56 protein-coding genes and 1 riboswitch (2 of these 57 running past the window's edge) are annotated in these 56,840 nt (G+C 73.7%); of the genes, 39 read left to right on the forward strand and 17 right to left on the reverse strand.

The window, feature by feature from the left end; genetic code table 11:
• The 23 genes from HP550_RS10480 to HP550_RS10590 all read left to right on the forward strand — a co-directional run.
• Positions 1-851: the 3' portion of an aspartate carbamoyltransferase catalytic subunit gene (locus HP550_RS10480; protein ID WP_175347627.1), read on the forward strand. The gene continues 172 nt to the left of window position 1, outside the view; 851 of the gene's 1,023 nt are visible here — the last part of the coding sequence; its start codon lies beyond the left edge, outside the window; it ends in the stop codon at positions 849-851.
• Positions 848-2,170 (forward strand): dihydroorotase, encoded by a 1,323-nt coding sequence (locus HP550_RS10485; RefSeq protein ID WP_175347628.1) that lies wholly within the window; start codon positions 848-850, stop codon positions 2,168-2,170. Before HP550_RS10480 ends, HP550_RS10485 begins: the two co-directional genes overlap by 4 nt.
• Positions 2,167-2,700, forward strand: a complete 534-nt coding sequence (locus HP550_RS10490) for a PH-like domain-containing protein (protein WP_175347629.1) — start codon at positions 2,167-2,169, stop codon at positions 2,698-2,700. Before HP550_RS10485 ends, HP550_RS10490 begins: the two co-directional genes overlap by 4 nt.
• A complete protein-coding gene (carA, locus tag HP550_RS10495) occupies positions 2,697-3,854 on the forward strand; it encodes a glutamine-hydrolyzing carbamoyl-phosphate synthase small subunit (RefSeq protein ID WP_175347630.1) in 1,158 nt (385 codons plus the stop codon). Before HP550_RS10490 ends, carA begins: the two co-directional genes overlap by 4 nt.
• Positions 3,854-7,201: a carbamoyl-phosphate synthase large subunit gene (gene carB / locus HP550_RS10500; RefSeq protein ID WP_175347631.1), complete on the forward strand. Its 3,348-nt coding sequence runs from the start codon at positions 3,854-3,856 to the stop codon at positions 7,199-7,201. The genes carA and carB overlap by 1 nt, the downstream gene beginning before the upstream one ends.
• Positions 7,198-8,043, forward strand: a complete 846-nt coding sequence (gene pyrF / locus HP550_RS10505; RefSeq protein ID WP_175347632.1) for an orotidine-5'-phosphate decarboxylase — start codon at positions 7,198-7,200, stop codon at positions 8,041-8,043. The genes carB and pyrF overlap by 4 nt, the downstream gene beginning before the upstream one ends.
• Before the next feature lie 167 nt (positions 8,044-8,210).
• Complete coding sequence (mihF, locus tag HP550_RS10510) at positions 8,211-8,522, forward strand: integration host factor, actinobacterial type (protein ID WP_028046342.1); 312 nt, start codon at positions 8,211-8,213, stop codon at positions 8,520-8,522.
• A gap of 43 nt (positions 8,523-8,565) precedes the next feature.
• A complete protein-coding gene (gene gmk / locus HP550_RS10515) occupies positions 8,566-9,135 on the forward strand; it encodes a guanylate kinase (protein ID WP_175347633.1) in 570 nt (189 codons plus the stop codon).
• Between the two features lie 38 nt (positions 9,136-9,173).
• Positions 9,174-9,437 carry a DNA-directed RNA polymerase subunit omega gene (gene rpoZ, locus HP550_RS10520; protein WP_175347634.1) on the forward strand — a complete coding sequence of 88 codons (264 nt, stop codon included), beginning with the start codon at positions 9,174-9,176 and terminating at the stop codon, positions 9,435-9,437.
• Positions 9,438-9,446: 9 nt separating this feature from the next.
• The gene (gene coaBC / locus HP550_RS10525) at positions 9,447-10,643 is read left to right on the forward strand and encodes a bifunctional phosphopantothenoylcysteine decarboxylase/phosphopantothenate--cysteine ligase CoaBC (RefSeq protein ID WP_175347635.1); all 1,197 of its coding nucleotides are present in this window, start codon (positions 9,447-9,449) and stop codon (positions 10,641-10,643) included.
• A gap of 43 nt (positions 10,644-10,686) precedes the next feature.
• Entirely contained in the window at positions 10,687-11,889 is a 1,203-nt protein-coding gene (gene metK, locus HP550_RS10530) for a methionine adenosyltransferase (RefSeq protein WP_175347636.1), read from the forward strand.
• Between the two features lie 88 nt (positions 11,890-11,977).
• Entirely contained in the window at positions 11,978-14,029 is a 2,052-nt protein-coding gene (locus tag HP550_RS10535; RefSeq protein WP_175347746.1) for a primosomal protein N', read from the forward strand.
• Entirely contained in the window at positions 14,026-14,637 is a 612-nt protein-coding gene (locus HP550_RS10540; protein WP_175347637.1) for an HAD-IA family hydrolase, read from the forward strand. The genes HP550_RS10535 and HP550_RS10540 overlap by 4 nt, the downstream gene beginning before the upstream one ends.
• Positions 14,638-14,647: 10 nt before the next feature.
• Complete coding sequence (gene fmt / locus HP550_RS10545; protein ID WP_175347638.1) at positions 14,648-15,586, forward strand: methionyl-tRNA formyltransferase; 939 nt, start codon at positions 14,648-14,650, stop codon at positions 15,584-15,586.
• On the forward strand, positions 15,583-17,097 hold the full coding sequence (locus HP550_RS10550; protein ID WP_175347639.1) for a transcription antitermination factor NusB: 1,515 nt from the start codon (positions 15,583-15,585) through the stop codon (positions 17,095-17,097). Before fmt ends, HP550_RS10550 begins: the two co-directional genes overlap by 4 nt.
• A 22-nt stretch (positions 17,098-17,119) precedes the next feature.
• The gene (rpe, locus tag HP550_RS10555; RefSeq protein ID WP_175347640.1) at positions 17,120-17,779 is read left to right on the forward strand and encodes a ribulose-phosphate 3-epimerase; all 660 of its coding nucleotides are present in this window, start codon (positions 17,120-17,122) and stop codon (positions 17,777-17,779) included.
• A 51-nt stretch (positions 17,780-17,830) separates the two neighbouring features.
• Positions 17,831-17,963: riboswitch (FMN riboswitch) on the forward strand.
• Between the two features lie 76 nt (positions 17,964-18,039).
• A complete protein-coding gene (gene ribD / locus HP550_RS10560) occupies positions 18,040-19,104 on the forward strand; it encodes a bifunctional diaminohydroxyphosphoribosylaminopyrimidine deaminase/5-amino-6-(5-phosphoribosylamino)uracil reductase RibD (RefSeq protein WP_175347641.1) in 1,065 nt (354 codons plus the stop codon).
• Positions 19,104-19,715, forward strand: coding sequence for a riboflavin synthase (locus tag HP550_RS10565; RefSeq protein WP_056094884.1), 612 nt, complete (start codon positions 19,104-19,106; stop codon positions 19,713-19,715). Before ribD ends, HP550_RS10565 begins: the two co-directional genes overlap by 1 nt.
• Positions 19,715-21,079 (forward strand): 3,4-dihydroxy-2-butanone-4-phosphate synthase, encoded by a 1,365-nt coding sequence (ribB, locus tag HP550_RS10570; RefSeq protein WP_175347642.1) that lies wholly within the window; start codon positions 19,715-19,717, stop codon positions 21,077-21,079. Before HP550_RS10565 ends, ribB begins: the two co-directional genes overlap by 1 nt.
• Complete coding sequence (gene ribH / locus HP550_RS10575) at positions 21,076-21,570, forward strand: 6,7-dimethyl-8-ribityllumazine synthase (protein WP_175347643.1); 495 nt, start codon at positions 21,076-21,078, stop codon at positions 21,568-21,570. Before ribB ends, ribH begins: the two co-directional genes overlap by 4 nt.
• On the forward strand, positions 21,567-21,830 hold the full coding sequence (locus tag HP550_RS10580; RefSeq protein ID WP_056094875.1) for a phosphoribosyl-ATP diphosphatase: 264 nt from the start codon (positions 21,567-21,569) through the stop codon (positions 21,828-21,830). Before ribH ends, HP550_RS10580 begins: the two co-directional genes overlap by 4 nt.
• Positions 21,831-21,841: 11 nt before the next feature.
• Positions 21,842-22,690 carry an ATP phosphoribosyltransferase gene (gene hisG / locus HP550_RS10585; RefSeq protein WP_175347644.1) on the forward strand — a complete coding sequence of 283 codons (849 nt, stop codon included), beginning with the start codon at positions 21,842-21,844 and terminating at the stop codon, positions 22,688-22,690.
• Between the two features lie 11 nt (positions 22,691-22,701).
• A complete protein-coding gene (locus HP550_RS10590; RefSeq protein WP_343048108.1) occupies positions 22,702-23,136 on the forward strand; it encodes a PH domain-containing protein in 435 nt (144 codons plus the stop codon).
• 9 nt (positions 23,137-23,145) lie between these two features.
• On the opposite strand, the gene HP550_RS10595 is transcribed toward HP550_RS10590, so the two are convergent.
• The gene (locus HP550_RS10595) at positions 23,146-24,252 is read right to left on the reverse strand and encodes a DUF3866 family protein (RefSeq protein ID WP_175347645.1); all 1,107 of its coding nucleotides are present in this window, start codon (positions 24,250-24,252) and stop codon (positions 23,146-23,148) included.
• A 34-nt stretch (positions 24,253-24,286) separates the two neighbouring features.
• Between HP550_RS10595 and HP550_RS10600 the strand changes: the two genes are divergently transcribed.
• The 10 genes from HP550_RS10600 (at position 24,287) to HP550_RS10645 (ending at position 36,073) form a co-directional block, all read left to right on the forward strand.
• Positions 24,287-25,300 (forward strand): helix-turn-helix transcriptional regulator, encoded by a 1,014-nt coding sequence (locus HP550_RS10600; RefSeq protein ID WP_175347646.1) that lies wholly within the window; start codon positions 24,287-24,289, stop codon positions 25,298-25,300.
• Entirely contained in the window at positions 25,293-26,255 is a 963-nt protein-coding gene (locus tag HP550_RS10605) for a helix-turn-helix transcriptional regulator (protein ID WP_175347647.1), read from the forward strand. Before HP550_RS10600 ends, HP550_RS10605 begins: the two co-directional genes overlap by 8 nt.
• A gap of 1 nt (position 26,256) precedes the next feature.
• Entirely contained in the window at positions 26,257-26,580 is a 324-nt protein-coding gene (locus HP550_RS10610) for a hypothetical protein (RefSeq protein ID WP_175347648.1), read from the forward strand.
• A 72-nt stretch (positions 26,581-26,652) separates the two neighbouring features.
• Entirely contained in the window at positions 26,653-26,958 is a 306-nt protein-coding gene (tatA, locus tag HP550_RS10615; protein WP_175347649.1) for a Sec-independent protein translocase subunit TatA, read from the forward strand.
• A 43-nt stretch (positions 26,959-27,001) separates the two neighbouring features.
• Positions 27,002-27,784: a twin-arginine translocase subunit TatC gene (tatC, locus tag HP550_RS10620; RefSeq protein ID WP_175347650.1), complete on the forward strand. Its 783-nt coding sequence runs from the start codon at positions 27,002-27,004 to the stop codon at positions 27,782-27,784.
• On the forward strand, positions 27,781-28,695 hold the full coding sequence (locus HP550_RS10625; RefSeq protein ID WP_175347651.1) for a diacylglycerol kinase family protein: 915 nt from the start codon (positions 27,781-27,783) through the stop codon (positions 28,693-28,695). Before tatC ends, HP550_RS10625 begins: the two co-directional genes overlap by 4 nt.
• A 47-nt stretch (positions 28,696-28,742) precedes the next feature.
• A complete protein-coding gene (locus tag HP550_RS10630; RefSeq protein WP_175347652.1) occupies positions 28,743-31,610 on the forward strand; it encodes a DEAD/DEAH box helicase in 2,868 nt (955 codons plus the stop codon).
• An 85-nt stretch (positions 31,611-31,695) separates the two neighbouring features.
• Positions 31,696-33,324 carry an amidohydrolase family protein gene (locus HP550_RS10635; protein ID WP_175347653.1) on the forward strand — a complete coding sequence of 543 codons (1,629 nt, stop codon included), beginning with the start codon at positions 31,696-31,698 and terminating at the stop codon, positions 33,322-33,324.
• Between the two features lie 413 nt (positions 33,325-33,737).
• Positions 33,738-35,303: an apolipoprotein N-acyltransferase gene (gene lnt, locus HP550_RS10640; RefSeq protein WP_175347654.1), complete on the forward strand. Its 1,566-nt coding sequence runs from the start codon at positions 33,738-33,740 to the stop codon at positions 35,301-35,303.
• Positions 35,300-36,073, forward strand: a complete 774-nt coding sequence (locus tag HP550_RS10645) for a polyprenol monophosphomannose synthase (RefSeq protein ID WP_175347655.1) — start codon at positions 35,300-35,302, stop codon at positions 36,071-36,073. Before lnt ends, HP550_RS10645 begins: the two co-directional genes overlap by 4 nt.
• Before the next feature lie 19 nt (positions 36,074-36,092).
• On the opposite strand, the gene HP550_RS10650 is transcribed toward HP550_RS10645, so the two are convergent.
• Positions 36,093-36,437 (reverse strand): RNA polymerase-binding protein RbpA, encoded by a 345-nt coding sequence (locus tag HP550_RS10650; protein WP_028046368.1) that lies wholly within the window; start codon positions 36,435-36,437, stop codon positions 36,093-36,095.
• Between the two features lie 209 nt (positions 36,438-36,646).
• On the opposite strand from HP550_RS10650, the gene HP550_RS10655 reads away from it, so the two are divergent.
• On the forward strand, positions 36,647-37,597 hold the full coding sequence (locus HP550_RS10655; RefSeq protein WP_175347656.1) for an aldo/keto reductase: 951 nt from the start codon (positions 36,647-36,649) through the stop codon (positions 37,595-37,597).
• A 6-nt stretch (positions 37,598-37,603) separates the two neighbouring features.
• Here the strand turns inward: HP550_RS10655 and HP550_RS10660 are convergent, their stop codons facing one another.
• The 6 genes from HP550_RS10660 to HP550_RS10685 form a co-directional block, all read right to left on the reverse strand.
• Entirely contained in the window at positions 37,604-38,116 is a 513-nt protein-coding gene (locus HP550_RS10660) for a hypothetical protein (RefSeq protein ID WP_175347657.1), read from the reverse strand.
• Positions 38,117-38,205: 89 nt separating this feature from the next.
• Positions 38,206-38,679, reverse strand: coding sequence for a heme-degrading domain-containing protein (locus tag HP550_RS10665; RefSeq protein WP_175347658.1), 474 nt, complete (start codon positions 38,677-38,679; stop codon positions 38,206-38,208).
• 4 nt (positions 38,680-38,683) lie between these two features.
• A complete protein-coding gene (locus tag HP550_RS10670) occupies positions 38,684-40,969 on the reverse strand; it encodes an LLM class flavin-dependent oxidoreductase (RefSeq protein WP_175347659.1) in 2,286 nt (761 codons plus the stop codon).
• A gap of 131 nt (positions 40,970-41,100) precedes the next feature.
• Entirely contained in the window at positions 41,101-41,592 is a 492-nt protein-coding gene (locus HP550_RS10675) for a GNAT family N-acetyltransferase (protein WP_343048109.1), read from the reverse strand.
• A gap of 35 nt (positions 41,593-41,627) precedes the next feature.
• Positions 41,628-41,789, reverse strand: coding sequence for a hypothetical protein (locus tag HP550_RS10680; RefSeq protein ID WP_175347661.1), 162 nt, complete (start codon positions 41,787-41,789; stop codon positions 41,628-41,630).
• A 64-nt stretch (positions 41,790-41,853) separates the two neighbouring features.
• Positions 41,854-42,498, reverse strand: a complete 645-nt coding sequence (locus HP550_RS10685; protein ID WP_210767938.1) for an MBL fold metallo-hydrolase — start codon at positions 42,496-42,498, stop codon at positions 41,854-41,856.
• A gap of 77 nt (positions 42,499-42,575) precedes the next feature.
• On the opposite strand from HP550_RS10685, the gene HP550_RS10690 reads away from it, so the two are divergent.
• The gene (locus HP550_RS10690) at positions 42,576-43,340 is read left to right on the forward strand and encodes an AAA family ATPase (protein WP_175347662.1); all 765 of its coding nucleotides are present in this window, start codon (positions 42,576-42,578) and stop codon (positions 43,338-43,340) included.
• 63 nt (positions 43,341-43,403) lie between these two features.
• Here the strand turns inward: HP550_RS10690 and HP550_RS10695 are convergent, their stop codons facing one another.
• From HP550_RS10695 to clsA, 8 genes are all read right to left on the reverse strand, one after another.
• Positions 43,404-43,937, reverse strand: coding sequence for a MerR family transcriptional regulator (locus HP550_RS10695; RefSeq protein ID WP_246280780.1), 534 nt, complete (start codon positions 43,935-43,937; stop codon positions 43,404-43,406).
• A gap of 209 nt (positions 43,938-44,146) precedes the next feature.
• Complete coding sequence (locus tag HP550_RS10700) at positions 44,147-44,671, reverse strand: bifunctional nuclease family protein (RefSeq protein ID WP_175347664.1); 525 nt, start codon at positions 44,669-44,671, stop codon at positions 44,147-44,149.
• Positions 44,672-44,739: 68 nt separating this feature from the next.
• Positions 44,740-45,504 (reverse strand): transcriptional regulator FtsR, encoded by a 765-nt coding sequence (gene ftsR, locus HP550_RS10705; RefSeq protein WP_175347665.1) that lies wholly within the window; start codon positions 45,502-45,504, stop codon positions 44,740-44,742.
• A 40-nt stretch (positions 45,505-45,544) separates the two neighbouring features.
• Positions 45,545-46,009, reverse strand: coding sequence for an FHA domain-containing protein (locus HP550_RS10710; protein WP_175347666.1), 465 nt, complete (start codon positions 46,007-46,009; stop codon positions 45,545-45,547).
• Positions 46,010-46,152: 143 nt separating this feature from the next.
• Positions 46,153-47,406, reverse strand: a complete 1,254-nt coding sequence (locus HP550_RS10715) for a DUF881 domain-containing protein (protein ID WP_175347667.1) — start codon at positions 47,404-47,406, stop codon at positions 46,153-46,155.
• Positions 47,403-47,735: a small basic family protein gene (locus tag HP550_RS10720; RefSeq protein WP_056094794.1), complete on the reverse strand. Its 333-nt coding sequence runs from the start codon at positions 47,733-47,735 to the stop codon at positions 47,403-47,405. The genes HP550_RS10715 and HP550_RS10720 overlap by 4 nt, the downstream gene beginning before the upstream one ends.
• Positions 47,732-48,625 (reverse strand): DUF881 domain-containing protein, encoded by an 894-nt coding sequence (locus HP550_RS10725; RefSeq protein WP_175347668.1) that lies wholly within the window; start codon positions 48,623-48,625, stop codon positions 47,732-47,734. Before HP550_RS10725 ends, HP550_RS10720 begins: the two co-directional genes overlap by 4 nt.
• A gap of 47 nt (positions 48,626-48,672) precedes the next feature.
• The gene (gene clsA, locus HP550_RS10730) at positions 48,673-49,257 is read right to left on the reverse strand and encodes a cardiolipin synthase ClsA (protein ID WP_175347749.1); all 585 of its coding nucleotides are present in this window, start codon (positions 49,255-49,257) and stop codon (positions 48,673-48,675) included.
• A 117-nt stretch (positions 49,258-49,374) separates the two neighbouring features.
• On the opposite strand from clsA, the gene HP550_RS10735 reads away from it, so the two are divergent.
• Positions 49,375-49,788: a CoA-binding protein gene (locus HP550_RS10735; protein WP_175347669.1), complete on the forward strand. Its 414-nt coding sequence runs from the start codon at positions 49,375-49,377 to the stop codon at positions 49,786-49,788.
• A 258-nt stretch (positions 49,789-50,046) separates the two neighbouring features.
• Positions 50,047-51,819 (forward strand): DEAD/DEAH box helicase, encoded by a 1,773-nt coding sequence (locus tag HP550_RS10740; protein WP_175347670.1) that lies wholly within the window; start codon positions 50,047-50,049, stop codon positions 51,817-51,819.
• Positions 51,820-51,872: 53 nt separating this feature from the next.
• On the opposite strand, the gene HP550_RS10745 is transcribed toward HP550_RS10740, so the two are convergent.
• Positions 51,873-54,575, reverse strand: a complete 2,703-nt coding sequence (locus HP550_RS10745; protein ID WP_175347671.1) for a substrate-binding domain-containing protein — start codon at positions 54,573-54,575, stop codon at positions 51,873-51,875.
• Between the two features lie 200 nt (positions 54,576-54,775).
• On the opposite strand from HP550_RS10745, the gene HP550_RS10750 reads away from it, so the two are divergent.
• Positions 54,776-55,765 carry a LacI family DNA-binding transcriptional regulator gene (locus HP550_RS10750; RefSeq protein WP_343048113.1) on the forward strand — a complete coding sequence of 330 codons (990 nt, stop codon included), beginning with the start codon at positions 54,776-54,778 and terminating at the stop codon, positions 55,763-55,765.
• Between the two features lie 174 nt (positions 55,766-55,939).
• Positions 55,940-56,840, forward strand: the beginning of a protein-coding gene (locus HP550_RS10755; protein WP_175347672.1) for a glycoside hydrolase family 6 protein. Its footprint extends 1,700 nt past the window's final position; only the first 901 of its 2,601 coding nucleotides appear in the window; its start codon is at positions 55,940-55,942; its stop codon lies off the right edge, out of view.

Here is a 56,840-nt window from a genome sequence, read left to right on the forward strand (position 1 = left end):
CGTTCGAGACGGCAGCCAAGCGGCTGTCCGCTGACGTCATCAACTTCTCCGCCAAGGGTTCCAGCGTGTCCAAGGGCGAGTCGCTCAAGGACACCGCCCTGACGCTCCAGGCGATGGGCGCGGACGCGGTCGTCATCCGGCACCACGCCTCGGGCGCTCCGCACACGCTCGCCACCTCCGGGTGGACGCACGGCGCTGTCATCAACGCCGGTGACGGCATGCACCAGCACCCGACCCAGGCGCTGCTCGACGCGTACACGCTGCGCCGGCACCTGTCCGGACCGGGGGACGTCACCGGGCGCGACCTGACGGGGCTGCGCGTCGCGATCGTGGGCGACGTCCTGCACAGCCGGGTCGCCCGCTCGAACGTGCACCTGCTGCACACGCTCGGCGCGGAGGTGGTGCTCGTGGCGCCGCCCACGCTGCTGCCCGTCGGGGTCGGCGCCTGGCCCGCCCGCGTCTCGTACCACCTGGACGAGGTCATCGCGGACGAGAAGCCCGACGCGGTGATGATGCTGCGGGTCCAGCGCGAGCGGATGTCGAGCGCCGGGGGAGGCTTCTTCCCGAGCCCGCTGGAGTACACCCGGCGCTACGGCCTGGACGCCCGGCGGCTCGCCCTGCTGCCGGAGCACGCGATCGTGCTGCACCCCGGCCCGATGAACCGCGGCCTGGAGATCTCCGCCGACGCCGCCGACTCCCCGCGTGCGGTGATCGTCGAGCAGGTGGCCAACGGCGTGGCGGTCCGGATGGCCGTCCTGTACCTGCTGCTCGCGGGCGGCGACGCCCCCGCTCGAGCGGCGGGCTCGGCCCCGGCCGAGAAGAGCTCCGACGAGACGAAGGTGGACGCGTGACGAGGAACTACCTGCTGCGGGACGTCAGCCCCCTCGGCGACGGCACCACCGACGTGCTGCTGGCCGACGGCGTGATCGCGGCGATCGGCCCGGACGCCGAGAAGCAGGCGGGCGCGGACCCCGTGATCATCAACGGCAGCGGGCTGATCCTGCTGCCCGGCCTCGTCGACCTGCACACGCACCTGCGCGAGCCGGGCCGGGAGGACGCCGAGACGGTCCGCTCGGGCACGCGCGCGGCGGCGATGGGCGGGTTCACCGCGGTGCACGCGATGGCCAACACGACCCCGACCCAGGACACCGCCGGCGTCGTCGAGCAGGTCTGGCGGCTGGGACGGGACGCGGGCTGGGTCGACGTGCGACCTGTCGGAGCCGTGACGGTCGGGCTGGAGGGCGAGCGGCTGGCGGAGCTGGGCGCCATGGCGGAGTCCGCGGCCCAGGTGCGCGTGTTCTCCGACGACGGGAAGTGCGTGCACGACCCGGTCGTCATGCGCCGCGCCCTGGAGTACGTCAAGGCGTTCGACGGGGTCATCGCCCAGCACGCGCAGGAGCCGCGGCTGACCGAGGGCGCCCAGATGCACGAGGGGGTCGTCTCCGCCGAGCTGGGGCTCGCCGGCTGGCCGGCGGTCGCCGAGGAGGCGATCATCGCCCGCGACGTGCTGCTGGCTGAGCACGTCGGGTCGCGGCTGCACGTCTGCCACCTGTCCACCGCCGGCTCCGTCGAGATCATCCGCTGGGCCAAGTCCCGCGGGATCGACGTCACCGCCGAGGTCACCCCGCACCACCTCATGCTCACGGACGAGCTCGCCCGCGGGTACGACCCCGTGTTCAAGGTCAACCCGCCCCTGCGCACGCAACGGGACGTCGAGGCGGTGCGCGAGGGTCTGGCCGACGGCACGATCGACATCGTCGCCACCGACCACGCGCCGCACACCCGCGAGGACAAGGACTGCGAGTGGGGTGCCGCGGCCTTCGGCATGACCGGGCTGGAGACCGCGCTGTCCGTGGTGCAGGAGACGATGGTCGACACCGGCCGGATGACCTGGGCCGACGTGGCGCGGGTGCTGTCCACCGCGCCCGCCCGGATCGGCCGCGTCGCCGACCACGGCCGGCCGATCGCGGTGGGGGAGCCCGCCAACCTCACGCTGGTCGACCCGGGCATCCGCCGGGTCGTCGTGGCGGAGGAGCAGGCCACGCAGAGCGTCAACTCGCCGTTCCGTGGTCGCGAGCTGTCGGGCTGCGTCATCGCCACGTGGCTGCGCGGTCGCGCGACCGTCATGGACGGGTCGGCGTGCGACGAGACCGTGGTGGTCCGCTCGTGAGCCGCCAGGCGGTCTCGACGCTCGTCCTCCTCCTCGTGGTGCTCCTGGTGCTCTGGCGGATGCGCGCGGGCTGGCAGGCGCGCACACGACGGTCGTCCGCGCTGGTCACCGCGCTGCCGGTCGCGCCCGCCGCCCTGGGGACCGAGCTCCTGGGCCCGGTCGACGCCACCTACGTCTCGACCACCCGGGCGGGGGACTGGCTGGACCGCGTCTCCGCCCACGGCCTCGGGGTGCGCAGCCCCGCGCAGGTCAGCGTCTTCGACACCGGGGTACGGATCACCCGCACGGGCGCGACGGACGTGTTCGTGCCCGCGACGGCCCTGCGGAGCGCGGCCGGTGCGCCCGGCATGGCCGGCAAGGTGGTCGGGGGACAGGGCCTCGTCGTCCTGTCCTGGCAGGCCGACCCCGCCGACCCGCGCGGGCTGGACACGGGCCTGCGCCCGAAGCACGCGGCCGACCGCGCACGGCTCATCGACGCTGTCACGGCACTGACCGCGGGCCACGCGCCCGCGCAGGAGGAGAACTCATGACCGACGCAGTACTCGTGCTCGAGGACGGCCGGACGTTCACGGGCCGCCCCTACGGCGCCGAAGGCTCCACGCTGGGCGAGATCGTCTTCAACACCGGCATGACCGGCTACCAGGAGACGCTCACGGACCCGTCGTACCACCGGCAGATCGTCGTGATGACGGCTCCGCACATCGGCAACACGGGCGTCAACGACGAGGACGACGAGTCGGCGCGGATCTGGGTGGCGGGCTACGTGGTCCGGGACCCCGCGCGCCGCGCCTCGAACTGGCGGTCGGTCCGCACGCTCGACGAGGACCTCGTCGCGCAGGGGATCGTCGGGATCAGCGAGATCGACACCCGCGCTCTCACCCGGCACCTGCGGGAGCGCGGCGTGATGCGGGCGGGCATCTTCTCCGGCGCCGCGCTGGTCGACGCCGACGGTGAGCGCCGCGCGGAGCACGAGCTGCTCGCGGCCGTGCTGGACGCCCCGGCGATGGTCGGGGCCGACCTGGCCGGCGAGGTGTCCACCGACACCGCCTACGTGGTGGAGCCGATCGGGGAGCACGTCGCCACGGTCGCGGCCGTGGACCTCGGCATCAAGGCCATGACGCCGCAGCGGCTGGCCGAGCGTGGGGTGCGCGTCCACGTGCTGCCCTCGGACGCGACCATCGAGGAGGTCCTCGCCACGTCGCCCGACGGTGTCTTCTTCTCGAACGGGCCCGGCGACCCCGCGGCGGCGACGCACGAGATCGAGCTGCTGCGCGACGTGCTGGACCGCCGGATCCCGTTCTTCGGCATCTGCTACGGCAACCAGCTGCTCGGCCGCGCGCTCGGCTACGGCACCTACAAGCTGGGCTACGGGCACCGCGGGGTGAACCAGCCGGTCATGGACCGGGCGACCGGCAAGGTCGAGATCACCGCGCACAACCACGGGTTCGCGGTCGACGCCCCGCTGGACGGCGAGTCCGTGGCGCCGCACGACGGCGGTCGGTACGGCCGCGTGGTGGTCAGCCACGTGGACCTCAACGACGACGTGGTGGAGGGCCTGCGGGCGCTCGACCTGCCGGCCTTCTCGGTGCAGTACCACCCGGAGGCCGCGGCCGGCCCGCACGACGCCGCCTACCTCTTCGACCGCTTCCTCGATCTGATGACCGCACAGAAGGGTGCTGCCTGATGCCCCGGCGCACAGACATCACGAGCGTCCTGGTCATCGGCTCCGGCCCGATCGTCATCGGCCAGGCGTGCGAGTTCGACTACTCGGGGACGCAGGCCTGCCGCGTGCTCAAGGAGGAGGGCCTGCGGGTCATCCTGGTCAACTCCAACCCGGCCACGATCATGACGGACCCGGAGTTCGCCGACGCCACGTACGTCGAGCCGATCACCACCGAGATCCTCACCACGATCATCGCCAAGGAGCGCCCGGACGCGATCCTGCCGACGCTGGGCGGCCAGACGGCGCTCAACGCGGCGATCGCGCTGGACGAGGCGGGCGTCCTGGAGAAGTACGACGTCGAGCTCATCGGGGCGAACATCGCGTCGATCCAGAAGGGCGAGGACCGCGAGCAGTTCAAGGAGGTCGTCGAGGTCTGCGGCGCCGAGAGCGCCAAGTCCGTGATCGTGCACTCGATCGACGACGCCCTCGCCGCGGTCGAGGTCCTGGGCTACCCGGTCGTCGTCCGTCCCTCGTTCACCATGGGCGGGCTCGGCTCGGGCATCGCGTACGACGAGACCGACCTGCGCCGCATCGTCGGCCAGGGTCTGCACTACTCGCCGACCACCGAGGTGCTCCTGGAGGAGTCGATCCTCGGCTGGAAGGAGTACGAGCTCGAGCTCATGCGCGACAAGCACGACAACGTCGTGGTCGTCTGCTCGATCGAGAACGTGGACCCGGTCGGCGTGCACACGGGCGACTCGGTCACCGTCGCACCCGCACTGACCCTCACCGACCGCGAGTACCAGCGGATGCGGGACATCGGCATCGCGGTCATCCGCGAGGTCGGGGTCGACACGGGCGGCTGCAACATCCAGTTCGCGGTCGAGCCGTCCACGGGCCGCATCGTCGTCATCGAGATGAACCCGCGCGTGTCGCGCTCGTCGGCCCTGGCGTCCAAGGCGACCGGCTTCCCGATCGCGAAGATCGCGGCCAAGCTGGCCGTCGGGTACACCCTGGACGAGATCCCGAACGACATCACGGGCGGGTCGACGCCGGCGTCGTTCGAGCCGACGCTCGACTACGTCGTGGTCAAGGTCCCCCGCTTCGCGTTCGAGAAGTTCCCGGCCGCGGACGACACGCTCACGACGACCATGAAGTCGGTCGGCGAGGCGATGGCCCTGGGGCGCAACTTCACCGAGGCGCTCGGCAAGGCGATGCGCTCGCTGGACAAGAAGGACTCGGTCTTCCACTGGACCGGGGACCCCCTTGCCGGCGACGCGCTCGATGCGCTGGTGGCGACGATCTCCCGGCCGACCGAGCACCGCCTCGTGGACGTGCAGCAGGTGCTGCGCTTCGGCGTCCCACTCGAGACCGTCTACGAGCTCACGGGCATCGACCCGTGGTTCCTGGACCAGATCCAGCTGATCAACGAGGTCGCCGAGCAGACGCGCACGGCCGACGCCCTCACCCGCGGGGTCCTGCTGCACGCGAAGCGCCACGGGCTGTCCGACGTGCAGATCGCCATGCTGCGCCGCACCTCCGAGGACGCGGTCCGCCGCGCCCGGCACGCCGTGGGTCTGCGTCCGGTGTTCAAGACCGTCGACACCTGTGCCGCCGAGTTCGCCGCGAGCACGCCGTACCACTACTCGTCCTACGACGAGGAGACCGAGGTCGCCCCGCGCACCCGCCCCGCGATCCTCATCCTCGGCTCGGGACCCAACCGCATCGGCCAGGGCATCGAGTTCGACTACTCGTGCGTGCACGCCGCGCTGGCGCTCAAGGGCGAGTACGAGACCGTGATGATCAACTGCAACCCCGAGACGGTCTCGACGGACTACGACACCTCCGACCGGCTGTACTTCGAGCCGCTCACGTTCGAGGACGTGCTCGAGGTCTACACCGCCGAGCTGGCCGCGGGCCCGGTCGAGGGCCTCATCGTCACCCTCGGCGGCCAGACGCCCCTGTCGCTCGCCCAGCGTCTCCTGGATGCCGGGCTGCCGATCCTGGGCACCTCGCCCGCCGCTATCGACGCCGCAGAGGACCGCGGCGAGTTCGGCAAGGTGCTCGAGGCCGCGGGGCTCCCTGCCCCGGCGTTCGGCACCGCCACCACCCAGGCGGGTGCCCGCGACACCGCCCGCCGGATCGGCTTCCCGGTGCTCGTGCGGCCGAGCTACGTGCTCGGCGGCCGCGGCATGGAGATCGTGTACGACGAGGCGCAGCTCAACGAGTACGTCCAGCGCGCGCTGGCGGCTGCGGAAACGGCGGGCAGGGCACACAACACCGGCACGCTGCCGCCGCTGCTCATCGACCGCTTCCTGGACGACGCCATCGAGATCGACGTCGACGCCCTGTTCGACGGGACCGAGCTGTTCCTCGGCGGCGTGATGGAGCACATCGAGGAGGCCGGCATCCACTCCGGCGACTCGGCGTGCACCCTCCCACCGGTGACCCTGTCGACCTCGGAGCTGGAGCGGATCCGGCTGTCGACCGAGGCGATCGCGCGCGGGGTCGGGGTGCACGGGCTGCTCAACATCCAGTTCGCCCTGGTCTCCGACGTGCTCTACGTCCTCGAGGCCAACCCGCGGGCTTCGCGCACGGTGCCGTTCGTGTCCAAGGCCACGGGCGTCTCCCTCGCCAAGGCCGCGGCGCTGGTCATGGCGGGCCGGTCGATCGCGGACCTGCGGGCCATGGGCATCCTGCCCGTGGACGACGCGAGCGTGCTCGACCTCGACTCGCCGATCGCGGTCAAGGAGGCGGTGCTCCCGTTCAAGCGGTTCCGCACCAAGGAGGGCGTCGTCGTCGACACGGTGCTCGGCCCGGAGATGCGCTCGACGGGCGAGGTCATGGGCTTCGACGTCGACTTCCCGACCGCGTTCGCCAAGTCGCAGGACGCGGCCTTCGGGGGGCTCCCCACGGGCGGGCGGGCGTTCATCTCGGTGGCCGACCGCGACAAGCGCTCGATCGTGTTCCCGGTGAAGCGCCTGGCGGAGCTCGGCTTCGAGATCCTGGCGACGGAGGGCACCGCGGCGGTCCTGCACCGCAGCGGCATCGCGTCGACCGTGGTCCGCAAGTACTCGTCCGGCCGGGGCGCGGCGGGGGAGCCGACCATCGTCGACCTCATCACCGCCGGCGACGTCGACATCGTCGTGAACACCCCGTCGGGTCAGGGTGCCCGGGCAGACGGCTACGAGATCCGCGCGGCGACGGTCGCGGCCGACAAGGCCATGGTCACCACCGTCCAGCAGCTCGGGGCGGCCGTGCAGGCCATCGAGGCGCGCCAGGCCGGCCCGTTCCGGGTGACCAGCCTCCAGGAGCACGACGCAGCCGCCCTGGTCCGTCGTGAGGCGCGCGCGGCGGCCCGCGCATGACGGCGGCGTTCGGGGCGCGCCTGGCGGCCGCCATGACGGCGCACGGGCCGCTCTGCGTGGGCATCGACCCGCACCCGAGCCTGCTGGAGGCGTGGGGGCTGCCGGACGACGCCCAGGGGCTGCGACGGTTCGCCCTGACGGTCCTGGAGGCGGTCGGCGGCCAGGTGGCGGCCGTCAAGCCGCAGGCGGCGTTCTTCGAGCGACACGGCTCCGCGGGGGTCGCCGTGCTCGAGGAGGTCGTCGCGGCCGGCCGGGACACCGGCACGCTCGTGATCGTCGACGCCAAGCGCGGCGACATCGGCTCCACCATGGGCGCCTACGCCGATGCGTTCCTGCGCGACGGCTCGCCGCTCGCGGGGGACGCGCTGACGGTGTCCCCGTACCTCGGGTTCGGCTCGCTCGACCCGGCGGTCGACCTGGCGCTGAGCTCGGGTCGCGGGCTGTTCGTCCTGTGCCTGACGTCCAACAAGGAGGGCCACGAGGTCCAGCATGCGCGGACACAGGACGGCACCACGGTCGCGGCCCTCGTGGCGGCGCGCGCGGGTGCGCTGAACGCCGGAGCGGACCCCATGGGATCCATCGGGCTGGTCGTGGGCGCGACGGTGGGTGACGCGGCGTCCCGCACGGGCGTCGACCTGGCGGCCGTCAACGGTCCGCTGCTCGCGCCGGGCGTGGGCGCCCAGGGTGCCGGCCCGCACGAGCTGGCGCAGGTGTTCGGGTCCGCGCGGCGGCAGGTGCTGGCGTCCTCCTCGCGCGGCGTGCTCGTCGCCGGCCCCTCCGTGGCCGCGCTGCGGGCGGCCGCACGGCAGGCGTCGGACGAGGCTGCCGCGGCGCTGTCCTGAGCTCGACCCCGAGTTCGACCCCGAGCTCGATCGGCCGTGTCGGTGCAGGTCGTGGGCGGCTGGACGCGCGTCCGCATTGCCGATGAGGGTGGTGCTCGCTAGTTTCGTTCTCACGATCCCGCGCACTTCACGTGGGTCGCCGGCCCACTGACGAGAAGGTGACGCGCGTGGCACTCCCTCCGCTGACTCCCGAACAACGAGCGGCAGCGCTCCAGAAGGCCGCCGCCGCCCGGCAGGCCCGTGCTGAGGTCAAGAACCGCCTCAAGTACTCGCAGGGCACCCTCTCCGAGGTGATCGCCCAAGGGCAGGCGGACGAGACGATCGGCAAGCTCAAGGTGCTCGCCCTCCTCGAGTCCCTGCCTGGCGTCGGCAAGGTCAAGGCGCGTGCGATCATCTCCGAGATCGGAATCTCCGAGACCCGTCGTGTGCGCGGTCTCGGGCCGCACCAGGTGAAGGCTCTCGTCGACCGTTTCGGGTGACGTCCGGGCCGCGCCGCGCATCTCGAGGAGCACCGCGCCACCCATGACGACGACGCCTGCCCGGCTGACCGTTCTCGCCGGACCGACCGCCGTCGGCAAGGGCACCGTGTCCGCCGACGTCCGGACCCGCTATCCCGAGGTCTGGCTGTCGGTGTCGGCCACCACCAGGGCACCTCGGCCCGGCGAGGTCGACGGGGTGCACTACCTGTTCGTGACGAACGACGAGTTCGACGCCATGGTCGAGCGCGGCGACCTGCTCGAGTGGGCCGTCGTGCACGGTCGCAACCGGTACGGCACTCCTCGGCGACCCGTCGAGGAGCGGCTCGCGGACGGGGAGCCCGCACTCCTGGAGATCGATCTGCAGGGGGCACGTCAGGTCCGCGAGTCGATGCCCGACGCGCACTTCGTGTTCCTGGCGCCACCGTCGTTCGCGGAGCTGGAGCGCCGCCTGGTCGGCCGGGGGACCGAGGACGCGGAGGAGCGGGAGCGTCGCCTCGCCACCGCACGCGTCGAGCTCGCGGCGGAGGCCGAGTTCGACCAGGTGATCGTCAACGACGACGTCCACCGGGCCACCGACGAGCTGGTCCGCGGGATGGGCATCCCGACCAGGTAGGATGTCGGCAGCCCATTCTCAAACTTCGGGAGACCACCATGTCCGGAACCGTCGCAGCCCCCGTCGGCATCACCGACCCGCCGATCGACCGCCTGCTCGAGCGTGCCGACTCCAAGTACGCGCTCGTCCTGTTCTCGGCCAAGCGCGCGCGCCAGATCAACGCCTACTACTCGCAGCTCAACGAGGGCCTGCTCGAGTACGTCGGCCCGCTGGTGGACACGCGCCCGCAGGAGAAGCCCCTGTCGATCGCCATGCGCGAGATCGACGCCGGCCTGCTCACGTCCGAGGCCACCGAGGGCTGACCTGCCCCCATGCGCATCGTCCTCGGCGTCGCGGGCGGCATCGCCGCCTACAAGGCCGTCCTGCTGCTGCGTCTGCTGCGCGAGGACGGCCATGCCGTCCGCGTGGTGCCCACGCGCGCGGCGCTCGAGTTCGTCGGGCGCGCGACGTGGGAGGCCCTGTCCGGGCAGCCGGTGACCACCGACGTGTTCGAGGACGTCGACCAGGTGGCGCACGTCGCCGTCGGCAAGCAGGCCGAGCTGGTGATCGTCGCCCCCGCGACGGCCGATCTGCTGGCCCGCGCCGCGACCGGCCAGGCGGACGACCTGCTCACCGCCACGCTGCTGGTGGCCCGGTGCCCGGTGCTGCTGGCGCCGGCGATGCACACCGAGATGTGGGAGCACCCCGCCACGGTCGCCAACGTGGCCACGCTCCGCTCCCGCGGCGTGCACGTGCTCGACCCGGCGGCCGGTCGGCTCACCGGGACCGACACCGGCCCCGGACGGCTCCCCGAGCCGGACGAGATCGCTGCCGCGGCACTCGCGCTGGTCACCGACCGGCCCCAGGACCTCGCCGGTCGGCACGTCGTCGTCTCGGCCGGCGGCACCCGTGAGCCCATCGACCCCGTGCGCTTCCTGGGCAACCGGTCGTCCGGGCGTCAGGGTGTGGCGCTGGCCCGGACCGCGTACGCCCGGGGCGCCCGGGTGACGCTCGTGGCCGCGAACATCGACGTCCCGGTGCCGGCCGGCGCCGACGTCGTCCGTGCCGAGACCGGCGCCGAGCTGCGGGACGCCGTGCGCGCCGCGGCGAAGGACGCGGACGTCGTGGTGATGGCGGCCGCGGTCGCCGACTTCCGGCCGCGCACCAGTGCCGAGAGCAAGATCAAGAAGGTGGCGGGCGGTGCGGGCCCCGTGCTGGAGCTCGTGGAGACGGTGGACATCCTCGCGGAGCTGGCCCACGAGCGGCTGCGGGCCGACCAGGTCGTCGTCGGCTTCGCGGCGGAGACAGGCGACGACACGGGCAGCGTGCTCGAGCACGGCCGCGCGAAGGCCCTGCGCAAGGGCGCGGACCTGCTGGTGGTCAACGCCGTCGGTGGAGGTCGGGGCTTCGGCACCGAGGCCAACGACGTCACCATCCTCGACGGGTCCGGCGCAGTCGTCGGCACCGCCGCGGGGAGCAAGGACGAGGTCGCGGACGCCGTCTGGGACGCGGTCGTCGAGCGCGTCTGAGACTGGGCACGCGTCGCGCACGGCGCCCATTACGCTGTCCGCCATGACCGAGCCCGACATGCGCCTGTTCACGTCCGAGTCCGTGACCGAGGGGCACCCGGACAAGATCTGCGACCAGATCTCCGACGCCATCCTCGACGCGATCCTCGAGCAGGACCCGCAGGCGCGCGTGGCGGTCGAGACGATGGTGACCACCGGTCTCGTGCACGTCGCGGGTGAGGTCACCACGAGCGCGTACGTCGAGATCCCGCAGATCGTGCGTCAGGTGGTCAAGGGGATCGGGTACACCTCGTCGGCGATCGGGTTCGACGGGGACTCCTGCGGCATCTCCGTGTCGATCGGGCAGCAGTCGCCCGACATCGCCGCCGGTGTGGACAAGGCCATCGAGATCCGCGAGGACGCGTCCGACCTCGACCCGCTGGACGCCCAGGGCGCCGGCGACCAGGGCCTGATGTTCGGTTACGCCAGCGACGACACCCCCACGCTGCTCCCGCTCCCCATCTGGCTCGCGCACCGGCTGGCCGAGCGCCTCACCCTCGTGCGCAAGGAGGGGATCCTCCCGGGGCTGCGGCCCGACGGGAAGACCCAGGTCACCATCGGCTACGACGGAGACCGCGCCGTCCGGCTCGACACGGTGGTCCTGTCCACCCAGCACGACCCGGACGTCCAGCTCGAGACGACGCTGCGCCCCGGCATCACCGAGCACGTGGTCGGGCCGGTGCTCGCGCAGCTCGACCTCGACGTGAGCGACTTCCGCCTGCTGGTGAACCCGACCGGGACGTTCGTCGTCGGCGGTCCGCAGGGCGACGCCGGGCTGACCGGCCGCAAGATCATCGTCGACACCTACGGCGGGATCGCGCGCCACGGTGGCGGTGCGTTCTCCGGCAAGGACCCGTCGAAGGTGGACCGGTCCGCCGCCTACGCGATGCGGTGGGTGGCCAAGAACGTGGTCGCCGCCGGCCTCGCCCGCCGGTGCGAGGTGCAGGTCGCCTACGCCATCGGCAAGGCCAACCCGGTCGGGCTCTACGTGGAGACGTTCGGCACGGAGACCGTGCCCCTGAGCCGGCTGACCGCCGCGATCCGCGACGTCTTCGACCTGCGCCCGGCCGCGATCGTCCGCGACCTCGACCTGCTGCGGCCGATCTACCGCAAGACCGCCGCGTACGGGCACTTCGGCCGGGAGCTGCCGGAGTTCACCTGGGAGCGCACCGACCGCGTCGCGGACCTCCAGTCCGCGGTGGGCTGACGCCGGCCGCACCCGCTCCCGGTCCTGCGTGGGCAGCGGATGGTCTGATGGACGCGTGGGCGTGAGCGCAGGCGGCGGTGAGCAGCTGATGCTCGACGGTCTGCCGCAGCCGAAGCGGCGGGCGCGGCCCCCCGTCGGCGGTGTGCCGCTCGCCGAGCACCTGCCGATCGCCCGCGTGTGCGTGGACCTGGTGCCGCACCATCTCGATCGCGTCTTCGAGTACGCCGTGCCCGCGTCCCTGAGCGACTCCGCCGTCCCCGGCACGCGGGTGAAGGTGCGGTTCGGGGGCCAGGACGTCAACGGCTACGTGCTGGAGCGCGTCGACGAGGCGGAGCACGACGGCGTCCTCCAGCCCGTGCGCAAGGTCGTCTCCGCCGAGCCCGTCCTCACGCCGGAGGTCGCACGCCTGGCGCGGGCGGTCGCGGACCGGTGGGCCGGGACCCTGAACGACGTCCTGCGGCTCGCTATACCGGCACGGCACGCCCGGGTGGAGGCGGAGGTCCCCGCTGCCTCGGACGAGCCGATCACCCCGTCCCCGTCTGCCACCGCCTGGGCGCCCTACCGCGGCGGCGCGGCGTTCCTCCAGCACGTCACCGCCGGCGGTGCGCCGCGCGCGGTGTGGTCCGCGCTGCCGGGGGCTGCGGGGGAGCGCTGGCCGGACGCGATCGCGCAGGCGGTGGCCGCCTGCGTGCTGGGCGGTCGCGGCGCGCTGGTGGTGGTGCCGGACGCCCGGGACATCGACCGCGTGCTCGCCGCCCTCGACCACGCCGGCATCCCGCGCTGGGCGCCGGGCTCCACGGGCGGTGCGGTCCGGCTCGCCGCCGACGACGGTCCGGCCGTGCGGTACCGGTCGTTCCTCGCGGCCCTGCGCGGTCGGGCCTCGGTGGTCGTCGGCACCCGGGCGTCGGCGTTCGCCCCCGTGGCCGACCTCGGGCTCGCTGTGGTCTGGGACGACGGCGACCCGCTGCATGCGGAGCCCCGAGCGCCGTACCCGCACGTCCGCGAGGTGCTGGCCCTGCGCTCCGAGCTCGAGCGCTGCGCGCTGCTGGTGGCCGCGCACGCTCGCTCCGTCGAGGCGCAGGCGCTGGTCGAGTCGGGGTGGGCGCACGAGGTGGCCGCCGACCGTGCGACGACCCGCGCCCGCGCCGCGCGGGTGCTGGCGCTCACGTCGGTCGAGCTGGCGCGGGAGGGACCGGCGGCCGCGGCGAGGCTCCCGGCCCCGGCGTGGCGCACGCTGCGCGACAGACTCGCCCACGGCCCGGTGCTCGTGCAGGTGCCGCGTGCCGGGTACGTGCCCGCGGTCGCGTGCGGCCGCTGCCGCGCTGCGGCGCGCTGCGGCGTCTGCCACGGCCCGCTGGGGCTGACCACCGCCGACGGGGTCCCCACCTGCGGGTGGTGCGGGCGGCTGGCCACGGACTGGCGCTGCACCGAGTGCGGTGCGGGCGCGCTGCGGTCGGTCCGGGTCGGGTCGGAGCGCACGGCCGAGGAGCTGGGGCGCGCGTTCCCCGGGGTGCCGATCCGCGTCTCGGGTGCCCGCGCGGCCGGCGGTGTGCTGGCTGTGGTGACGGACGTCCCGGCGGTGGTGGTCGCGACGCCCGGCGCGGAGCCGGTGGCTCCGGGCGGCTACGCGGCTGCGCTCCTGCTCGACGCGGCCGTGAGCACCGCCGGGGCGTCGCTGCGCACCGGCGAGGACGCGCTGCGCCGGTGGTTGACGGCGGCTGCGCTGGTCCGTCCGGCGGCCGAGGGCGGCACCGTGGTCCTCGTCGGCGATGCCGAGGAACGGGTCACGCAGGCCCTGGTGCGCTGGGATCCCGCGGGGTACGCCTCGCGCGAGCTGGCCGAGCGTGCGGAGCTCGCGTTGCCACCCGCCGTGCGGATCGCCGCGGTCACCGGGCCGCGCGACGCGGTCGACACCCTGCTCGCGCGGCTCGACGTCCCCGACGCCGAGATCCTCGGGCCGGTCCCGGTCGGCGCGGCGGAGGAGGGCGCCCTGGAGCCGGACGTCCGAGCCCTCGTGCGGGTGCCACGGTCCAGCGGCGCCCCGCTCGCCCGCTCGCTGGCCGCCTCGCTCGCGGTGCGCAGCGCCCGGCGTGAGGGCGGCACCGTGCGCGTCCAGCTCGACCCGGCGGACCTCGGATGATCGACGCGGTCGTGCTCGACCTCGGCAACGTGCTGGTGCGCTGGGACCCGTACCTGGCGCTGGCCGGGCGGCTGCCCGCGGGTGACACCGAGGCGTTCCTCGTGGACTTCGACTTCATGGCGTTCAACCACCAGCAGGACGCGGGTCGTTCCTGGGCGGACGCGCGGGCCGACCTCGCCGCGAGCGCGCCCGAGCACCTGCCCGCGCTGGACCTGTACCTCGAGCACTTCACCGACGCGATCGCGGGGCCGGTCCCCGGCTCGGAGCAGCTGGTGGGCGAGCTCCACGACGCGGGGATCAGGCTGCTCGGCCTCACCAACTGGTCGGCCGAGACGTTCCACCTGGCCGAGCACGCGGCACCCGTGATCGGGCTGCTGGAGGACGTGCTGGTCTCGGGCGAGGTCGGGGTGGCCAAGCCGGACCCGCGGATCTTCGCCCTGCTCACCCAGCGGTACGGACTGCGCCCCGAGCGCACGGTGTTCGCCGACGACTCCGCCGCGAACGTGGCCGCAGGCGCTGCCGCCGGGTACGACGCCGTGCTCTTCACCACGGCGGACGCCCTCCGCGCCGACCTGGTGGCGCGCGGGGTCGCCCTGCCGCGCACCTAGGATCGACGCCATGCGACTGCTCTTCGCCGGAACCCCCGCGGCCGCGGTGCCGTCGCTCGAGGCGCTCCTCGCGTCCCGCCACGAGGTCGTCGCGGTGCTCACGCGTCCCGACGCCCGGTCCGGCCGCGGGCGGTCCTCGACGCAGAGCGAGGTCAAGGCGAGGGCCCTGGAGGCCGGTCTCGAGGTGCTCACGCCGCAGCGTCCGCGCGACGAGGAGTTCCAGGCGCGGCTGGCGGAGCTCGACGTCGACGCCGCGCCCGTCGTCGCCTACGGCGCCTTGATCCCGCCGGCGCTCCTGGACGTCCCCGCCCACGGCTGGGTCAACCTGCACTTCTCGGTCCTGCCCGCCTGGCGCGGTGCTGCGCCGGTGCAGCACGCGATCATCGCCGGCGACGAGGTCACCGGTGCCACGACCTTCCGGCTCGAGGCCGGCCTGGACACGGGACCGGTGTTCGGGTTCCTCACCGAGACGATCCGACCGCGCGACACGTCGGGCGACCTGCTGGGACGCCTCGCCGTGGCGGGTGCGGGCCTCCTCGTGCAGACGCTGGACGCGCTCGAGGACGGGATCCTCAGCCCTGTCGTCCAGGCGACCGACGGGGTGAGCCAGGCTCCGAAGCTCGAGGTCGAGGACGCGCGCGTGCGCTGGTCGCACCCCGCGCACGCCGTGGACCGCCGGATCCGCGGGTGCACCCCCGAGCCGGGCGCGTGGACCACGCTGCCGGACGGTTCCCGGCTGGGGATCGCCCCCGTGGTGCCCGTCCCGGACGTCACCGACCTGGCCCCCGGGCAGCTGCTCGTCGGCAAGAAGGACGTGCTCGTCGGGACGGCCGGGAGCGCGGTGCGACTCTCCGAGGTGACCCCGCAGGGCAAGCGGACGATGGCGGCGGCCGACTGGGCGCGCGGCGCGCGGCTGGCCGCAGACACCGTGCTCGGGGGTGCGGCGTGAGCCCCGCGGACGACCGGCGCGACCCGAGCGGTCGCCAGCGCGGTGCCGCGCGCGCTCAGGGCCGGACGCAGCGCTCCGCCTCCGCTCCGTCGCAGCGCCGGAGGGGGAGCGACCCGGCCCGGACCGCCGCGTACGACGTGCTGCGGGCGGTCGACGGCTCCGACTCCTACGCCAACCTCGTCCTGCCACCGCTGCTGCGGGAGCGGCACCTCGCCGGGCGGGACGCGGCGTTCGCCACCGAGCTCGCCTACGGCACGTTGCGGTTGCGCGGGCGGTACGACGCGATCATCGCCCTGGCAGCGGCGCGCGAGGTCACGACGATCGACGCGCCTGCGCTCGACGTCCTGCGCCTCGGCGTGCACCAGCTGCTCGGCATGCGGGTCCCCGCCCACGCCGCGGTGTCCGAGACGGTCGGGCTCGCCCGCGAGCAGCTGGGCACGGGTCCGTCGCAGTTCGTCAACGCCGTGCTGCGCACCGTGGGGCGCTCGACGCCGGAGGAGTGGGAGCAGCGGATCGCGGAGGCCGCCGGCGACGACGAGCTGGCTCGGTTGTCCGTCACGCAGAGCCATCCGCTGTGGGTGGTGCGCGCGCTGCGTGAGGCGCTGGTGGGCAACGGACGGTCGGCCGCCGAGATCGGCGCGCTCCTGGCGGCGGACAACGCGGCCCCACGGGTGACCATCGTGGCGCGTCCCGGCCTGGCCGACCCGGCGGAGGTCGTCGGCGACGCCGGCGAGCACGTCGGCACGGTCGGGTCGCTCGCGCCGACGGCGGTGATCCTGTCCGGCGGCGATCCTGCGGCGCTGCCGAGCGTCCGGGACGGCCGCGCCGGGGTGCAGGACGAGGGCAGCCAGCTCGTCGCGCTCGCGCTGACGGAGGCACCGCTGGACGGCCCCGACGAGCGCTGGCTGGACCTGTGCGCCGGTCCCGGCGGGAAGGCCGCCCTGCTCGCCGCGGTCGCGGGGGAGCGCGGGGCGCGGATCGTCGCCAACGAGCTCCAGGCGCACCGTGCCCGACTGGTCGAGCAGGCCCTGCGCGCGGTGCCGGCCGACGCGGTCGAGGACGTGCGGACCGGCGACGGGCGCACGGTCGGGACGGACGAGCCCGGTGCGTACGACCGGGTGATGGTCGACGCTCCCTGCACCGGTCTGGGAGCGCTGCGCAGGCGGCCCGAGGCGCGGTGGCGACGCACGCCCGCGGACCTCGCGGGCCTGAGCTCCCTCCAGCGCGACCTCCTAATCTCGGCGCTGCGCGCGGTGCGCCCCGGCGGGGTCGTCGCGTACGTGACCTGCTCCCCGCACCTCGTCGAGACCCAGCTGGTCGTCAAGGACGCCCTGCGTAGCGTCAGCCGGGCCGGCATCGAGACCGAGAGCATCGACGCGCGCGCCGTCGTCCGCGGCATCGCACCCGGCGGCTCCGTCGAGCTCGACGACACGCGGACCGACGTGCAGCTGTGGCCGCACGTGCACGGCACCGACGCGATGCACCTGACCCTGCTGCGCCGCACGTCCTGAGGGCGGCCTCTAGGCTGGCCGGGTGCCTGCGCTGATCAACCCGAGCATCCTGTCCGCCGACTTCGCCAACCTCGAGCGTGACCTCCAGGCGATCGCGGCGGCCGACTACGTGCACGTGGACGTCATGGACAACCACTTCGTGCCCAACCTGACGCTGGGCCTCCCCGTCGTGCAGCGGATCGCCGAGGTGTCGCCGCTGCCGCTGGACGTGCACCTGATGATCGAGGACGCCGATCGCTGCGCCCCCGAGTACGCGGCGGCCGGCGCGGCGTCGGTGACCTTCCACGCCGAGGCGACGCAGGCGCCCGTGCGGCTGGCCCGCGAGCTGCGCTCCCGCGGCGTCCGGGCCGGGATCGCGCTGCGCCCGGCCTCGCCCGTCGAGCCGCTGCTCGACCTCCTGCCCGAGTTCGACATGCTGCTGGTGATGACGGTCGAGCCCGGGTTCGGTGGGCAGTCGTTCATCGAGGGGATGCTCCCGAAGATCCGTCGTGCCCGCGCCGCGCTGGACGCGTCCGGGGGCCACACGTGGATCCAGGTCGACGGCGGGGTCGCACGCGACACGATCGGCCGGATCGCCGCCGCCGGCGCGAACGTGTTCGTCGCGGGCTCAGCGGTGTACGGAGCGAGCGACATCGCGGCCGAGATCGCCGCGCTGCGCGACCTGGCCGACGCGCACGCCTGACGAGCGGGAATGCCTGGTGTGGCATGATCGTTGGCGCACTACGAACACATACACGTGCTCCGGGGTCGGTGTAATTCCGAGCCGGCGGTGACAGTCCGCGACCCGCACGTTCCGCAAGGATCGGGCGGTTGACCTGGTGGAACTCCAGGACCGACGGTGAAAGTCCGGATGGGAGGATCACGTGGCGGCGCCCTCGCGCCGTGGCTGCGGGACCCTTCCTGCCGCCCTCACCCCGGAGCCCCGCGCGTCCGGAGGTGAGCATGTCCAGCATCGAGACCGGAGTGCGTGCACCCTCCGAGGCGGACGCGATGCGCCGCGCGCTCGAGCTCGGTCGCCGCGGCCCGGCCACCGGACCGAACCCTCGCGTGGGCGCCGTCCTGCTGGACCCGTCCGGGGACGTCCTGGGCGAGGGCTGGCACCGGGGAGCCGGGACGGCGCACGCCGAGGTGGCCGCTCTGACGGACGCCGCCGAGCGCGGTGCCGACGTCCGGGGCGCGACCGCCGTCGTCACGCTCGAGCCCTGCAACCACACCGGCCGCACGGGTCCGTGCTCGGAGGCACTCATCGCCGCCGGCGTCGGCCGTGTGGTCGTGTCCGTGCCCGACCCGAACCCGGTCGCGGCCGGGGGCGCCGAGCGCCTGCGCGCGGCGGGCGTCGACGTCGAGACCGGTCTGCTCGCCGACGAGGGCCGTGCACTCCTGGGGGCGTGGCTGCCCTCGGTCGAGCGGGGCCGCCCCTTCGTGACCCTCAAGCTCGCGACCTCCCTCGACGGGCGGATCGCCGCCGCTGACGGCTCCAGCCGCTGGATCACGTCCGACGTCTCCCGGCGCCACGCCCACGACCTGCGGTCCGAGGTCGACGCGATCGTGGTCGGCACCGGGACCGCGCTGGTGGACGACCCGTCGCTGACCGCACGCAACGCCGCCGGTGAGCTGCACGGGCACCAGCCGCTGCGCGTCGTGGTCGGGCACCGCGACGTCCCGGACGGCGCGCGACTGCGCGGACCCGGCGGTGAGCTGGTCCAGGCGCGGACGCACGATCCCGCCGAGGTGCTGGCCCTGCTCGCCGAGCGCGAGGTCCGCCACGTCCTCGTCGAGGGCGGGCCCACGCTCGCCGCGGCGTTCCTGCGCGCCGGGCTCGTCGACGAGGTGCACGCCTACGTCGCCCCCGTCCTGCTCGGGTCCGGGCCGTCCGCCATGGGCGACCTGGGCGTCGCCACCATCGGCGGCGCCGTCCGCCTCACCACCCGATCCGTCCTTCCGCTCGGCCCCGACGTCTTCGTCGTCGCGACCGTCGACCCGCACAGCCCCACGGAGGAGCACTGATGTTCACCGGAATCGTCGAGGAGATCGGCACCGTCGAAGCGATCGAGCACGGACCAGACGGGTCCGACGCCCGCCTGCGCGTGCGGGGCCCGCTGGTGGTCTCCGACGCCCACCTGGGCGACTCGATCAGCGTCTCGGGGGTCTGCCTGACGGTCACCGAGCTGCCCGGCGACGGCACGTTCTTCGCCGACGTGATGCCGGAGACGCTGCGGCGCAGCGCGCTGGAGGACGTGGGGGTGTCCAGCCCGGTGAACCTGGAGCGCGCGCTGCCCGTCGGCGGCCGGTACGGCGGGCACGTCGTGCAGGGGCACGTCGACGGCGTCGGGACGATCCTGTCCCGGTCGCCCGGTCCTCGCTGGGACGACGTCGAGATCGGCCTCGCGCCCGAGCTCGCGCGGTACGTCGCCGAGAAGGGCTCCATCGCCGTCTCCGGCATCTCGCTCACCGTGACGCACGTGACCGACGAGTCGTTCGGCGTCTCGCTCATCCCCACCACGCTCGAGGCGACGACCCTCGGCACCCTGGCGCCCGGCGCGCGGGTCAACCTGGAGGTCGACGTGCTGGCCAAGTACACCGAACGGCTGCTCTCGACGGCGGGGATCCTGCGATGATGGCCCCCACCGGTGTGCGCCTCGGCACTGTCGAGGAGGCCCTGGAGGCGCTGCGGGCGGGCCGCCCGGTGCTCGTCGCCGACTCACCCGACCGGGAGAACGAGGCCGACGTCATCCTGGCCGCGCAGTCCGCGACGCCCGAGTGGATCGCCTGGACCATCCGCCACTCGTCCGGCTACCTCTGCGCGCCCATGCCCGCGTCACGCGCGGACGCCCTCGACCTGCCGCTGATGGTGCCGCACAGCCAGGACCCCCGACGCACCGCGTACACGGTCACGGTCGACGCCGCGACGGGCGTGACCACGGGGATCTCCGCCTCCGACCGCGCGCGCACCTTGCGGGTGCTGGCCGACCCGGCGTCGGGCCGTGAGGACCTCATCCGGCCGGGCCACGTTCTTCCGCTGCGCGCGGTGCCCGGGGGCGTGCTGCACCGTGCCGGGCACACCGAGGCCGCCGTCGACCTGTGCCGGCTCGCCGGCCTGGAGCCGGTCGGCGCGATCGCGGAGCTGGTCAACGACGACGGGTCGATGACGCGGCTGCCGGTGGCGTCGGCGCTGGCGGAGGCCGAGGGGCTCGTGCTGCTGACCATCGAGGACATCGTCGCGTGGCGCACGCGGCACGGCGACGACGTGACCGCCGAGGTGGCCGTCGCTGCGCCGCCGAAGGAGCGGGTGCACGCGACGCACACCGCCTACCTGCCCACCAAGCACGGCGACTTCCGCATCCACGGCTACCGGGACCTGCGCACGGGCGCCGAGCACGTCGCGCTCGTGCCGACCGCCGGCCTGGCCGAGGCGCCGGTGGTGCGCGTGCACTCCGAGTGCCTCACGGGAGACGCGTTCGGCTCGGCCCGGTGCGACTGCGGCCCGCAGCTCGACGCGGCCCTCGAGCTCGCCGCGGCCCAGGGGGGCGCGGTGATCTACCTGCGTGGCCACGAGGGCCGCGGCATCGGCCTGCTGGCCAAGGTCGCCGCGTACGCGCTCCAGGACCAGGGCCGCGACACGGTCGAGGCGAACCTCGACCTCGGCTGGCCCGCCGACCGGCGCGAGTACGGCGCAGCAGCAGCGATCCTCACCGACCTCGGGGTGCAACGGGTCAGCCTGCTCACCAACAACCCCGCGAAGGTGGCGGGGCTGCGCGCGCACGGGATCGACGTCGCGGAGATCCGCAGCCTCGAGGTGGGGCGCACGCCGCAGAACGAGGCGTACCTGCGCACCAAGGCGACGTCGATGGGGCACCTGCTCCACCTGCCGCCCGGCACGGAGCGGGAGCCCATCGCGGTCCCACCTGTGCACGCCACGCCGGCCACCCCCGGCGCCGACCACGACGACCACGCGTTCGAGAGCCTGGAGGACCTGGCATGAGCGGTGCTGGAGCACCCACCCTGACCGTCGACGGGACCGGCCTGAAGGTCGTCGTCATCGCCGCGAGCTGGCACACCGTCGTCATGGACGGCCTGCTCGCAGGCGCCCAGCGCGCCCTGGCCGCGGCGCACGTCGACGACGTGACGATCGTGCGCGTGCCCGGCACGTTCGAGCTGCCGGTCGCCGCGCAGGTGGCCGCTGCCGGGGGCGCCGACGCGGTCGTCGCGCTCGGCGTCGTGATCCGCGGCGGCACCCCGCACTTCGAGTACGTGTGCCAGGGAGCCACCCTCGGGCTCACGGACGTCGGCATCCGGACCGGCGTGCCCGTCGGGTTCGGCGTGCTCACCTGCGACAACGAGGAGCAGGCGCTCGACCGCGCCGGCCTCGAGGGGTCGCACGAGGACAAGGGCGCCGAGGCCGCGGAGGCCGCCGTCGCCACCGTGGTCGCCCTGCGCGCCCTGCGGGGCACGACGTCTAGAGTGCCCGCGTGAAGACCTTCGACACCCTGTTCGCCGAGCTCTCGGAGAAGGCCGCCACCCGCCCCGCGGGGTCCGGCACGGTCGCGGAGCTGGACACCGGCGTGCACGGCATCGGCAAGAAGGTCGTCGAGGAGGCCGCCGAGGTCTGGATGGCCGCGGAGCACGAGTCGGACGAGCGGACGGCCGAGGAGATCTCGCAGCTCCTCTACCACCTGCAGGTGTTGATGATCGCGCGCGGGCTCACGCTCGCCGACGTCTACACCCACCTCTGAGGAGAACGACCGTGCTGAGGATCGCCGTCCCGAACAAGGGCTCCCTGTCGGAGCCCGCCGTCGAGATGCTCAAGGAGGCCGGGTACCGGCAGCGTCGCGACTCCCGCGAGCTGGTGCTGCCCGACCCGGACAACGACGTCGAGTTCTTCTTCCTGCGCCCGCGGGACATCGCCGTGTACGTCGGCGCGGGCACGGTCGACGTCGGCATCACCGGCCGGGACCTCATGCTCGACTCCGAGTCCGAGGCGGTCGAGCACCTGCCGCTCGGGTTCGCCCGGTCGACGTTCCGGTTCGCCGGGACGGCGGGGGAGTGGACCGACGTCGCGCAGGTCGGCGGCCGGCGGGTCGCGACGTCCTACCCGGTCCTGGTGCGCTCGTACCTGCGGTCGCTGGGCATCGAGCCCTCCGGCGTGGTCCGACTCGATGGTGCCGTGGAGTCCGCGATCAAGCTGGGGGTCGCCGACGTGATCGCCGACGTCGTCGAGACGGGCACGACGCTGCGCGCCGCCGGGCTGGAGATCTTCGCCGACCCGATCCTGCGCTCGGAGGCCGTGCTGGTCCGCCGCACGGGCGTGGACGAGCCCGCCGGCCTCGACGTGCTGACCCGGCGGATCCAGGGCGTGCTGACCGCCCGCGAGTACGTGCTCATGGACTACGACGTGCCGCTCGCGCTGGTCGACCAGGCCGTGGCCATCACCCCCGGGCTCGAGTCGCCGACCGTGTCACCGCTGCACAACCGCGACTGGGCGGCCGTGCGGGCGATGGTGCGCCGCGACCAGACCAACCGGGTCATGGACTCCCTGTACGACATCGGCGCGCGCGCGATCCTCGTGACGTCGATCCACGCGTGCCGGCTCTGAGCAGACCCCCCGTGGACGAGCTGACCGCACCGTTCCGGCCGCGGCTGGCGCGGGTGGTCACGCTCGCGCTGGCGGTCCTGGTCGTCGCGCTGACCGTCGCGATCATGCTGGCCATGTCCGTGCTGTCCGCCGGGGACCGCATCGGGTTCGCCCTGGTGGGCGGGCTGATCGTGTGGTTCCTCTGGCGGCAGGCGTCGGTGGTCGCGCGGGTGTCCGACGAGGGGCTGACCGTGCGGAACCTGGTGTTCACGCGGCGGCTCGAGTGGGCGGAGATCGTGTCGGTGCGCTTCGGGTCGGGCCGGCCGTGGGTGCAGCTGGACCTGTCCGACGGCGACACGCTCGCGGTCATGGGGATCCAGCGCGCGGACGGTGCGTTCGCCGACGCGGAGGCCCGTCGGCTGGCCACCCTCGTGGCGAGGCACACCGCCACCGCACGGGACGACTGAACGGGCCGGTCAGAGGCCGGCGGCGTAGACACCCGCGACGGCGGCGGCGAGGAACGCCGCGGGGTCCTGGTCGAGCGAGCGTCCCATCGTCGAGAGCCGGACCGGGGTGGCCGCGAGCGCCGCGAGCAGGTCCGCGTCGGTCGGCACCTCGACCAGGCGGTGGCGCTGCGCCAGCGGAGCCGCCTGCTCCCTGACCCGGGCTCCGAGGTCACCCTCGAGCAGCGGCACGACGACGTCCGCCGGCGCGAGCGCCACCCGTCCGTAGGCGGTCAGGGAGTGGTGCGACACGCCGAGGTGCCGCTCGCGCTCGTCGGCACCCGACACGCGCAGCGACGCGACCGGTCGCCCGCCGAGGGTGGCCGCCGCGTTGACCGCCTCGCCCGCCGCCACCCCGGAGAACCCCCACCGCGTCCCGGTGCCGAGGTTCCCGGGACCCTGCGCGACCACCACGAGGTCGGCACCGACGACGTGCCGCGCCGCGAGCAGCCCGGTGTGCACGGTGACCGCCTCGAGGTCACCCCCGAACGACTGCCCGGTGGTCACGCACGCGTCGATCCAGCCGGCGGACCGCAGCCCGGCCACCGTGCGGGAGAACCAGGCCGGGAGCGCGCCGCCGTCGGTCATGACGTACGCCACCCGCGGGACGGGTCGACCGGCCCCGCGCGCCGCGTGGCGGGCGCCCGCCACGATCGCGGGGAGCGCGGAGTGCAGGTCCGCGACGACCACCGGCAGCCCTCCCAGGTCGTCGGCGTCGCGCAGGAGCCCGTGGTGCGGGGACTCCTGGTCGTCGACCCCGAGCACCATCGCCTGGAGCGGCGTGTACCGGGCCTTGACCAGGTGTCCCGGCCCTTCAGGCGGGTCGGACGGCGTCCGGTCGGGCAGCGCGATGATCAGCGCGTAGCCGCCGGTACCCAGCCCGCGGGCCAGCGCCGAGACGTTCAGCAGGACCCGGTCACCGATCTCCGGGCTGCCGACGAGCGCGGTGAAGGCCAGCGCTCGGACCGTGTCGCCGGCGGTCGCGGTGCCGACGGGGGCCTCCAGCTCGACCGTCACCTCGGCGGCGCCGGGCCACGTGGCCCCCAGCGACACCACGACACCAGCACGCCACGTGATCACGCGCCCACGCTACCGGCCACTACGGTGGTGCCCGATGGCTGCTCAGATCGCCCCCGCGGAGCGCCTGCTCAACCTCGTCATCGCCCTGGTCAACACCGCGGGCCGGATGACGAAGGAGCAGGTGCGCACCAGCGTCGCCGGATACCAGGAGGCCCCCTCCGACGACGCCTTCGAGCGGATGTTCGAGCGGGACAAGGACACCCTGCGCGACCTCGGCATCCCGATCCTCACGGTGACGGACGCCGGCCACGGCGACGACATCGGCTACCGCGTGGACCTCGACGCGTACGCGCTGCCGCCGCTGGACCTCACGGCGGCGGAGCTGGGCGTGCTCGCCATGGCGGCCCAGGTGTGGCAGGACCAGGCGGTACGCGCGGACACCACCCGCGCGCTGACCAAGCTGCGTGCGGTCGGGGAGGCGCCGGAGTCCACCGACCTCGTCGTCGGGCTCGCGCCGCGCGTGCGGGCGGGCGGCGGCGCGTTCGGCCCCCTGGTCGACGCCGTGCAGGCGCGCCAGGCCGTCCGGTTCACCTACCGGGCCGCGACCACCGGCGAGGTTCTCGAGCGCGCGGTCGAACCGTGGAAGCTGCTGGCCCGTCGCGGCGGCTGGGTGCTCGTCGGCCGGGACCGGGACCGCGGCGCCAGCCGCTCGTTCCGGCTGAGCCGGATCGAGGGCACGGTCCGCACCGTCGGCGAGCCCGGTTCGTTCGAACCGCCGAGCGCCGACGAGCTCGCGCACGCCCTCGAGACGTGGGGGAGCGGTCCCGAGCGGATCGCGACCCTGGCGATCCTCCCCGAGCGCGCGAGCGCCCCGCGAGCCAGGTCCGTCCCCGCGCCGGCGGACGGTCCCGACTGGTCGGCGGACCCGGCGCTGGTGCACCGCGACCTCGTGCACGTCCCGTTCCGTGCGGAGTGGGAGCTGGCCGAGGAGCTCGTCGGGTACGGCGACGCCGTCGTCGTGCTGGCACCGACCGGTCTGCGCAGCTCCGTCCTGCACCTGCTGCGCACCGCGGCCACGCTCGACCAGGGGGTGGCCTCGGATGGCTGAGCGCGCCAGCGACCGGCTCCTGCGGATGCTCGGGATGATCACGTACCTGGACCGCCACGAGGGTGTCCCGGTCGACGCGATCGCCGAGCAGTTCGGCGTGAGCGCCCGGCAGGTGATGGACGACATCGACACCCTGTGGGTCACCGGGACGCCCGGCTACTACCCGCACGACCTCATCGACTTCGACGCCGCGTCGTACGAGCAGGGCGTCGTGCGGCTCACCGAGTCACGGGGGATGACCCGCCCGCTGCGGCTGGGCGCCCGAGAGGCGGTCGCCCTCGTCGCCGCCCTGCGTGCGCTCGACGCCGCGCTGGGCTCCGCGCTCGAGCCGGAGCAGGCGGCGGTGCTGCGCTCGGCGCTGGCCAAGCTCACCGCGGCCACGGGCGACGCCGCCGCCGCGGTCGACGTCCAGCTGTCGGTCGATGCGGCCCCGGACGTCGCCGCCGCGGTCGCGACCGCGCTGCGCCACGGCCGTCGGCTGCACCTGCGGTACGTGAACGCGTCCGACGTGAGCACCGAGCGCGACGTCGACCCGATCCGCCTGGTCACCGACGACGAGCGCTCCTACCTGCTGGCCTGGTGCCGGCTGGTCGACGGCGAGCGGCTGTTCCGGGTGGACCGCGTGCTGGCCGCCGAGGTGCTGGACGCGGCGGCCGAGGACCACCTGGTGCGCCCGGGCGCCGAGGTCTTCTCCCCGGGAGCCGAGGGCGAGCTGGTGACCCTGCACCTGGGCAGCCGGGCGAGGTGGGTGGTGGAGTCGACACCGGTCGACGCCGTCCGCAACCTCGACGACGGGTCGTTCGAGGTGGACCTGCGCGTGGTCCAGCACGCCTGGCTGCGCCACCTGGTGCTCCAGGTGGCCGACGACGTGCTCGAGGTGCGCCCCGCGCGCATCGCGCAGGAGGTCGCCGCGTCCGCGCGGGCCGCCCTGCGCGCGTACGGGGAGGTGGGCTGACGTGCTCTGGTTCACGGTCTGGACGGTGCTGGTCCTGGCGACGCTCGGCGGCACGTTCCTGCTCGGCCGCCGGCTGTGGCGGTCGGCGCTCGCGCTCGGACGCGAGCTGTCCCGCGCGGCCGACGTCGCTGCCCAGCTCGCCGACCGCGTCGACGAGCTGCAGGCCGCTGCGGGGACGCGGGAGACCGGTCCGACGCTGTTCGCCGACCGGGACCTCCTGCGCGCCCGGCTCGCCGAGGTGCGCGCCGGCGCAGCGGGCCGGAAGGTGGAGCGCGAGGAGCGCCGCGCGGCGACGCGGCTGCGGTGGCGCGCGTACTGGACGTGAGCGGTCTGCGCCCGATCCCCAGGTGACACGGGTAGGATCACCCGGTCATCGACATCCGACGGAGGACTCGACGTGTTCCGAAACATCAGCGCCTGGCACGTGATCATCGTGCTGCTCGTGGTCGTCTTGCTGTTCGGCGCGAAGCGGCTGCCCGACCTGGCCAAGAGCGTGGGCCAGTCGATGAAGATCTTCAAGAACGAGGTCAAGGACCTGCGCGACGACGAGACGCCGGCCACGACCACCGCGCCCGTGCCGCCCGCCGGCGTGACGCCGGTCGGGGCGCCCCCCGTGGTGCCCCCGGTCGTCGAGTCCCAGTACGTCACCCCGGTCCGGCCCGTCGAGGAGCCGTCCGAGGGTCACGCGCCGCCGAAGGCCTGAACCGCACGTGAACGCTCGCCGCGGGGGTGAACCCGGCGGCCGGATGCCGCTGCGAGCACATCTGGTCGAACTGCGCCGCCGCGTCTTCCTCGCCGCCCTCGGCGTGGTGGTCGGCGCGGTGATCGGCTGGTTCCTCTACGACCCCGTATTCACCGCGCTCCAGCAGCCGATCGTGCGCGTCGCCGAGGAGCGCGACAGCCTCATCGCGCTGAACTTCTCGGGCATCGCCACGTCGTTCGACATGCGCGTCAAGGTCTCGTTCTTCCTCGGCGTGATCCTGTCCAGCCCGTGGTGGCTCTACCAGTTCTGGGCGTTCGTGACGCCCGGCCTGACGCGCCGGGAGCGGGGCTACGCGTTCGGCTTCGTCGGCGTGGCGGTGCCACTGTTCCTCGCCGGGGCCTTCATGGCCTGGTGGGTGCTGCCCAACGCGGTCCGGCTGCTCACCGAGTTCACGCCGACCGGTGCCACCAACCTCATCGACGCGCAGACGTACCTCGGGTTCGTCATGCGGATCATGCTCGCGTTCGGGATCGCGTTCCTGCTGCCCGTGGTCATGGTCGCGCTGAACTTCGCCGGGATCGGCTCCGCGGCCACCTGGCGCAAGAGCTGGCGGTGGGCGGTGCTGCTCTCCTTCGTGTTCGCCGCGATCGTCACCCCGACGCCCGACGCGATCACCATGCTCGCCGTCGCCGTCCCCATGAGCGGGCTGTACTTCCTGGCGCTCGGCGTGTGCGTGCTGCACGACCGTCGGGTCGACCGGAAGCGCGTGGCCGCCGGCCTGCCGCGGCTCGACGGCACGATGTCCGACGAGCCGGGCACCGCGTGATCCACCTCGGCCTCGTCGTCAACCCCACCGCGGGCCGGGGACGGGGCACGCAGGCCGGCCGCCGGGCGCACGAGCTCCTGCGGGCCCGCGGGCACAAGGTCGAGGACCTGTCCGCCTCGACGCTGGCCCGGGCGACCGACCGGGCGCGGGCGGCGGCGGTGCAGGGGCTGGACGCGCTCGTCGTCGTCGGCGGCGACGGGATGGTGCACCTCGGCACCAACGTGGTGGCGGGCACCGGGCTCCCGCTCGGCATCGTCGCGGCCGGTACGGGCAACGACGTCGCCCGCTCGCTCGACCTGCCGCGCGGTGACGTCGAGGCGTCCGTCGAGGCGATCGAGCACGGACTGCTGGACGGTCCGCGCCGGGTCGACGCGGTGCGCGTCGGATCTCCTGTGCACGCGGCGCACGAGTGGTACCTCGGCGTGCTGTCGTGCGGCTTCGACGCCGCGATCAACGCGCGGGCCAACGAGATGACGTGGCCCAAGGGCGCGGCCCGCTACGTGCGCGCGCTCGGAGCCGAGCTCGGCCGGTTCCGGCCGTACGGTTACCGCGTGACGCTCGACGACCGGGTCTGGGAGTCGGCCGGCACCCTGGTCGCCATCGCCAACACGCCGTGGTTCGGGGGCGGCTTCAAGATCGCCCCGGACGCCGCGGTCGACGACGGCCTGCTCGACGTCGTGGTCGCCGGCCCGTTCACAAGGACCGGTGTGCTGAAGATCTTCCCGGGCATCCCGCAGGGCAAGCACGTCACCCACCCCGCGGTGGACGTGTTCCGGAGCCGGTCGGTGCTCATCGAGCCGCTGGCGGAGCTCGGGCCGACGCCGCCCGTCGCATTCGCCGACGGTGAGCGCATCGGTCCGCTGCCCCTGCGGGTGACGGTCGACCCCGGGGCGTTGTCGATCCTCTGCTGAGCGCGCGCCGCGCGTCCGGCCAGGGCCGGTGTGCCTAGGGTGTGCAGGTGGTGCCCCGATCCCGCAGATCAGCCTCGTCATCCCCGTCCCCGGACCAGAGCACGCCCGACGCAGAGCCGTCGCCGGCCGAGCGGTACGCGGCCGCCAAGCGACGCGCCGAGGTCGACCGCAGCGAGCTGGGCCAGTTCCGTGAGCTGCTCGGGTTCCCCCTCGACGACTTCCAGGTCGAGGCGTGCCAGGCGCTGGAGCGGGGGAGCGGGGTGCTCGTCGCCGCCCCGACCGGGGCCGGCAAGACGGTGGTCGGCGAGTTCGCGGTGCACCTCGCGCTGGCGTCCGGGCGCAAGGCGTTCTACACGACGCCCATCAAGGCGCTGTCCAACCAGAAGTACGCGGACCTGGTCCGCCGCTACGGCGCCGACCGCGTCGGCCTGCTGACCGGCGACACCACCATCAACGGCGAGGCGCCGGTCGTGGTGATGACCACCGAGGTCCTGCGCAACATGCTCTACGCGGGGTCGAGCACCCTCCAGGGCCTCGGCTTCGTCGTGATGGACGAGGTGCACTACCTGGCGGACCGGTTCCGCGGACCCGTCTGGGAAGAGGTGATCATCCACCTCACCGACGACGTGCAGCTGGTCTCCCTGTCCGCGACCGTGTCCAACGCGGAGGAGTTCGGGGACTGGCTGGCCACCGTGCGCGGCGACACGACCGTCGTCGTGAGCGAGCACCGCCCCGTGCCGCTCGGCCAGCACGTGCTCGTCCGCAGCGAGCTGCTCGACCTGTACGCCGGGCACGTGGACCCGACGGCGCCCGGTGTCGACCCACCGATCAACCCGGACCTGACGCACCTGCTGCGGCGCAGCAACCGCGAGGAGCCCGGGCAGCCACGCCGCGGGCCGCGCGATCGAGGTGGCCGTCCGAGGCCCGGCGGAGGGCGTCCCGGTGGCGGCCGTCCGACGCCCCGGTTCGCCGTCGTCGACGCGCTCGACCGCGACGGGCTGCTGCCGGCGATCGTCTTCATCTTCTCCCGCGCCGGGTGCCAGGGCGCCGTGCAGCAGTGCCTGGCCGCGGGCGTCCGGCTGACCAGCCCCGCCGAGGTCTCCGAGATCCGCCGCATCGTGGAGGAGCGCTGCGCGGCGGTCCCGCCCGAGGACCTCGACGTGCTCGGCTACTGGGAGTTCAGCGACGCGCTCCAGCGCGGGGTGGCCGCGCACCACGCGGGGATGCTCCCGCTGTTCAAGGAGACCGTCGAGGACCTCTTCTCGCGCGGGCTGGTCAAGGTCGTGTTCGCCACGGAGACCCTCGCGCTGGGCATCAACATGCCGGCGCGCTCCGTGGTGATGGAGAAGCTGGTCAAGTGGGACGGCTCCAGCCACGTCGACGTCACGCCGGGGGAGTACACCCAGCTGACCGGCCGCGCGGGCCGGCGGGGGATCGACACCGAGGGCCACGCCGTCGTCGTCGCCCACCCCGGCCTCGACCCGGTGCAGCTGGCCGGGCTGGCGTCCAAGCGGCTGTACCCACTGCGCTCGAGCTTCCGGCCCACCTACAACATGGCCGTGAACCTGGTGGCGCAGGTGGGCCGGGACCGGGCACGGGACGTCCTCGAGACGTCCTTCGCGCAGTTCCAGGCCGACCGGGGCGTGGTGGGACTGGCGCGGCAGGCACAGGGGCACGCAGAGGCCCTGGAGGGCTATGCCAAGGCGATGGTGTGCCACCTGGGGGACTTCGCCGAGTACGCGGCGCTGCGGCGTCAGATCGCCGCGCGCGAGAAGGACCTGACCCGGGCGGAGGCGTCCGCGCGCCGGGCCGAGGTGGCGCGCACGCTGGAGGGCCTGCGCGTCGGTGACGTGCTCGAGATCCCCGTCGGGCGCAGGTCCGGGCACGCCGTCGTGATCGACCCGGGCGGCGACGCCGGGTTCGACGGTCCGCGGCCCACCGTCCTCACGATCGACCGGCAGGTGCGCAGGCTGACCGTCGCGGACGTCGGGACGGGCGTGCGCACGGTCGGCTTCCTGCGGGTGCCCAAGGGCTTCACCGCTCGCGTGCCGGCGGCCCGTCGTGACCTCGCTGCCGCGCTGCGCTCCTCGGTCGGTGCGGACACCGGCCCCACCCGCAAGGACCGACCCAAGGGCGGTCAGCGTGCCGCCGCGGACGACGCCGAGATCGCAGCACTGCGGCGCCGGCTGCGCACGCACCCGTGCCACGGCTGCCCCGACCGCGAGGAGCACGCGCGGTGGGCGGAGCGCTGGGCGCGCCTGGCCGGCGAGCACGACGCCCTCGTCGGCCGCATCGCCGGCCGGACCGGCTCGATCGCCGCGGTGTTCGACCGGATCTGCGACATCCTCCTGCGCCTGGGCTACCTCGAGCGGAGCACCGACGACGCGGGCCGCAGCGCGCTGGAGGTCACCGACGACGGCCGGTGGCTGCGCCGGATCTACGCCGAGAACGACCTGCTGCTGGCCGAGTGCCTGCGCCGAGGCATCTTCGACGAGCTCGATGCTCCCGGGCTCGCGGCGGCCGTCTCCACGCTCGTCTACCGGTCACGCCGCGACGACCAGGGAGAGCCGCGGATCCCGGGTGGCCCGAGCAGCCGGTTGGGCGTGGCGCTCGACGCCTGCGTGCGCGCCTGGTCGGAGCTGGACGACCTCGAGACCGCGCACAAGGTGGAGACGATCCAGCCGCTCGACGCGGGGCTGGTCGAGGCTGTGCACCGCTGGGCCGCCGGCCGCAGCCTGGACGCCGTGCTCAAGGGCAGCGAGCTGTCCGCGGGCGACTTCGTACGGTGGTGCAAGCAGGTCATCGACGTGCTCGACCAGGTGTCCCAGGCGGCCCCGCACCAGCGCCTGCGGGACACCGCGCGCAAGGCGGTGGACGCTCTCCGGCACGGGGTGGTGGCGTACTCGTCGGTCTGACGTGGCGCCCTTCACCCGTACCGGCGCCGGTTTCGCCCTGCTTTGCCACGTCCTCCTGCCCTGACCTGCCCTATCGTGTGCCCCTGTGAGCTCGACCCTCTATCGACACGGCGTGGTGCACACGGCGGCCGACCCCTTCGCCGAGGCGATCCTGGTCGACGACGGCACTGTCGTCTGGCTCGGCGCGGACGACACCGCCGACGGCATGGTGTCCCGAGCGGACGAGGTGGTCGACCTCGACGGGGCGCTCGTTGCTCCCGGGTTCGTCGACGCGCACGTCCACGTGCTCGAGACGGGGCTCGCGCTGGAGAGCATCGACCTGTCTCCCGAGGGCGGCGTGCACTCGCTGGCGGACGCCCTGGACGCGGTCCACCGGGCCGCCCAGGGCAGGTCCGGCACGGACCCGGTGCTGGGCTTCGGCTGGGACGAGCTGCGCTGGCCGGAGGGACGCCCGCCCACCCGGGAGGAGCTCGACGCGGCCGGCGGCGGCGCGCCCGTCTACCTCGCCCGGGTGGACGTGCACTCGGCCGTCGTCTCGACCGCGCTCTCCCGCGGCGCCGGGCTCGACATGCTCCCCGGCTGGAGCTTCGACGGCCGGGTCGAGCGCGACGCCCACCACGCCGCGCGCGACGCCGCCCGCGACGTCGGCCCCGAGCGGCGCACCGCCCTGTACCGGCGCGCCCTGGAGCACGCCGCCGCTCGGGGGGTGGTCTCCGTGCACGAGCAGTCGGCACCCTCGATCGACACCAGGGCCGGGCTGGTCGAGCTGCTGGAGCTGACGACCGACGCGCGGGACGGGCTGCCGCACCTGGTCGCGTACCGCGGCGAGCAGTGCGTGACGGTCGACGACGCGCGCGAGATCCTCGCCGCGATCCCCGGTCTCACGGGGATCGGCGGCGACCTCAACGTGGACGGGTCGCTGGGCTCGCACACCGCCGCCGTGCGCGCGCCGTACACGGACGCCCCGGACACCTCCGGCGTGCTCTACCTGAGCGCCGAGCAGATCTGCAACCACCTGACCGCCGTGACGCGCGCCGGGGTGCAGGGCGGCTTCCACATCATCGGCGACCGCGCCATGGACGAGCTCCTGCTGGGTCTGCGGGCCGCCGTCGACGTGGAGGGTCCCGACGCCCTGGCGCGGATGGGCCACCGGCTCGAGCACGCCGAGATGGTCGACGCCCCCACGCTCGCGGCGCTCGTCCTGCTGGGCGTGCGCCTGAGCATGCAGCCCGCGTTCGACGCCGCGTGGGGCGGGCCGGACGGCATGTACGCGACCCGGCTCGGCGCGGGTCGTGCGGCTGCGCTCAACCCGCTGGCGGACCTGGCCGCGGCCGGCGTGCCCCTCGCGTTCGGCTCGGACTCGCCGGTCACCCCCGTGGACCCGTGGGCGGGGGTCCGAGCCGCGGTGCAGCACCACGCGGCCGACCAGCGGATCTCCGCGCGGGCAGCCTTCCGCGCGTCGACGCGCGGCGGCTGGCGGGTGGCCGGGCTCGACCACACGGGTGCCGGCGAGCTGCGGGTGGGCGCACCGGCGCACCTCGCGGTCTGGCGCGCCGAGCACCTCACGGTGCAGTCCGCGGAGGGTCGGTTCTCGTCCTGGAGCGCCGACGCGCGGGCGGGGATCCCGCTCCTGCCGGACCTCGGCCCCGACGCGCCGCCGCCGGTGTGCCTGCGCACGGTCCGCGACGGCGTGGTCCTGCACGACGCGCTCTGACGCCCGACCGGGTGAATTCCGGCCCTCCGGCGGCACTCTGGCGGCAGACCGGATCCGCCCGCTTCGACCCGATCCGCCGACACGCGCAGCGACACGCCGAGTCGAACAGTACAGACGGGACCGATGGTGCGCTGGTGACCTGCGCGAACGGCTCCCACCTGCACCGACGCCGCCTTGACACCTCCGTGGATCTCGATAGGTTCCTCAGGAGATCCACCGCGGCGACATGCCCACGACGACGACGTCGGACTCGTGCCTGAGGGCCGCGGTAGGGGTAGGGCTCCGACCGGGCCCGCGTGTTCAGTAGACAACGGTCCGTGCTTCTGCACGCCGACCGGTACGAAGGACACGCGGGCCGGTCGGTCGGACCCGGCCGTCGCCAGAGGCTCAGCCCGCTGACGTACCCTCCAGGGGTGTCCGCCCGTGAACCCGCCCGCTGGTGGACTCTCGTCCTCGCTGTCGCGGGGGGCGTCCTCACCCGGCTCGCCTTCCCGGCGCCCGGCTGGTGGGGCACCGCCTTCGTCGGGATCGCCCTCCTGTATCTCGCGATGCGTCGCGACAGCGCGCGCTGGAACGCCCTCGTCGGGCTCGTCTGGGGGCTCGCCTTCTTCCTCCCGCTGATCACGTGGGCGGACGAGGCAGTCGGGCAGGTGCCGTGGATCGCCCTGAGCACGCTGGAGGCGTCCTTCGTCGCACTGTTCGGTGCCGCGTGGAGCTGGGCGCGGCGGGGCAACTCCGTGTGGCGCAGCGTCGGCCTCCAGGTGACGGTGTTCACCCTCCTGTTCGTGGCCATGGAGGAGCTCGCCGCGGCGTGGCCGTTCGGCGGGTTCCCCTGGGGACGTCTGGCGTTCTCCCAGGCGGACTCGCCCCTCGCGCCACTCGCGTCGCTGGGGGGCACGCCGCTGCTGACGGGGGCGGTCGTGGCGGTCGGGGTGCTGCTCGCCCGCATCGTGCTCGCCGCCCGTCGGCTGGAGATCGGCCGGCTGGTGGTTGCGACGGGTGTCGTGGCCGCCTTCGTGGTGGTGGGGCTGCTGATCCCGCTCGACACCCAGGCGCAGACCGGCACCCTGCGCGTCGGCGCCGTGCAGGGCAACGTCCCCGGCACCGGGCTCGACGCGTTCGGCCAGCGGCAGGCGGTGCTGGACAACCACGTGGCCGGCACGGTGGCCCTGCTGGACCAGGTGGCGCCCGGGGAGCTCGACCTCGTCCTGTGGCCGGAGAACGGCACGGACATCGACCCCCAGGTCGACCAGACCGCGGCGGCCCTCATCGACGGCGCGGCGCAGGCGGTCGGCGCACCCATGCTCGTCGGCACCGTCGAGTACCCCGAGTCCGGCGGCCGGTACAACACCGCGGTCCTCTGGGAGCCTGGCGTCGGGGTCGTCGCCACGTACACCAAGCAGCACCCGGCGCCGTTCGCGGAGTACATCCCGATGCGTTCGCTGGTCCGGCCGTTCTCCTCGGCGGTCGACCTGGTGACCCGGGACATGCTGCCGGGGGACAAGCCCGGCTACATCCCGCTCGACTCCGAGCGCCTGGGGCGGACGGTCGGCATCGGCGACGTCATCTGCTTCGAGGTGGCGTACGACGGCATCGTGCGCGGGGCGGTGCAGGCCGGCGGCGAGGTGCTCGTCGTGCAGACGAACAACGCTTCCTTCGGGGTGTCCGACGAGTCGACGCAGCAGCTCGCGATGTCCCGCATCCGCGCCATCGAGCACGGGCGCGCCACCGTGCAGATCTCCACGGTGGGTGTCAGCGCGGTCATCGAGCCCAACGGGGTGGTCAGCCAGCAGACCGGCCTCTTCACCGCGGAGCAGATGGTGGCTACCCTTCCTCTGCGCGACACGCTGACCCCCGCGACGAGGCTGGGTGCGTGGCCCGCATGGATCATCGACGCCCTCGCGGTGTGCGTGGTGCTCGCCGGTGCAGCCGGGGCGCACCGGGTGCGTCGCTCCGACCGGATCGAGACTGCCGCATGACCGAGACCCCGCAGCGGGTGCTCGTCGTCGTCCCGACGTACGACGAGCGCGAGAACCTGCCGGGCGCGCTGGACCGCCTGCGCACGCACGTCCCCGACGCCGACGTCCTGGTGGTCGACGACGGGTCGCCCGACGGCACGGGTGAGCTGGCGGAGAAGATCGCGGAGGCCGAGACGGCACAGGAGGGCACGGAGCGCATCCACGTCCTGCACCGGGCCGGCAAGCTCGGTCTGGGCACCGCGTACGTCGCCGGGTTCCGCTGGGCGCTGGACCGCGGCTACGACGTCGTGGTGGAGATGGACGCCGACGGTTCCCACCGCGCCGAGGACCTGCCGCGGCTGCTCGGCGCGATCGACCACGCCGACCTGGTGCTCGGCTCCCGGTGGGTCCCGGGCGGGAGCGTGCAGAACTGGCCGATGAACCGGCTCCTGCTCTCCCGCGGCGCGAACACCTACACCCGCCTCGCGCTCGGCATCCCGCTCTACGACGCGACGGGCGGCTTCCGCGCCTACCGCGCCTCGCTCCTGAGCGAGCTGACCCTGCAGGACGTCGCGTCGCAGGGGTACTGCTTCCAGGTCGACATGGCCTGGCGCGCCGTCCGCTCCGGCGCCCGGGTGGTCGAGGTGCCCATCACGTTCGTCGAGCGCGAGCTCGGCCGGTCCAAGATGAGCCGCGCCATCGTCGTCGAGGCGCTGGTCAACGTGACCCGGTGGGGGATAGCAGAACGCTCCCGCCGTGTGGCGGGAGCGTTCCGTCGTTCTCGAGGCTGATCGCCTCGCAGGACTGTGCTCAGGCGCTGCGGCGCAGCTTGCCCGAGCGGAGCAGGTCGAGGCGCTCGTCGAGCAGCTCCTGCAGCTCGCCGACCGTGCGGCGCTCCAGCAGCATGTCCCAGTGCGTGCGCGGCGGCTTGCCGGCCTTCACCTCGGGCCGCGACGCGTCACGGAGCAGTGCTTCCTCACCGCAACGGCACTCCCACACCACCGGGACGTCGGCCTCGACCGAGAACGGCAGGATGATGGTGTGCCCGTTGGGGCAGTCGTAGTGAGCCTGGAGGCGGGGGGCGAACTCGACGCCGTCTTCCGTCTCCATGCTGTGGGACCCGATGCGCATGCCGCGCAGGGACCGGTTTGCCATCTGGGGAACCTCCGTGCCGTTGAACGGCCGTCGAGAGTGAGAACTTCCACCGGTGTCAACGGCGGGCGCCCCTCCAGTGTTCCAGGAGGACGTGAAGGTCTCGTGAACGCGGGTGGTGTGCGGGGGAGAGGCTTAGGGTTGCCCGGGTGAGCAATTCTTCGGCGCCGACGCCCGTGACTACCCCTCCAGCCTCCCGCACGAACGCGCATATGTCCTTTCGACAGCTGGGTGACTCTCGTCTCGTCGTCTCGGTGGCCGGTCTGGGCTGCAACACGTTCGGGGCGACGCTCGCCCCGCAGGACGTCCCGGCCCTGGTGGCAGCGGCGCTGGACGCCGGGATCACGTTCTTCGACACGGCGGACGTGTACGGCGGCACCCCGGGCCAGAGCGAGGAGCTGCTCGGCGACGCGCTCGCCGGACACCGCGACGACGTCGTCGTCGCCACCAAGTTCGGCCTGGACGCCGGCGGGCTGAACGGACCGGACGGGGGAGCGCGCGGGTCGAGGCAGTACGTGCGGCGGGCGGTCGAGGGATCGTTGGTGCGGCTGCGGACCGACCACGTCGACCTGTTCCAGATGCACGCCCCCGACCCCGTGACGCCGATCGAGGAGACGCTCGCCGCTCTGCACGAGCTCGTGGAGGAGGGCAAGGTCCGCTACCTCGGCTCCTCGAACTTCGCGGCCTGGCAGGTGGTGGACGCCGACTGGAGCGCTCGGACGGCCGGCGCGACGCGGTTCGTCTCGGCGCAGAACCGGTACAACCTGCTGGACCGCTCCGCCGAGGCCGAGCTCGTGCCCGCCGCCGAGCAGGTGGGTGTCGGCCTGATCCCGTACGTGCCGCTGGCGTCGGGACTGCTCACGGGCAAGTACCGGCGGGGGCAGTCCGCTCCGCAGGGCTCGCGACTGACGCGGATGCCCGAGCGGCTCGACCGCGCCGACTTCGACCGGATCGAGGCGCTCGAGGCCCTGGCGCGCGACTGGGGGATCGACCTGCCCACGCTCGCCCTCGGGGGCCTCGCAGCCCAGCCGGCCGTGGCGACGATCATCGCCGGTGCGCGCACGCCCGACCAGCTGCGCGCCAACGTCGCGGCGATCGCGTGGGAGCCGACGCTCGAGCAGCTGGCCGCGATCGACGAGGCAGCCCCCGGCCCCGCGGCCTGACCGGCGTCACCACTCGAGCACCCGCGCCCGGCTCTGACCGATCGCGACGACCGCCCACAGCCGGACACCGGCGTCGTCGGCGGCCTCCCGCAGCGCCGGCACCCACGAGGCCTCGAACGCTCCGCGGTCCCCGCCCGCCGCGCGGACGAGCCCCACGACGACCGATCCGCCGGGCGCGTCGGACGCGAGGACCGAGTCGAGCACGGCGACGAGCCGGCGCGCGACGGCGGCGTCGGCGCGTACCGGCACGTCCGTGATCGGCAGGACGACGGGGATCGTGCGGTCGCTGTGGTCGAGCAGGACGAACCAGAGCGCGGGCGGCCCGGCCCGCTCGGGGCCGACCAGGTCCAGGAGCACGGCGAGCGCGTCGGCGCCCGCTCGCAGGACCGCACCCGCGGGGTCCGGGAGGTCGTCGTCAGGGCCGCCCACGTCGAGCACCCACGGCACGTCGGCCCACTGGTCGTCGGGATCGTCGGCCCAGTCGTCGTCGAACCACCCGTGGTCCTCGTGCTGCGTCATGCGGCCGATCCTGGGGCTGCCGAGCAGTCACCAACGCCCGACCGCACGAGCTCGTGGACGAGCCCGCAGCAGGCCGGGCTGGGGGCGGCTCAGGCGAGGTGCACGGCCACGGCCTCGACGACGAGCGCGTGGTCGTCGGCCTGGGGGAGCCCCGAGACGGTCACCACGCCCACGATGCCGACGTCGCGGACGCGGACCGGGAACGCCCCGCCGTGGGCGGCGAACTCCTGGAGCGGGAGGTCGTGCTGGGCCGCGAACGTGGTGCCCTTGGCCGCAGCGCGCAGCCCGACGAGGTACGACGACGCCCCGAACCGTTCGACCACCCGGACCTTGCGCTCGATCCAGCTGTCGTTGTCGGGCGTGGTGCCCGGCCGCGCCGCGTGGAACAGCTGCTGGGTGCCCCGGCGGATGTCGACGGTGACGGGCAGGTCGCGCTCCTGCGCCAGCTCGACGAGCAGGCAGCCCAGGCGCCACGCGTCATCGTTGGTGAACGTGCTGAACACGAGGTCGTGCTCCTGCTGCTCGACGTGGGCGACCGTGCCGGCGATGTCGTCAGTGCTCATGCCGTCATCGTGGCACGGGCGCCTCGGACGGCAGGGGAGCGACCCCGAAGTTGCCGTCGAACACGTGTTCGGGGTCGTACAGGGCCTTGAGCCGGCCGATCCGGGCGAGCGTCTCGGGCGGGAACGCCTCGGACACCCGGGCGGGGGACTGGTTCGTCTCGAAGCTCAGGTAGACCCCGCGCAGGTGCGGCGCGAGCCGGTCCCACCAGGCGTCGATCTGCGCACGCCGGCTGCCGCGGGCGGACGCCAGGAGCGAGAAGTTCTGCGTCCGGTGCGCGTACGCGGTGGCCGCCGGGTCCAGGTCGTTGACGGCGCCGCCGACGGCCCGCAACTGCACCATGTCGGCGTCACCTGCGGCAACCAGGTCGCCCAGGAGCACGGCGAGCTCCGGTGTCACGTGCTCGACCAGCCCGCCGCGCGCCGCGGAGTCCGCTCCGCCGGTGTGCTCGCCGTGCGGCGCGGACACCGTGGCGGCGTACGGCACGAGCTGCGCCTGCTGCTGGAGGACGGGCGCCAGGTCGAGGAACTGCTCGAGCGCCCCGATCGCCGCGCCGGTGTCGTCGTTCGCCCACACGATGATCGCGTAGCCGACCGTGGGGCTCTGTGCGCGGGCGGGTACGAGGGTGAGGAAGCTGGTGAGCTCCCGCGGCGAGGACTCCACGAGGTCGGCCCACGCCTCGACGAACGCCGCGGTGTCCGTGGCGTCGTACACGATCGTCGCGTAGACGACGCTGCCCACCTCCGCGGCCTCGATCTCGACCGCGGTGAGGATGCCGAAGTTCGCCCCGGCGCCCCGCACGGCCCAGAGCAGCTCCGGCTCGTGCTCGGCGTCGGTCCGGACCAGGCGACCGTCGGCGAGGACCAGGTCGGCTGCGACCACGTGGTCCAGCGTCAGCCCGTAGGAGCGGGAGAGGAAGCCCTGTCCGCCCGCCGTGACCAGCCCGCCGACCCCCACGTCGCCGTAGTCACCGGAGCTGATCGCGAGCCCGTCGGGGGAGAGCACCGCGGCGACGTCGCCCCACCGCGCTCCGGCGCCGAGCCGTACGAGGCGCTGCTGGCGGTCGATCACCTCGACCGAGTCGAGCGCGCCCAGGTCGATGACGATGCCTCCGTCGTTCGTCGACCGGCCGCTGATCCCGTGCCCACCGCTGCGCACGGCGAACGGGACGTCTTGCTCCCTGGCGAACAGGAGCGCCTCGCTGACCTGCTCGGCGGTGTGCGGTCGCAGGACGAGGCCGGGGGAGCCGGAGTAGACGTAGGACGACCGTACGCGCGCGTACTCGCGGTCCCCGGGTTCCACCGCGGTCGCGACGAGGGACGCGGGCAGCCCGTCGTAGTCGATCCCGGCCCGCCGCTTGGCCAGCGCGATCACGGGCCGGACCGCACCTGTGGCGGTGCCCGCAGCGGCACGCCCGGCGGAGGCGGCGGCCCGCAGCGCGGGTGCCACCTCCTCGCCGAACACCGCGATCGTGCTCGGGTCGTCGGTGCCCAGGACGAAAGTGGCGATCCCGTCCTCGAGCACCAGGGGGAGCAGGTCCTCGACCCACCGGTCGGGCGGCCCCTGCAGGAAGCCGGAGCCCTCGAACGAGCCACCGCCGAGGTTCAGCAGCCGGCGGATCTCTCGAGGGTCACGACCGGCCGCGGCCGCGGCGTCGTCGATCCGCGCGTTGCCCGCCGCGAGGTCACCGGGCTTCAGGTACCCGAGGCTCGGCAGCCACCCGTCGGCCTTGCGACCGACGAGCCCGAGCATCCGCGGCTTGTACGCGCCGAGCCAGACCGGGATGTCGCGCACCGGCGCGGGACCGCGCTTGGCCCCGTCGACGTGATGGTGCGTCCCGTGCACGCGCAGCGGTGCTCGCTCGTCGGTGTCCCAGATGCCACGGATGATGTCGATCGCCTCGTCCAGCGCGTCCACGCCCTGACCCGGCGTCAGCCGTGGCGCGCCCATCGCCACGATCGCGTCCCAGAACGCCCCGGACCCGAGGCCGAGCGCGAACCGGCCGCCCGACAGCAGGTCGAGGCTCGCCGAGGCGCGCGCCAGGACGGCCGGTGGCCGCAGCGGCAGGTTGAGCACGTTCCCGGCCACCTGGACGCGGTCGGTGGACGCGGCGACCCACGACAGCAGCGTCCAGGTGTCGAGGAACGCCGGCTGGTACGGGTGGTCCTGGAACGTCACCAGGTCGAGCCCGGACCGCTCGGACAGCTGCGCGAGCGCGACGGCCTGCTGCGGGTCCTTGGCGGTCGGGGTCAGGAACGTGCCGAAGACGAGATCGTGGCCGTAGTCGGGCATCGAAGCATCTCCCTAGTGATTGATGCTTCAACTATAGAACAGGGACCGCCACGCATGTGTGTCCTGCGCCGATAATGCACATTATGACATTATGCCGTTCAAGCACCGAGGGAGTGACCCATGCCCACCGCTCAGGCGGTCCGGAGCTCCAGTACGTACCGCTCCTCCGTCTGTGACGGGTCCCGCGGCACGACCTGGCGTTCGCCGGTGCGCGTGAAGCCGGCTCGCACGGACAGGTCGCCGGCGGCGTGGTTGCCGTCCACGAGCCACAGCGACACCGTGCGCGCGTCCTCCAGCGCCGCGGCGCGTCGGACGGTGTCCAGGAGCAGCCACCCGACGCCCTGGCGGCGAGCCTCCGGCGCCACCCACAGCGACACGATGTGCCGGTCGTCGTCCGGCGACCCGGGCTCTTGGATCATGGTGACGATCCCCCGGCCGGCACCCGCGTCGTCCACCGCGATCCACGTCGTCGACGTGCGCAGGCGCATCCGCCAGTGCGACTCGACGAACCGTTCCTCGCGTGCCAGGGATGGGCCGAAGACGTCGGGGGCCTCGCGTAGAGCTCGGAGACGGACGTCCCGGACACGTGTCCAGTCGTTCTCCCCCACCTGCTGGATGTCCACGTCCCCAGGATGCCTCATCTGCGACGACGCGAGGATCAGGGCAGCTCGCGCGCCGTCGTCTGGTCGTCCGGCGTGCCTCCGTGGCCCGCGCGATCAGGGACCGATCGCGCGGCGTCGGCGATCTCCTCCTCCGGGCGGGGCGGCACCGATTCGTCGTACTCGAGCTCGGGCACCTCGTGCCCTGCGGACTCCGTCACGATGGTCTCCTTCCGACACGCTCAACGTACGGGGGGGTGGACGGTCGGCGAAAGCCGAGCGCGGTCACAGGTCGATGCCCTCGCCGGGGTCGAGCGCGACCGGCTCCCCCGCGCCGCCGAGCCGGCCGAGCAGTCCGATGGCCATCCCCTGCCCGATGGCGCTGAGCAGGGCGTCGTGCACGACCACGAGCCGCGCGGGCTGCACGTGCCGCACGTAGTCGACCACCTCGCCCAGCTTCAGCCACGGTGCTCCCAGCGGGGCGCACAGGACGTCCACGTGCGCACCGGCCGGATCGATGTACGCGTCACCCGGATGGAGCACCCCGGCGACCAGGTAGCCCACGTTGTGCACCCGCGGCACGTCGGGGTGGACCAGGGCGTGCCACTCCCCCAGCACCGCGACGTCGAACCCGCCGGCCGTGATCGTGTCGCCGCCGCGCACCGTGTGCACCCGCTCCGCGGGCGCGCCGGCGCTCACCAGGACGTCGACCACGGACGGCGGAGCCCACACCTCCAGGCCCCCCTGCACGGCCTCGACGACCGGCTCGGTGGCGACGTGGTCGGGGTGCTCGTGCGTGATCAGGACGGCGGAGATGCCGTCGAGGGCACCGGGCAGGTCGGAGAAGACCCCGGGGTCGATGACGAGGCGGTCCGTGCCGCGGTCGAGGCGGATGCAGGCGTGTCCCCAGCGGGTCAGGCGGATGCTCATTCGGCCAGTCTGTCCTGACCAGGGCGAACGCGCGCGCCGTTTCGCCCGGGGCCGTCGCCCCGGCTACGGTTGCGGACGTGCTGGTGCTCGGGGTGTGCAGTCTCAAGGGTGGCGTGGGCAAGACGTCGATCACCCTCGGTCTGGCGTCGGCGGCCCTGGAACGCGGTCTGCGCACGCTGGTCATCGACCTGGACCCGCAGGGTGACAGCACGATGGCCCTCGGCGCACGTCCGCAGGGCGGGGACGTCGCCTCCGTCCTGGACGAGCCCGGCGAGTCGACCATGGCCAAGGCGACCGTGCTGTCCTCGTGGGCCGACGACGGGCTGGACGTGCTGGCCGGGTCGGAGCGCTCGGCCGTGCACGACCGGCTCGAGGGCGACGAGCTCGACCGGCTCCGCTACGCGCTGTCCTGGGTGCACGGCTACGACCTGGTGCTCATCGACTGTCCGCCGTCCCTCGGAGGGCTGACGCGCACCGGCCTGGCCGCGTGCGACCGGGCGCTCGTCGTCACCGAGCCCGGCCTCTTCGCGGTGATGGCGGTCGGGCGGGCCATGCGCACGATCGACGAGCTGCGCCGCGGTCCGGCGCCCGCCCTGCAGCCGCTCGGCATCGTCGTGAACCGCGTCCGCGCCCGCTCGATCGAGCAGGCGTTCCGGCTGGAGGAGCTCCAGACGCTCTACGGTCCCCTGGTCCTCACTCCCCCGGTCCCCGAGCGCGCGGCGCTCCAGCAGGCCCAGGGTGCCGCGCAGCCGGTGCACGCGTGGCCCGGCGCCGCGGCCGCCGAGCTGGGCCGGACCTTCGACGCCCTGCTCGACCGCGCGCTGCGCGCACCCCGCCACTGACCCAGGGCCCACATGCAACGAGCGGCAGCCCACCGGGCAGCCGCTCGTCGATCGTGCGTGGTGTCAGCCGGCGGTGCGGGCCTGACGGCGCAGTGCCAGCTCGTCCTGGGCCGACGGCGCGACGACGAGCTCCTCGTCCTCGTCCGCACGTTCGGTCGGCAGCGCGGCGAGGGTTCCCTCGACCTCGCGCCACACCCGTCCGACGGCGATGCCGAAGACTCCCTGACCGCCCTGCACCAGGTCGATGACCTCGTCCGCGGACGTGCACTCGTAGACGCTCGCGCCGTCGGACATCAGCGTGATCTGCGCGAGGTCGTCCACGCCGCGCTCGCGCAGGTGGCTGACCGCGGTGCGGATCTGCTGGAGCGAGACGCCGGTGTCCAGCAGGCGCTTGACGACCTTGAGCACGAGGATGTCGCGGAAGCTGTAGAGCCTCTGCGTGCCCGAACCGGTGGCCGGGCGGATGGACGGCTCGACCAGTCCGGTGCGGGCCCAGTAGTCGAGCTGGCGGTACGTGATTCCGGCCGCACGGCACGCGGTGGGTCCGCGGTAGCCGGTGGCGGTGTCGAGGTCGGGGAGGTCGTCGTCGAACAGCATGCCCTGAGCGCGCTGCGGCACTGCCCCGCTGACGCTCTCGGCGCTCTCGTTGCTGGTCACGAATCCTCCACTCGTCGCACGCCGTTCGGCGCACATCTCCCCCGGCTGCTTGTCAGACTAGGCCCGTGACGGGGTAGACGCCATGACGCCCCGCCGGGCGTGTCGCGACGGGCGAGTCTCACCTTCGACCTGAACGCGAAGGTTTGGGACTAACGGCCCTCCGAGCCACCCTCGTCCTCGGGCTCCGCGCCCGTGCTGAAGTCCTCGGGAGTGACGAGGTCCAGGAACCGGCGGAAGCGCTCCAGGTCCTGCTCGGACGTGGTGGTCCGCACCTCGACGCCGGCGACCGCGACCACCTCCGCGGAGCACAGGACGGGGCACCCGAACCGGAGCGCCATCGCGATCGCGTCCGACGCGCGGGAGTCGACGCGCGGGCCGGTCCGGAGCACCAGCTCGGCGTGGAAGACGCCGTCCTCAAGGCGGGTGATCTCGACCCGGGTCAGGCCCGAGCCCACCGCGATGAGCACGTCCCGCAGCAGGTCGTGCGTCATCGGCCGGGGCGGCACGATCCCCGCCTGCGCGGACGCGATGGCGCTCGCCTCCGCCGGTCCGATGAGGATGGGGACCAGCAGCTCGGAGTCGGGGTCCAGGAGCAGCACGACGACCTCGTCGTCGGCCATGTGCTGACGCACCCCGACGATCTCGACCGGAACGAGCTCGGCGTCCTCTCCCATGCCGCCCACGCTACGACTCCGGGGCCGATCCGGCTCCCCCCGTGGACGAGCAGCCTGCGCGAGCCCGCCTACGGGGTCAGGTCGGCGACCGCCGCGCGCACGAGTGCCGTGTGCATCTGGGTGCAGAGCTCGCCCACCTCAGCGGCCAGGGTGCCCGCCCGCGCCCGCGACGACGCGCTGCGCTGGCCCCGCCACGGTGCCACGACCTGCTCGACGAGGTCCGCCTGCCGGTCGGCCGACGTGCGGAACTGCCGCAGGTGACGCGGGTCGATGCCGTGCTCGGCCAGCGACGCGGCCGCAACGACGATCTCCCGGGCCCACAGGTCGAACGACCCAGCGCCGTGGGTCCGCAGCACGCCCGCCGCGACGAGGTCCTCGACGAACGCCGCCTCGACGCCGGACTCCCGTGCGAGAGCGTCGAGGGTCCAGCGCGTCCCCGTGACCTCGCTGACGCCGTCGCGCGAGGCGAGGCGCGCCCGCGGGGCGGGTTCGTCCTCTTCCCCCGCGTCCAGGGCGGCGAGCCGGTCGCCGATGACCTTGAGCGGCATGTACCGGTCGCGCTGCTGGCGCAGGACGAACCGCAGGCGCTCGATGTCCGCCGGCGAGTACTGCCGGTAGCCGGCGGCCGTGCGCACGGGCTCGACCAGACCCTGCTCCTCGAGGAAGCGCAGCTTGGACGTGGTGACCGCCGGGAACTCGATGCGCAGCGCGGCGAGGACGTCGGAGATCCGCATCGAGGCACGGCGGGAGATGCCGCGAGGCCACGGCTCGTGCGCGACGTCCGCGGTGGACGTGGAGTCCACCTGGACGCGCTGCGCTCGGGCGCTGGTCATGCGGCGCCCCCCGTCCGGTCGAGCGTCAGGTGCCGGCCGGTCACGCGCCGGCCGCGTCGCGGTGCGGGCTGGGGTGGAACGTCATGCGGTACTTGCCGATCTGCACCTCGTCGCCCGAGCGGAGCACCGACTGGTCGATCCGCGAGCGGTTGACGTACGTCCCGTTCAGCGAGCCGATGTCCCGGACGACGAACGTCTGGCCCTCCCGGACGAACTCGGCGTGCTTGCGTGACACGGTGACGTCGTCCAGGAAGATGTCCGCGGCCGTCGACCGTCCGGCGACCGTCCGCTCGGCGTCGAGCAGGAACCGCGCACCTGCGCTGGCCCCCCGCTGCATGACGAGCAGGGCGGAGGTGGGCGGGAGCGCGTGCACCGCGGCGACCTCGTCGGGGGTCAGCCCGACGGGTGCCGACGCCTCGATCTCGACGGGCTCGATCGCCCCGAAGCTCATCGTGGTGTCGGGTCCCCCCGCGAAGCGTCCGACCTGCGGGTCCTCGCCGCTCATGCCACCTCCCGGGCCCGTCCCTCACGTCGACGCCCGGAGTTCCTCGGGGTCAGCCACACCCTATGCGGACCGGGCGGGTCGGCGCAGCACGTCGATGCCACGTGGCGCCCGGTGCGGGGTCCGCGGGCCGCGTGGAACCGGGATCAATCGCCCTGCGGTGGCACCGGAGTCGCGTACACCGGCTCCGGCACGACGCGGATGGCGTCCACCTCGACGAGGTCCGCCCGCTCGACCGTCCCCTTGCCCCCGTTGTTGCGCACCTGGGCCATCGCGCCGCCGGGGATCTGGAGCGCCGGGGCGATGATGTCCGGGTCCCCGATCACGGTCCAGCGGTACGGGGCCGTCAGCTCGACACCGTCGAGGACCACAGCCCCGCCCGAACCCGTGAACGCGCTGCTCGCCGTGACGCGCTGGTCGTTGAGCTGGATCGCCTCCGCGCCCGCGTTGCGCATCTCCTCGAGCATGTTGAGCATCGTGATCGGCTTGATGTAGCCGTCGGGCTCCGTGAGCAGGACCACCACGCCCGGACCCTGGGCCGGCAGGCGGCCCGTGAGGATGCCCTGCGTCTCGGCGCTGCGCCGCAGGGCGTCGAGCGCGGCCTGGCGGCGGTCCGAGCCGGAGAGCAGGTCGTCCCGTTCGCGCGCGAGGTCGGCGGCCTCGCGGGCCAGGGCGTCGCCCCGGTTCGTGGTCTCGTCGAGGATGCGGACCAGGTCGTCCTGCCGCATGCCCCCGAGGTCTGCCTCTCCGGACTGGCGCACCTGCGCCACCAGCGCGAAGCCGAGCACCGCGCACAGGACGCCGGCCACCAGCTGGGCTCGCGTGGACCGCGGCTTCAGCGCGCGTCCCAGGACCGCCCACCCGCTCGGCTCCGCCGGGTCCGTCCGGCCAGGTGCGGCGACCGTCTCGTCATCCGGGACGGACGCGGCCTCTGCGCGCGGGCCGTCCGGCGACGAGTCCGTGCCCTGGTCGGCGCGTGCGGGCTCGTCGGCCTCCGGCGCCACTGAGGGCTCGGAGGGTGCCTCGTCCTGCGGCTCCACGGGCGGCACGGTGTCCGGCTGCTCAGGCTCGTCGTCCTCGGGCACCACGGGGGGCGGCGAGTTCGGTTCGTCGTCGTCCGGCACGACCGGGGGCAGCGAGTTCGGTTCGTCGTTCTCCGGCACGACCGGCGGCAACGAGTTCGGTTCGTCGTCGTCCGGCACGACCGGCGGCAACGAGTTCGGTTCCTCGTCGTCCGGCACCACCGGCGGCAACGAGTTCGGTTCCTCGTCGTCCGGCACCACCGGCGGCAACGAGTTCGGCTCCTCGTTCTCCGGCACCACCGGCGGCAGGGTGCTCTCGACGAAGGGACGCCGACCCTGGCCCGCGTCCCGCTCGTCGTGCGACGGAGTCGTGCTCATGCCTTGAACAGGTGGCGACGGATGGCGGCCGCGTTGGAGAAGATCCGGATGCCGAGCACGACGACGACGGCGGTCGACAGCTGCGTGCCCACCCCGAGCTGGTCACCGAGGAACACGATCAGGGCGGCGACGACGACGTTCGACAGGAACGAGATGAGGAACACGCGATCGTCGAAGATCCCGTCGAGCATGGCGCGCAGGCCGCCGAACAGGGCGTCGAGGGCCGCCACGACGGCGATCGGGAGGTAGGGCTGGAGCTCCACGGGGACCGTCGGCTGGAGCAGCAGGCCCCCGACGACGCCGATGACCAGGCCGATGACTGCGATCACGTGCCGTCCCTCCGTGTCTGACCCGCAGACCCTGCCACAAGCCTCTGCTCGGGCGCACCCCCGCCGGCACCCGCCTCGGGCTCGGGCGCGGCGGACGCGTCCGGCACCCCGGCCTCGTGCAGAGTCACCAGGCCGGTGCCCGGAAGCTCGAGCCTGCTCTGCGACGTCATCTGGACACCGATCCCGTAGGTGGTCCGGAGGGTGGCCAGGTGCTGGCCCGCGCTCGCGCGCGCCAGCTCGGTCTGCATGCCGGCGGCGTCGCCCACGGCCTCGACCGTGTACGGGCTGCTCAGGGCGACCAGGTCGACGAGCACGGCGTCCCCCGCGCTCCGGATCGCGGTCATCGCGGTGAGGCGCTGCCCGTTGACCGCGATCGCCTCGGCTCCGGCGGCCCACAGCCCGTTCACGACGACCTGGAGGTCCACGTCCTGCACGCGGAGCTCGGGGTCCTCCTCGTCCGGGTTGTCCGACGGCGCGTCCGTCAGCTCGAGCCGCAGGCCCGGGCCGGTCACGGCCGTCACGCCGGACTGCACCGAGTCCGCGTCGATCTCGTCACGCACGGACTGGCCCTCGTCGCCCAGGAGCTCCTCCTGGAGCATGGCGATCTCGTCGGTCATCGCGGTGATCTCGGCCTGCACGTCGTCGGCCTCCGAGCTGCGCTGCTCGATCTGTGCCTCCAGCAGCTCGCGTGCCGCCAGGACGGCACCCGCCGGCTGCCGCAGCGCGAGCGTCGCCGCGGTCGCGCCCAGGCCCAGCCCCATCGCGAGCGCGACCAGGCCGGCGGTCGAGCGCCAGGTACGCCGCGGGCCCGTGCCGGCGGCGCGGCGGGCTGTCGCCTCGGCATACCCCGGGTCGAGCGGCCGCCGGTAGACCTCGGTGAGCAAGGTCATGGACTCGTCGAGGCTCCGCGGCGGCTCGCTGGAGCCGTGCCGCGGGTTCACGAGCGTCCCGCGTCGTCACGCAGGAGGTGGTGCGCCTGCGTGAGGTACACCACCGCCGAGAACCAGTAGAGGGCGACGCCCCACAGGGCGCAGGCCCACCCGGCCACACCGGCGACGCTTCCGACCCACGAGTCCCACTGTGCGAGCAGGAGCAGCGGGAACGCGTAGAGCAGCGCGAACGTGCCGGCCTTGCCCGCCAGGTGCACCTGGAGCGGCGCGTAACCCGCCCGCGCGAGGACGACGAGCATGACGGCGAGCACGACGTCGCGCAGGACCAGGACTCCGAGCAGCCACCACGGCACGACGTCGCGCCAGGCGAGGGCGACGAGCGTGACGACGATGAAGAGGCGGTCCGCCGCAGGGTCCAGCAGCTGCCCGAGCCGGGACACCTGCCCGAGTCTCCGGGCGAGCACCCCGTCGAGCCAGTCGCTGGCTCCGGAGACGGCGAGCACCGCCACGGCCCAGCCGTCCTGGCCGCGGACGATGAGCAGCGCGAACACGGGGACGAGCAGCAGACGCACGAGGCTGATGGCGTTCGGCACGGTCAGCACGCGCGTGGAGACGACGTCGTTGCTCGCCACTGCCTCCCCCGTCACCGTCCCGTCCTGGCGGCGTCGATCCTATGCGGCCTTCGGGCCTGTCCCCGACGACGGCGCGCCTCGGCTGCGGCCCTGGTCAGCCGGTGCGAGAGTTCTGCAATGGTGCACCGCAACAACCCGGACGTGATCGCGCGCCTCATGACGACCCCCGGCCGCTGGGCGGTGGTCGGTCTGTCGACGAACACCTCGCGCGCCGCGTACGGCGTCGCTCGGTACGTGCAGTCCCACGGGCACGAGATCGTGCCCGTGCACCCGCGCGCCGAGACCGTGCACGGCGCGGCGGGGGTACGCACCCTCGCCGAGGTGGACGGACCGGTCGACGTGGTGGACGTGTTCGTGAACAGCACCCTCGCCGGTGCCGTCGTGGACCAGGCGATCGCCGTCGGCGCCCGCGCGGTCTGGCTCCAGCTCGGGGTCGTGGACGAGGACGCCGCAGCCCGGGCTCGGGCAGCCGGCCTCGACGTCGTCATGGACACCTGCCCGGCGATCGAGGGCCCCCGCCTCGGCCTGTGACGTTGTGCGCGAGGTCACCCGCGTCCCGCCTGCCGCCGGACACGTCCGCCCGGTAGACTCATCGATGAATCTGGAGTTCGTCGCGTCCCCCTTCGAGGCGTCGCCACCACCGCTCAGCCGGTGGGGCCCGCCTCGCGTCGTGTGGTCTAGGCATCGCGTGAGCGGTTGCCGCTGGGTGGTCCGGGGCTGCGACCCGCTGTTCGCCGTCCCGGTGCACGGTTCAGGGCTCCGCCCCGCGATGATCGGTTCCCCTCCTTCATGAGCTCTGCCCTGCCTTCGATCCCCTCTGCCCTGCCCGACGACGCCACGTTCGCCGACCTCGGCCTGCCGCCGGCCCTCGAGGCCGCGATCGCCGACCTCGGCTTCACCGTCCCCTCCGCCATCCAGTCGCAGGCCGTGCCCGCACTGCTGAGCGGTCGCGACATCATCGGCGTCGCCCAGACCGGCACGGGCAAGACCGCCGCGTTCGGCCTGCCGCTGCTCGCTGCGATCGACTACGACCTGCCGGCCGTCCAGGCCATCGTGCTGACCCCGACCCGCGAGCTCGCCATGCAGGTGGCCGACGCCATCCAGTCGTTCGCCACCCACCTGCCCGGCCTGAACGTGCTCGCGGTCTACGGCGGCTCGCCGTTCCTGCCGCAGCAGCGCGCGCTCGCCCGCGGCGCCCAGGTGGTCGTCGGCACCCCCGGTCGCGTGCTGGACCACCTCGAGCGCCGCACGCTGAAGCTCGACCAGGTCCGCTTCCTCGTGCTCGACGAGGCCGACGAGATGCTGCGCATGGGCTTCGCCGAGGACGTCGACAAGGTGCTGTCGGCCGCCCCCCGCGAGCGTCAGGTCGCCCTCTTCTCCGCGACCATGCCGCCGCAGATCCGTCGTGTCGCCGAGGCGCACCTCACCCGCCCCGTCGAGATCACGGTCTCGCGCCAGGCGTCGACCGTGACCAGCGTCCGCCAGACGTACGCCGTGGTCCCGCACCGCCACAAGACCGGCGCGCTCGCCCGCGTGCTCGCGGTGTCCGAGGCCGACGCCGCCATCGTCTTCGTGCGCACCCGTGGTGCCGCCGAGGAGGTCGGCAGCGCGCTGATCGAGAAGGGCATCTCCGCCGCCTACATCTCCGGCGACGTCGCCCAGACGGAGCGCGAGAAGATCGTCGACCGCCTGCGCACCGGCGCCCTCGACGTGCTCGTGGCCACCGACGTCGCCGCCCGCGGCCTGGACGTCGACCGGATCGGGCTCGTCGTCAACTTCGACGTGCCGCGCGAGCCGGAGATCTACGTCCACCGCATCGGTCGCACGGGCCGCGCCGGCCGCGAGGGTGAGGCGCTGTCGTTCGTCACGCCCGCCGAGCAGTCGCGCCTGCGCCAGATCGAGCGGACGACGCGTCAGTCGCTCCTCCAGGTCAACATCCCCACGCCCGCCGAGGTCTCCGCGCACCGCGTGCAGGCGCTGCTCGCCCGCACGGGCGCTCGCGCCGAGCTCGACCGCCTGGACCTCTACCGCGAGGCCATCGCCGTGCACATGGCGCAGAACCCCGGCGTCGACCCGTTCGAGCTGCTCGCCGTGCTCACCGCCCTCTCCGTCGGCGACGAGGGTCCCGTGGCGGTCCAGGGCGACGACCTCGACGACGCCCTCTCGCGTGCCCACCTCACGGGTGGCGGACGCGAGCGTGACAGCGAGCGCAGCTACGACCGTCCGGAGCGTGGCGAGCGCCGTCGCGCCGACACGCACATCGCCGGGGGCTCGCCGCGCTGGCGCGTCGCGGTCGGTCACCGGGACGGCCTCCAGCCGGGCGCGCTCGTGGGCGCTCTCACGGGTGAGGGCGGCCTGACGGGCAAGGACGTCGGCAAGATCGACATCTTCGGCAGCTTCGCGCTGGTGGACATCCCCGACGGTCTGTCGGCGGACGTCATCGACCGGCTCGCACGTACGCGCGTCGCCGGACGGCCGCTGCGCATCCGCCTCGACCAGGGCCCCCGCCCGGGACACGGCGCCTCGCGTCCCGCGCACGGCCCGGCCCCCCGCCGCAGCTGATCGCACCCTCGATGCCCTCGCCTCCCTCGCCGGGAGGCGGGGGCGTCGTCGTGCTACCGCAGGACCGACCCCGGGCGGGGTTCGGTGCGACCCTGCCGGGACGCGCCGCGCAGCAGCGTGATGTCCGCCTCGCGGAGCACCTCGCCCACGTCGCGGAAGCCCCGGATGCTGCCGAGCACCCCGATGGCGACCCGTGACCCCAGCTCGTGGCGCAGCTGGTCCAGCAGGAGCGACAGACGGCTCGGGATGCCGCCCGGCCCGACGTCGTCGAGCAGCACGACGAAGTCGTCCTCCGAGATCCGCGCGGGCGTGTCCCCTTCCCGCAGCGGTCGGCGCAGCCGCCGGACGAGCTCGCGGTGCAGGTCGAGGCGCGCGTCCCCGTCGGCCTCGGGAGGTCCCTGCGTCGGGATGGCCGGCCCGTCGAGCACGCGCACGAGTGCGAGGGCGCAGTCGTACCCGGGCGACCTGCGCGTCCGGAGCACCGCCGCACCGAGCCGGTCCAGGAACAGCAGCCGGTTGACCAGGCCCGTCTCGGGATCACGGAGCGCGTCACGCTGGAGCGCGATCTCCTGCTCCTTGCGCTCGGTGACGTCCACCAGCGCTCCCACCAGCCGCGCCGGGCAGCCGGCGTCGTCGAGCACCGTGACGGCCCGGCAGAGCATCCAGCGGTAGTCACCGGACGACGTGCGGACCCGGTGCTCCAGCTCCAGCGGCGACCCGGCTCCGGCCAGCTGCGACGCGATCGACGCCGACAGCTCGTCCCGGTCGGCGGGGTGCACGCGCTCCAGCCACTCCCCAGGGGAGTCTCCGATGACGTCGTCGTCGTACCCGAGCGTCTGCTTCCAGCGGGGCGAGTAGTAGACCGTGCCGGCCGAGACGTCCCAGTCCCACGTCCCGTCGTGCGCCGCCATGGACGCCAGGGCGTAGCGCTCCTCGCTCGCGCGCACCGTGTCCGCGAGGGACCGTTCACGGGCGGCGGCCTGCTCGAGCGCCCGGCGCTGCTCGCGCAGGTTGGCCAGCAGGCGCTCCTGGTCGAGCGCGACCGCCAGCAGCGCCGCCCAGTGGTTGAACCGGTCCCGCGCGCTGGTCGCGCGCGTCTCCACGGTGCCGTCGATCGCCAGCAGGCCCCAGTCGCTGCCCCCGAACGTCACGGGCACGACGAACGTCAGCTCGTTCGACCCGACAGTGCCCGCCCGGGTCAGTGCCGTCGGTGGGAACTGGCTGGCGGTGGTGCGGACGCCGACCAGCCGCGACAGCGTGCCGGAGGTGTCGTGCACGCCGACGATCTCCATCTCCCGGTCTCCGGGCCCCCGGTCGGCGCCGAGCCAGAGCCCGAGGCAGGCGTGTCCACGCACGCCGCGCGGCAGCCAGCCGAGTGCCCGGGGGCTGGCGCCGTCCCCGCGCAGCAGGTCCATGTCGACCTCGTACTGGTCGACGATGGTGCGCTCCAGCTGCCCGCTGCGGGCCAGCATCGCCCGGGTGCACCCCCGGGTCACCGCGAGGAGCACCTCGGTGACGGCACGCCGGACCGCCGTCTCGTGCTCCGGGTGCGAGAGCGCTTCCACGACATCAACCTCCACCCCACGGAGGCAGGTGACCAGCTGCTCGAGCGCCTCGGGGTGCGGTTGCATCGCCGCGGTGACGTCCGCGAGCCGCGTGAGGGTGGCGGGGCCTGGGCTGGACCCGCGCTCCGCGGCGGTCTCGATCGGCTCGACGACGGCGTGCCACCACGTCTCGCGGGGCGCCACGCCGGTGCGTCGGGCACCTCCCACGCCGGCCGGTCCGACGAACGCCGTGCCGGCCAGCTGGCGGAGCACCTGGTAGCCGCTCCGGCTCCCGGTCCCCGACCCGGCGGCCGGAGCGGACTGCGCGGACTCGGTGCAGCCGCACGACTCGCGCAGGACGAGCGTCGACGGCGCCCGGTACTCGCCCCCGGGGACCTCCTCGCCACGCATGCGGGACAGCAGCAGCGACACCGCGGTCTCGCCGACCCGGTCGTAGTGCGCGTCGACGGTGGACAGCCGCGGTGTCACGCGGGCGCCCGAGTCGGCGTGGTCGAAGCCGATGACCGCCTGGTCGCGGGGCAGCACGAGCCCGGCTGCGCGCAGGGCGCGCTGGAAGCCGATGGCGTTCCGGTCGGTGGCCGCGACCACCGCCGTGGTGGGTGAGCCGGCCCCGAGCATCCTCGCAGCGGCGTCCGCCCCGCCCTGCTCGTGGTTGTCGGACGCCTCGAAGATCCAGGCGTCGGGCGGCTCGATGCCGTGCTCGGCGAGCGTCGCGCGGTAGGCGGCGAACCGTTCGCGCATGTCCCGCTGGGTGAGGCAGCCGATGAAGCCGATCGCCGTGTGTCCGTGGCCGAGCAGGTGCTCGACGGCCGCGCGCACGCCCCCGAGGTTGTCCGGGAGCACGACCGCGTCGTCGGGCGACTGCGGCTCCTCGCTCACGAGCACCACCGGCAGCCCCCACTGCTGCACCGACGCGAGCCGGTCGCTGCGCAACGCCTTGCCGACCACGACGAGCCCGTCGACGGCGCCGAGCGCCACCGGGGCGTCGAGGATCGACTCGTCCGGGTAGCGCTCCCGGTCCAGCCCGGCGGGGTAGGTCTGCACGGCCACCACGCGATGGCCGGCTGCGCGTGCTGCGCGGGCCACGCCCGCGATCAACGCTCCGAAGTAGAACCCACCGACCACCGGCGAGAGCACGCCGATGGTCCGCCGTGCCGTCGGTGAGACCGGTCCTCGCCGCACAGTTCCCATGACCCCACATCCCTCGCCTACGTCGTCGGAGCCGAGATGATGCATTTCACCCGCATCGGGCGACACACTAGGTGATCGTGGTCACACCTGCATATGACTCCGGAGCACCCGGCACTTCCGCGTCGCCGTCGACGCCGTCGTCCGGGCCGTCCTCCCCCAGCCCCTCACCGGCCCCCGCTCGACGCCCGACGATCACGGACGTGGCGCGCGCCGCGGGGGTCTCGATCGCGGTCGTCTCGTACGCGCTGAACGGCCGACCCGGCGTCTCCGCCGCGACGCGCGAACGCGTGCTGCGCGTCGCCGACGAGTTCGGCTGGCGGCCGAGCGCGGCGGCGCGGTCGATGCGCACCGGGCCGCGCGCGATCGGTCTCGTCTTCGACCGGGGCGCCGCCGGACCCGTGGCCCAGGCCACCGGCGTGCTCGAGTTCGTGATCTCGCTCCAGGAGGTCCTGGCCACCCGGAACCTCGCACTCGTGCTCCAGCTGGTCGACGGACCGGAGGCTGCCGTCGCGCTGTACGGCGAGTGGTGGGCGGAGCGCCGCTTCGACGTCATGGTCGTGACGGACGTGCTCCTCGAGGATCCGCGCATCGACGCACTGCGGCGACTACGCGCGCCCGCGGTCGTCGTCGGTGCAGGTCAGAGCGATGTCGACCTCGCCGCAGTCACCCTGGACGACGCCGAGGCGTTCGGTCGCGTGGGCCGCTACCTGCTCGAGCTGGGGCACCGTCACGTGGCCCTGGTGAGCGGTCCGAAGGAGCTGGTGCGCACGCGCGAGCGCCTCGGGGCGCTCGCCGGAGTGCTCGACGGCGCCAACGGGATGCTCGTCCACGAGGCCACCGGCGGCACCGCCGAGGAGGCCGCAGTCGCTACCCGGAGGCTCCTGACGGGAGGCCGGGCACCGACCGCGATCGTCTACGACTCCGACCAGATGGCCGTCGCGGCGCTCGACGTGGCACGCCGTACCGGACTCGCGGTGCCCTGGGACCTGTCGGTCGTCGCGGGGTCCGACTCGGCCCTGTGCCGGCTCGCCACGCCCTCGATCACCACCCTCCCCTCGGCCCAGCGGGACCTCGGGACAGCGACCGGAGAGGCCGTCCTCGCGGTCCTCGACGGGGACCTCCGCGCGCGGCGCGCACTGCAGATCGGCGGCCTCGCGGTGCGCGGCAGCACGGGTCCGAGGTCAAGGTGAGAACGTTCTCATTCGTGTCACATTTTGGTAACGGCCGCTGCCTAAACGATTTGCCCCGTGCCGTCCAGAAAGTCCTCGTGGTGATCTAGCCACCAGTCGCCGTGGACTTCCCGGACGACTTGCGCCCGGACGGGATGGCCGACCGGGCAGTTCGATCGACACCCGGAGGACTACGTGTCCACACACGGCAAGAGAGCGGTGAGGCAGCGCGTGCGCGCCGCCACGACCGCAGCGGCAGCGATGGCGCTGCTCGCAGCACCCCTGTGCATCACGACGAGCGCGAGCGCGGCCGAGGCGCACGTCGACAACCCGTACGCAGGTGCGACGCAGTACGTGAACCCCACCTACGCGGCAGCCGTTGAGAGCGCTGCCACACGTGCCGGCGACGCCACGCTGGCCGCCAAGATGCGCACGGTCGCCAAGCAGCCGACCGCCGTGTGGATGGACCGGATCAGCGCGATCACCGGGAACGCGGACGGCAACGGCCTGAAGTTCCACCTGGACAACGCGCTCGCCCAGAAGGGCTCCGGCCCGATCGTGTTCAACCTGGTCATCTACGACCTGCCCGGCCGCGACTGCTACGCCCTGGCGTCCAACGGTGAGCTCCCCGCCACCGACGCGGGCCTGGCCCGGTACAAGACCGAGTACATCGACCCGATCGCCGCGCTGCTCAGCGACCCGAAGTACGCCGACATCCGCATCTCGGCGACCATCGAGCCCGACTCGCTGCCGAACCTGGTCACCAACATCTCCGAGGCCACCTGCCAGCAGGCCGCGCCGTACTACAAGGCCGGCGTGAAGTACGCGCTGGACAAGCTGCACGCCATCCCGAACGTCTACAACTACATCGACATCGGTCACTCCGGCTGGCTCGGCTGGGACAGCAACGCCGGCCCCGCCGCGACGCTCTTCGCCGACGTGGCCAAGTCCACGACGGCCGGGTTCGCCTCGGTCGACGGCTTCGTCAGCGACGTCGCCAACACCACGCCGCTCAACGAGCCGTTCCTGCCCGACTCCACGATCTCTGTCGGTGGCACGCCGATCCGCTCGAGCTCGTACTACGAGTGGAACTTCG

The organism is Cellulomonas humilata (genome assembly GCF_013359775.1).
Taxonomy (GTDB): Bacteria; Actinomycetota; Actinomycetes; order Actinomycetales; family Cellulomonadaceae; genus Cellulomonas; species Cellulomonas humilata.

What these genes read in the sequence shown, in the direction of transcription:
- HP550_RS10655 (WP_175347656.1), top strand. Translation starts at nt 36,647, where the DNA reads ATGTCCTTTCGACAGCTGGGTGACTCTCGTCTCGTCGTCTCGGTGGCC.
- HP550_RS10725 (WP_175347668.1), bottom strand. Translation starts at nt 48,625, where the DNA reads ATGACCTTGCTCACCGAGGTCTACCGGCGGCCGCTCGACCCGGGGTAT.
- HP550_RS10660 (WP_175347657.1), bottom strand. Translation starts at nt 38,116, where the DNA reads ATGACGCAGCACGAGGACCACGGGTGGTTCGACGACGACTGGGCCGAC.
- rpoZ (WP_175347634.1), top strand. Translation starts at nt 9,174, where the DNA reads ATGTCCGGAACCGTCGCAGCCCCCGTCGGCATCACCGACCCGCCGATC.
- ftsR (WP_175347665.1), bottom strand. Translation starts at nt 45,504, where the DNA reads ATGACCAGCGCCCGAGCGCAGCGCGTCCAGGTGGACTCCACGTCCACC.
- carB (WP_175347631.1), top strand. Translation starts at nt 3,854, where the DNA reads ATGCCCCGGCGCACAGACATCACGAGCGTCCTGGTCATCGGCTCCGGC.
- HP550_RS10710 (WP_175347666.1), bottom strand. Translation starts at nt 46,009, where the DNA reads ATGAGCGGCGAGGACCCGCAGGTCGGACGCTTCGCGGGGGGACCCGAC.
- ribH (WP_175347643.1), top strand. Translation starts at nt 21,076, where the DNA reads ATGAGCGGTGCTGGAGCACCCACCCTGACCGTCGACGGGACCGGCCTG.
- metK (WP_175347636.1), top strand. Translation starts at nt 10,687, where the DNA reads ATGACCGAGCCCGACATGCGCCTGTTCACGTCCGAGTCCGTGACCGAG.
- HP550_RS10715 (WP_175347667.1), bottom strand. Translation starts at nt 47,406, where the DNA reads ATGAGCACGACTCCGTCGCACGACGAGCGGGACGCGGGCCAGGGTCGG.
- HP550_RS10740 (WP_175347670.1), top strand. Translation starts at nt 50,047, where the DNA reads ATGAGCTCTGCCCTGCCTTCGATCCCCTCTGCCCTGCCCGACGACGCC.
- HP550_RS10535 (WP_175347746.1), top strand. Translation starts at nt 11,978, where the DNA reads ATGCTCGACGGTCTGCCGCAGCCGAAGCGGCGGGCGCGGCCCCCCGTC.
- HP550_RS10735 (WP_175347669.1), top strand. Translation starts at nt 49,375, where the DNA reads ATGGTGCACCGCAACAACCCGGACGTGATCGCGCGCCTCATGACGACC.
- fmt (WP_175347638.1), top strand. Translation starts at nt 14,648, where the DNA reads ATGCGACTGCTCTTCGCCGGAACCCCCGCGGCCGCGGTGCCGTCGCTC.
- HP550_RS10685 (WP_210767938.1), bottom strand. Translation starts at nt 42,498, where the DNA reads ATGAGCATCCGCCTGACCCGCTGGGGACACGCCTGCATCCGCCTCGAC.
- tatC (WP_175347650.1), top strand. Translation starts at nt 27,002, where the DNA reads ATGCCGCTGCGAGCACATCTGGTCGAACTGCGCCGCCGCGTCTTCCTC.
- carA (WP_175347630.1), top strand. Translation starts at nt 2,697, where the DNA reads ATGACCGACGCAGTACTCGTGCTCGAGGACGGCCGGACGTTCACGGGC.
- coaBC (WP_175347635.1), top strand. Translation starts at nt 9,447, where the DNA reads ATGCGCATCGTCCTCGGCGTCGCGGGCGGCATCGCCGCCTACAAGGCC.
- HP550_RS10745 (WP_175347671.1), bottom strand. Translation starts at nt 54,575, where the DNA reads ATGGGAACTGTGCGGCGAGGACCGGTCTCACCGACGGCACGGCGGACC.
- gmk (WP_175347633.1), top strand. Translation starts at nt 8,566, where the DNA reads ATGACGACGACGCCTGCCCGGCTGACCGTTCTCGCCGGACCGACCGCC.
- HP550_RS10605 (WP_175347647.1), top strand. Translation starts at nt 25,293, where the DNA reads ATGGCTGAGCGCGCCAGCGACCGGCTCCTGCGGATGCTCGGGATGATC.
- ribD (WP_175347641.1), top strand. Translation starts at nt 18,040, where the DNA reads ATGTCCAGCATCGAGACCGGAGTGCGTGCACCCTCCGAGGCGGACGCG.
- pyrF (WP_175347632.1), top strand. Translation starts at nt 7,198, where the DNA reads ATGACGGCGGCGTTCGGGGCGCGCCTGGCGGCCGCCATGACGGCGCAC.
- HP550_RS10565 (WP_056094884.1), top strand. Translation starts at nt 19,104, where the DNA reads ATGTTCACCGGAATCGTCGAGGAGATCGGCACCGTCGAAGCGATCGAG.
- HP550_RS10695 (WP_246280780.1), bottom strand. Translation starts at nt 43,937, where the DNA reads ATGCTGTTCGACGACGACCTCCCCGACCTCGACACCGCCACCGGCTAC.
- HP550_RS10650 (WP_028046368.1), bottom strand. Translation starts at nt 36,437, where the DNA reads ATGGCAAACCGGTCCCTGCGCGGCATGCGCATCGGGTCCCACAGCATG.
- HP550_RS10670 (WP_175347659.1), bottom strand. Translation starts at nt 40,969, where the DNA reads ATGCCCGACTACGGCCACGATCTCGTCTTCGGCACGTTCCTGACCCCG.
- HP550_RS10700 (WP_175347664.1), bottom strand. Translation starts at nt 44,671, where the DNA reads ATGGGAGAGGACGCCGAGCTCGTTCCGGTCGAGATCGTCGGGGTGCGT.
- HP550_RS10600 (WP_175347646.1), top strand. Translation starts at nt 24,287, where the DNA reads ATGGCTGCTCAGATCGCCCCCGCGGAGCGCCTGCTCAACCTCGTCATC.
- HP550_RS10540 (WP_175347637.1), top strand. Translation starts at nt 14,026, where the DNA reads ATGATCGACGCGGTCGTGCTCGACCTCGGCAACGTGCTGGTGCGCTGG.
- ribB (WP_175347642.1), top strand. Translation starts at nt 19,715, where the DNA reads ATGGCCCCCACCGGTGTGCGCCTCGGCACTGTCGAGGAGGCCCTGGAG.
- HP550_RS10645 (WP_175347655.1), top strand. Translation starts at nt 35,300, where the DNA reads ATGACCGAGACCCCGCAGCGGGTGCTCGTCGTCGTCCCGACGTACGAC.
- HP550_RS10665 (WP_175347658.1), bottom strand. Translation starts at nt 38,679, where the DNA reads ATGAGCACTGACGACATCGCCGGCACGGTCGCCCACGTCGAGCAGCAG.